This window comes from Pseudarthrobacter sp. MDT1-22 (assembly GCF_054511035.1).
In genome coordinates this window covers 169,612-219,834 of record NZ_JBTNDK010000004.1, presented here as the reverse complement: position 1 = coordinate 219,834, position 50,223 = coordinate 169,612, and the positions used below count along the sequence as shown (strand labels likewise).

Genomic DNA, 50,223 nt, shown 5'->3' with positions numbered 1-50,223 from the left:
CACACACAAGGTCAATGAACTCGGTGCGGGTACTCAGAGGAAATGACCTGACCATTAAACGCTCCATCAATCAGAGCGTTGCAACGACCATATGACTCTGCCCCTGATTTGGCGTCATCAGCTGCCAGTTCGCGTTTCAGCAGGTAACCCAGCCTGTGGATAACGCAAACCGCAGGCCGGAATCGGTCCACAATGGAGCATGACCCGGACGCCCATGCCTCCTCAGCTCCCGCACGGATCATTTCTTGTTGCCGATGTAGAGGTCCTGGGCCTCACTCGGAGACAGCTGGGGCCGCCTTGACCCCAGTTGCGTCCTGACGCACTCCACCAGCGCGCGAATTTGCGGAGTATGCCTCCCGGCTTGGCTGGAGCAGGACTGGAGGATCCACATAGCCCGTCCTGCAGACGGCTGCAAGCCGCGCCGCAGGAACGTTGTGGGTCACCAGTTGTCGTTCAAACCCGGCGAGGTCATATCGTTCGACGGCGTTCGGCTCACGTCACCGGCTCGTACCTGGCCACCATGCTGGACCTCAACGATCTTGTCGCGGCCGGTGACTCCATTGTCGTCAGCCATGGAGATGACTTCCCGATGCCACGGAAGCCGCTGGCAACTGTTGCCGACCTGAGGCACATTGTGGGTCAGTATCCGGGAATGCGCGGGGTGAAAACGGCGAGGTTAGCCTTGGATCTGATCAGGGTGGGGGCGGACTCGGCACCCGAAAGCTTGATGCGGCTGGCACTGGTACAGGCCGGACTTCCCGAACCGACATTGAATGCTGTGCTCCGCAACGGGCTGGGTCACCCTGTGGTCTGGCCGGATGCTGCCTACCCGGAGTATCGGATCGCACTGCAATATGACGGCGCCCACCACCGTGATCCTGACCAGTACCGCCGCGATATCAAGCGGCAGGGCCTGACTGAAGATGGGCTGGCGAGAAATCCGTGTCCAGAAGAGTGATCTGGAAGGGGATCGGCCCTTCGTCGTCAAAAAAGTGCGGGCGGTCCTGAGCGGTTCGTCGGCCCGCACCGGGTGGGAACGAACTGGCAGTTGATGACCCCAAACAGCGGATTTGAGTGTATTAGCTGCCAGTTCGCGCGGGGGTGAGGGGCTTAAGTGTCCGTTCGCGCCGGGCGCGCGGAGGGGGAGCGGAGGGCGCGAAGCTTGTCGCGCAGCTTGCGGGCCAGCTGGTACGCGTTGTACCGGAGCTTTTGAACGGGGAGGTCCCAGGTGCCCGGGTACTCCACCTCGCGGCCGCCGAAGGACTTCTTGAACGCGGTGAAACCTGCCCACTTGTGGTCGGGTTGGTCCGCGGGCGCGACACCCCACAGGTCCACGTGTTTCAGGCCGCGGTCTTTGGCGTCCGCCATCAGGGTCACCAGGAGCGGGATGCCCGCGCTGAGCTTGCGGTGCGTATCATCTAGGGCTGCGTGGGCATAAGTCCGGGTGTCCGCGGAATCGTAGGCCAAGGCCGCTGCGATGGGACCGCCGTGCAGTTCGGCGATGAACAGCGTCGCAGCGCCTGCCGGCATGAGGGAGGCCGCCACCTGCGTCAGGTACGCGTCGCTCTGCGGCTTGAACCCGTTCCGCCGAGATGTCATGTGCAGGAAGTTCAGCAGGATCCTGATGTCGTCCGGGTCCTGCGACGCCCGGAACGTGACGCCCTTCTTGTGGATATTCCGGTAGAGGTTCCGGTTCACGGGCTTCATCGCGGCGAGGACATCCTTGAAGTCACCTTCGAGGTCCACGATCCAGCTGAGTTCAGGCTGCTGGTTCACGGGTGCCGGCTGCAAGCCGCGCAGGCTGAGCTCCGCGGCGGCCGGCATCTCAAGCCCGGCGGACACCGGCTCAATCCGGACAAACACAGCGCCGCACGATCTGGCCGTTCCCACCAGGGCGGCCAGGGCGGCGTCGAACGCCTCCGCGGAGGATGCCACCGGCCCATAGGGGGCGTAGAGGACCTTTCCGGCCGGGTTTTTCTCCTCGACGGCCAGGAAGCTCCAGCCCGGGCCGGACTGCTGATGGACTGTGCGGCCAAGCGACGACTGGACATCCGCCCAGGCAGGCGTCTGCAGGAAGAATTCCACGGCTCAGGCCTTCAGGGATGTGGTCACGGCGAAGGCAACGGCAGGGGACTCGGCACCGGCCACCGGGTGGACATTGACCGGTGCTTCCGCGGCGGGAAGGAAAGCGCTCCCCCCGTGGGCCAGCTGCAGGTCGCCCTTGGGCGAATCGAGATACACCGATCCGGCAACGACAATAACGACGACGGCACCCGCCTGGGCCAGCGGCACCGGCTCCGCGCCGGGTGCCAGTTCGATCCGCTGAAGCTGGAACTCCCGGAAGGGCGGCTGGTAGAGCTCCTGGCCAAGGCCGGACACTTCCGGCGTGAGCATGGGGACTGCCACCGGCTGGAATTCGATGGTCCGCAGCAGCTCGGGCACATCGATGTATTTCGGCGTCAGCCCGCCGCGGAGCACGTTGTCCGAGGACGCCATGACTTCAACACCCAACCCATGCAGGTAGGCATGCACGTTGCCCGCGGGGAGGTAGACGGCCTCGCCGGGGGCCAGCGAAATCCTGTTCAGCAGCAGCGAAATCAGCACACCGGGATCACCCGGATACTTCTCGTTGAGGCTGATGACCGTGGACAGTTCTGCCTGGTACGGTGCCAGCGGAGCGCCGGAGATCAGGGCGGCCGCCACCATCGCTGTCGTGTGGGAGACGTCTTCGCCGCCCTTGATCAGCCGCTCGAAGGCAGTCCTGAGGCCGGCACCCTCGTCCGGGTTGTCCAGGACCTCGAGCAGCTCCACCAGCAGGGGCGGGATCCCGGTTTCCACCAGGTCGAAGCAGGCGGCAAGGTGGAGCAGAATCTTCCGGGTTGCTGCCGGAGAACGGAACCCGCACAGCGCTTCGAACGGTGTCAGCGCGAAGATCATTTCGGGCTTGTGGTTGTCATCGCGGTAGTTGCGGTGCGTGGCATCGGGCGCAATGCCTTCAGCATTTTCCCGGGCGAATCCGGCTTTGGCCTGGTCGATGCTGGGATGGACCTGGAGGGACAACGGCAGCGCGGCAGCAAGGATCTTGGTCAGGAACGGGAGCCGCGGGCCAAACTCGGCCACAGATTCGCTGCCCAGGAAATGGTTCGGATCTTCGGCGATCAAGGCGTCCAGCGGTGCCACGGAGCCGTCCACCCGGCGGGCCATTGAAGGGGCGCCGGGGTGGGCGCCGATCCAGAGTTCGGCTTCGGGACGACCGGACTCGGGGCGTCCCAGCAGCCCGGCGATAGCGGTTGTGGATCCCCAGGCGTAGTCGCGGAGGACGTTTTCAATTTCGTACACAGCCGGTATCCATTCTTGGTCTTCAGGTCTACGTAGTCTTGCAGTCACGTGCTGCGGCCGGGTTTTCCAGGCGACGGCCCAGCGGGCCTAGAGCGGCGCGCATTGGCCGTTGGTGGCCACGAGTTCACGCAGCGCCTGTTCGTTGCCTTCGCGTTTGAGCTGGTTCAGCATCGCCTCGGTGATCGGCTCGCCGTCGGGCGTTGTGGTCACCGGCGTGAAGTCCGACGACGGCGGGGCAGTCTGCGCGCGGACTCCCCCGGCTGCCAGGAACGCAGCCGTGGGCAGTTGCGAGGACGCCTGCAGCCGTCCGCCGGCCGCGGCGGGCTGCAAGATGCCGTCGACCGGCGTGGCAGCCTGGGGCTGCCCCGACGCGGAGGCCAGGAGCTGGTCCACCTTCTCGTGGATGATGTCAAAGTCGGGCACGGTGGAGAAGGATGCGTCAAAATCAGGTGGCCCGATGGTCAGCCGTTTGACTTCCTGGCCTTTGGCCTTCATGGCGAGATCCACGAAACTGCCCAGCTGGGAGGAGGAGATGTTGGAATCCACCACTTTGGTGCCTGCGCTGGCGATGTCCTCGAATTTGGACACCAGCGTGGCCGGATCCAGCTGTTTGAGCATGGCCTGTTGGACACACTGCTGACGCTGGATCCGGGCGTAGTCGTCGACGAATTCGCGCGAGCGTCCGTACCAAAGTGCGCGGTCGCCATCGAGTGTTTGTTCACCGGCGGGAATCCAGCCCAAGGGCATGCCATGAGTGCGGGTAACCTCGTCGAAGTAGCCGCTCATCGGAACCCAGCCGCCGGCCTTGATTCGGATCCCGCCCATGGCGTCAATCAGCTTGGCGAAGCCCTCCATGTCAACCAGGACGTAGGCCTGGACCGTGATTCCGAGGGTTCCCGATACCGCCTCAAGGGTGGCCTGCGCACCGGGGTCCGCTACACCCGGATACAGGTCCGCGTGCTCGTTGGTCACTTCGGTGTTGATGGCGTTGATGAGGCACGCGTCGCCGCAGTCGTAGCCGTCCGGGTAGATCTCCCGCATGGGCGAGCCTTCGCTGAACTGGGCGTTCTGTAGGTTGCGTGGCACGGAGATGATGGCTGTCTGGCCGGTCTTTGCGTCCACGCTGAGTACGGACAGGCTGTCCGGGCGCCTGCCTGTACGGTCGTCGCCGGCGTCACCGCCCATCATCAGGAAGTTGTAGCGGCCGTCGACGGGATCGATCTCTGGTCCCCCCGCGAAGATGCTGCCGATGGCGTTGCGGCTCACGTTCAGCAGGTACGCGGCATACCCAAGGGTGCCGCTGCTCAGGACCAGGGCCAGGACCAGGGCAATGCCGACGGCGGGACGCGCCGCCGGTGCCAGCAGCACGGGGCGGATCAGCCGGAGGGTGTTGATGAACAGGAACGCCCATCCGAGCGCCAGGGCCACCAGGACGAGGATGATCACCAGCGAGGCAAACTGATTGGTGAGGATATTGATCAGGAGCGACCGGTTCACGGCCAGCAGCAGCAGGGTGACCGCCAGCAAAGCCCAGGCGGTCAGGGTGACGCGCAGGGCAATACGGCCGAGCTTGCGGTCGCCGGCCACAATCTGGGCGCTGCCGGGCACCAGAAGGGTCATCAGGACCAGGGCAAAGCCCCGTTTGGTCCGGACGGGGGCTGAGGCGCTGGTCGGATACCGGACGGGATCAGTCATGACCTTGCCGGTTGCTGGCTGCTGCGGTTCGCTTCTGGACATGTCCGGTTCCTTAACGGCTGCCCCGGAGAACACCATTGCCGTCGGCGAAGACTTCGCTGACTTTCTGCCTGAGGTTGGCTCCCTTGCGGGTGGCGACGTCGTTGAGTTCCTGGGCGAAGTCCAGGAGGTCGGCACGGAGCGTGGCTGCCAGTTCGTCCGTGCCCGACGCGAGGATCCGGACTGCTAGCAGGCCTGCGTTCCGGGCACCGGCAATGGACACGGTGGCTACGGGAACGCCGGCAGGCATTTGCACGATGGAGAGGAGGGAATCCATGCCGTCCAGGGTCTTAAGCGGGACCGGGACGCCAATAACGGGCAAGGGAGTCACACTTGCCAGCATGCCGGGAAGGTGGGCAGCTCCGCCGGCGCCCGCGATGATGACGCGCAGCCCGCGTTCGTGGGCGGTCTGGCCGTACCGGATCATTTCGGTGGGCATCCGGTGTGCGGAGACCACATCGGCTTCAAAGGGGATGCCGAACTCAGCCAATGCATCCGCGGCGGCCTCCATGACCGGCCAATCCGAGTCTGAGCCCATGACCAGCCCAACGATGGGACGGGGGACGGTGCCGGTGGTGGTTTCGGTGGTCATGCGTTCTCCTCGGAAATCCGTGCTGATTCTTCGGTGGGAACCCGGCCGTCGCGGATGATGGCCGCCACCCGGGTTGCGCGTTGCCGGACCGAGTCCACATCATCCGTGGAGGTCCCTACGAGGTTGACATGGCCAATCTTGCGTCCCGGACGCACTGATTTTCCGTAGCAGTGGACCTTGGCGGCCGGCTCGCTGGCGAGGGCGGCCGGGTAGGCGGAAAACAGATCCTGGTTGTCGCCGCCCAGGAAGTTTTTCATGACCACTACCGGGCCCAGGATGTCGGTGGCACCCAGCGGCAGGTCCAGGACCGCCCGCAGGTGCTGCTCAAACTGGCTGGTAACCGAACCGTCCTGGGTCCAGTGCCCGGTGTTGTGGGGGCGCATCGCGAGTTCGTTGATCAGGAAGCCGACGCCGGAGCCCGGTGTTTCAAAGAGTTCCGCCGCCATGACTCCGGTGACGCCCAGTTCCGTGGCGACGCGCAGTGCCGCGTCTTCCGCAGCCGCGGCGACCTCGAGGGGGATGTCCAGGGCAGGGGCGATGACTTCGTCGCAGACGCCGTCCACCTGGATAGTGTGCACCACCGGCCAGGCTCTCGCTTCGCCGCCCGGGGTCCGCGCCACCAGCGCGGACAGTTCGCGGCTGAACTCAACTTTGGCTTCGGCGAGGAGCGGGCTCATGGCCTCGAACCACGGAGCAGCCTCTTCGGCGGCCTCGGCGGAGTCGATGATCCGCACGCCCTTTCCGTCGTAGCCGCCGCGGGGCATCTTGAGGACAACCGGCCAACCCGTTTCTTCGCCGAAGTCCACGAGCGCGGCGACGTCAGCGACAGCAGCCCAGATGGGGTTTGGGAGCCCAAGGCTGTCGATGGCAGCCCTCATCACCAGTTTGTCCTGGGCATTAAGCAGGGCGTCCGGACCGGGCTGGACATTCACGCCGGCGGCCAAAAGCGCGCGGAGGTGGTCCGTGGGGACGTGTTCGTGGTCGAACGTCATGACATCCAGGCCGGCCGCGAAGTCGAGGAGAGTCTGGAGGTCCTTGTAGTCACCCACCGGTGAAGTGGACACAGCAGACACGGCTGAAACGTCCTCAGCCTCAGCCAGGACACGGAGTTCAAAGCCAAGGGCGGTAGCGGCCGGAGCCATCATGCGCGCGAGTTGGCCGCCGCCAACTACGCCGATTACTGGAAAAGTCACATAAGCCAGCCTACAGAAAAGCTCACCGGATCCGGGCTTTGGGACGTCGAAGGGCCCGCTTTTCGGGTATTTCCGCGATCACCCTTCACTCCGCGTGGGGCGGGTTCACCGATTTCGGGTCTAAAATAGACCTCTGGCCGTGTGGCCCAATGAACTGACGGCCATGGAGGGTCATGTTTAGCGCACTTGCAGATCGTATCCGGGGGCTCGCCTCGCTATTTTGGCGTGAAGTGGCCAAGTTCGGAGCCGTGGGCGGTGTGGCCTTCGTCATTGACTCGGCCATCTTCATCTGGCTGTTCACCGGACCGATGCACGGCAGCGAGGTCTGGGCCAAAGCGATGGCAACCATCGTGGCAAGCATCTTCTCGTGGGTTGCCAACCGTTACTGGACGTTCAGACACCGCAAGCAGGCCAATGTGGCCCGTGAGGCCGCGCTGTTCGCCGTCATGAACCTGGTGGGACTGCTGATCGCCTCAGGCTGTGTCTGGTTCGCGAAATACATCCTGGACCTGAACGACAAGCCCTCGCTATTTATTGCCGGCAGCGTCGTGGGCCTGGTCCTGGGCACCATCTTCCGCTTCTTCGCTTACCGGTTCTGGGTCTTCAACGAAGAACTGGATCAGGAGCCGGAGTTCTCCCACGACCACGAGCTCATCGAACGGCACCATCGTGAGAAGGCAGCTGCCGCTGCTGCCGTCGCCCAGCACGGGGAGCAGCCGGAGGCAGACTCACCGGAAAGCCGCCGGCAGCGGCCCTAACCCGGCCGTGCCGGGAAAGCTACTTGCCGTGGATGCGTTCTGCGGCCAGCAGCTTGTCCGTCAGCTCCACATCGGCGTGAGCCAGCACCACTGAACCACCGTTATGCCACGCGCCAAGTGAGTTCGCCAGCGCCGGCTCCAGCCCTTCAGAGGCCGGGACCAGAAGCCTGACGCCTTCCTCATGCGGCGCCGCAAAACCAGTGATCAGGCTTTCGTGGATGTGCCGCTGGCCTCCGCCAGCCCGAATGGCACAGCCGGCCGCCGAAGGGTCCGTGTGCGCCATAAAGACGTCACCATGGGAGCGCACCTCGGCGGCGTAGTCGATGACTCCGGCAGGCAGGTCACCAGGCCACCGCATCGCCAGGGCTGGCAGCGCGACGGCGATAACGGCGTCGTGCTGCCCCTCAACGGTTCCGGGCCTGTCGGTGACCAGGAGCTCCGCCTCCCCGCCGCCCAGGACTGTTTCCATGCCCAGCTGCCAGGCGGCCAGTGCCCAGATCATTGACTTCCAGTGGGCTGGCAGGTCAAGAGTCAGTCGCATGCCGGGCTCGGCGTCAAGTTCGTCCTGCAGCAGATTGCTGGTTTTTGCCACCCAGTTGTCCAGCACACGACCGGAGAGTTCCACGCGCTCGGAGTCCGGGCCGTACCAGGTCAGGCGGGGCGACGTGGCGTGGCCGGAACGCAGGGAGGTCATCAGATCTATCGCCGGGATGCTCATGGCTTTATCTTGTCACGGACCCGGTGGGGCGTCCTTGGCAGGGATGCCGCGCACCGAGTCCCTAAGGGTCCTGGTCGGGTCCGGCCGGGCTGTGATGTTACTCACAGGAGTTTGTCATCTTATTTGTCTAATTCGGGCTGCGCCTGTATTTTTTGGCAGCTATTCAGCGGAAACGGGACCTTTTGGCCGCCGATGCGGACTGCCGGGCCTCCGCGCGCCGGACCTTCGGAAAACTCCCGGGCGTGGCGTGACCGGGATTGGCCCGGAAAGTTGATTATTATCCGTCCACGGCTTGACTCCCCACTAGTTACACGCGTGTAATTAGATATCGAAAGTCACTGCATAAATACGGACACGCAACCGAGTGGCCAAGTATTCAGGCAAGGGCTGCAACATTTGGGGAGGGTCGCCGTGGGGCAAGCAGAGCGTATCCATGAAGATGCCGTCGTCGCCGGACTGGCAACGGCAAAATACCGCGCACGGGGGGTGCCGAGCGACTGGTTCGTCGATCCCGCGGATCCCGACGCCGCGGACCGTTACAATCGCAATACCAAAGACCCCCTCCAGGACCAGGCCACAGCCTTCCTGGCGGCGCACGAAGCACTCCTTGACGGCGGACACGACCAGGACGATGACGACCTGGATCCGCCCATGGAACTGCGCACCCCGGCACAGGGAACAAGTTCCCAGCCGGTGTGGATCGGACTGCCGTTCAGGCAGGACTTCGACGACGAAGGTGAACTCGGCTGGCAGACTGATGCATTGTGCGCGCAAACGGATCCGGAAGCCTTCTTCCCGGAGAAGGGCGGATCCACGCGCGACGCCAAGAAGGTCTGCGGTGCATGCAATGTGCGGTCGCAGTGCCTGGAATACGCGTTGGCAAACGACGAACGGTTTGGCATTTGGGGTGGCCTTTCCGAGCGTGAGCGCCGGCGGCTAAGGAAGCGAGCAATCTAATTCTTCAGGAAGTACATGTCACTGCCGTTGTGGTGTCCCACAACGGCAGTGCCTATCTCCCCAGAACCCTGGCTGCCCTCGCGGACCAGACCCGGCCCGCGGACTCCCTCATCGGAGTGGACACCGGATCCCGCGACGACTCCGCCGTCCTCCTGGAACGGGCCTTCGGCGCAACCAATGTGAGCACCTTTCCCCCCGGCAAGAGCGGCATGGGCGGCGCCGTGCGCGCCGGGCTCAACAAGCACACGCCCTGGGAAGGCCAGTCCCAGCGCGCCGCCACAGAGTGGGTCTGGCTGCTGCACGACGATGCGGCCCCGGCCCCGGAGGCGCTGGCCGAACTCCTCAGTGCGGTGGAGCGCGCACCATCCGTGACCGTGGCCGGCTGCAAGCAACTGGACTGGCACTCGGAACGCCGGCTGATCGACGTCGGACTCTCCACCAGCCGCTGGGCCGAGCGGCTTACCCTGATCGATGCCGACGAACTGGACCAGGGCCAGTACAACGGCCGCACCGACGCGTTTGCGGTGAACTCGGCCGGCATGCTGGTCCGCCGTGATATCTGGGAACTCCTGAAGGGCTTCGACCCCGCACTGCCGGGCACCGGCGACGACGTCGACTTCTGCTGGCGCAACCGCCTCGCCGGGCACCGCGTGGTGGTAGTTCCCACTGCACGGATGTTCCACGTGGCCCACCGGCCGCATGCCCAGGGAAACGCTTCCGCGGCGCGAAAAGCCCAGGTCCATCTGCGCCTCAAGCACGCCCCGCTGTGGAAGGTGCCTATCCATGCGGTCGGTGCGCTGCTTGGCAGCATGTTCAAACTCGTGCTCAGCATTGCGGTCAAGGATCCCGGGCACGGTTTCTCCCAGCTTGTGGCCACATTCGCTGCCCTGGCCCGGCCCGGTGCCGTGGCAAAGGCCCGCCGGACCGCGGCAAACAGCCGGCGGATCCGGCGGTCCGTCATCAAGAAGCTGCAGACGCCACGGCGTGAAGTCTGGAACCACCGCCGCTCCCTGATGGAAGCCCTGGGCGCCGACAACTCCACGGCCGATGGCCTTGTCCATGACCCCCTGGCGGACCAGCCCACGGGGGACTCATCGGATGACTTCGCTGCCCTGACCACCACCGAACGGGGATGGGTGGGGACAGGCGCCATCGCCGCCATCATCATCGCGTCCGCAGCTTCCCTCACAGCGCTCAGCGGGATGTTCCGGGCCGACGCTGTTTCCGGTGGAGGCCTCATTCCGGTGTCCTCCACCCTTGGCGAAATCTGGCACCACGCCTCCAGCTGGTGGATCAGCCTGGGGGCAGGGCTTCCGGGCAAGGGCGACCCCTTCGGCTATGTGCTGTGGATCCTTGGCCTGCTCGGCGGGGGAGACGCCAACGCGGCCATGGCCTGGCTCCTGCTGCTCGCCGCCCCGCTTTCCGGCCTGACCGCATGGTTTGCGGCCGGGGGCCTGACCATCCGGCGCCGCTTCCGCCTCGTTGCCGCACTCTTCTGGGCGGCCGCTCCTGCCTTGCAGATAGCACTGAACCAGGGCCGGGCCGGTGCCTTGGTGGCCCACATCATGATCCCGCTGCTCGTCCTGGCACTCCTGCGTGCCACCGGGTCCGCTGTGGGCCACGGACGGTTCATTGTCCCGTCCCCGGGTGACGGGCGTTTCACCGAAAAACCACCCGCACGGCCTGGGATCAACGGCATGCCGTCCTGGACTGCTGCCGCCGCCGCAGGGTTGACGCTGGGTGTTGTGACCGCGTCGGCGCCTTCACTGCTAGTCCCGGCCGTTGTGGTTATTGTGCTCTGCGGGCTGATGCTTGGCCGTCGTGGCCGCACCGTGTGGTGGGCTCTTTTGCCCAGCGCCGCGCTCTTTCTTCCCTTCGGGCTGTCCGTTATCGACCGGCCGCGGGCATTGCTGGCAGACCCCGGTGTTCCGCTGGGATTCGAGGCGGCCCCGCTGTGGCAGCAGTTCCTGGGCCAGCCGCTGCTGTTCTCCGCCGACGGTGGCCTGTCCGGCCTTCCGTTCTTCAGCGGCCAGGCGATCCCATGGGCACTCGTGCTCGCATTTCTGCTGGCCGTTCCCGTCCTGCTGCTTGCCGTTGCCGCCCTGTTCCTCCCGGGTATGCGCAGCAGGACAGCACGTGTTCTCTGGGTGGCGGCTCTGGTGATCTTCGCCGGTGGCCGGCTCGCGGGGCACGTTGCCACCGGCGCAACTGCCGACACCCTCGTGACCCCGTTCACCGGACCAGCCGTCTCCGCCGCAGGGTTCGCCCTGCTCGGAGCCGCCCTGATCGGTGCCGAGCGTTTGCTTGATGCCGCGGACCGGGCAGCCTCGCCCAGTATTCGGCGCAACGTGGCCCTTCGCTCCGCGACGGCCCTTGCCATGGTGGTGCTGCTGGCCGGTCCGCTGGCCGGCATGGCGGTGTGGTCGGCCCAGAACCTGCTACGTTCCTCAGCCGTTGCACTCCCGGCCGACGTGCCGGCAGGGCCCGCGCTGGGAACGCCACGGCTGGTGCAGCCAGGCAGCGCCCGGACGCTTCCCGCCACCGCCATAGACCGTGGCACCGGGCCGGAGCAGACACGCACGCTGCTGATCGGCACCCAGGAGAACGGCTCCTTTGACGCGGCCCTGATGCGTGGCGCCGGGACCACCCTGGACAGCTTGTCAACGATTGCCGCCGCCCGGAACATCCTGGGCGCGCCCGGCCAGGAGACGGTCAGGGAGGACGACGACGTCACGGCGTCCATCCGCAGCGTGGTGGCCACGCTGGTGGCCGGCCAAGGCGTGGACCCCCGTCCCGAGCTCGAGCGCCTTGGTGCCGGATTCGTGGTGCTGCGCTCGGCAGATACCGCCGCCCAGCTCACGGCCAGCAGGATGGACGCAGTTCCGGGGCTCGTTGCCGTCGGCCAGACGGATGTCGGCTGGCTCTGGCGGATTACGCCGCTGAACCAGCCGGTACTGCAGCCCGCCGACGTTGCCCATCGCGTCAGGATCGTGGACGGCACCGGCGCCACTGTGGCACTGGTGCCCTCCAAATACGACGACGTCGACACCCCCGTCGCCGAGGGACCGGAGGGGCGGCTGGTGGTGCTCGCCGAACGGGCTGACCCGGGCTGGAGCGCCTGGTTCGACGGGCGGAAGCTCACTGCCACAACATCCGGCTCGGCCCAGGCCTTTACCTTGCCTGCCACCGCCGGCCAGCTGACCATCCGCTACGACACCCCGTGGGCCCTCTGGTCCGGAATCGCACAGATCACGGTGATAGGACTCACTGTGATGCTCGCCATTCCCATGCCCGCGCGCCGGCCCAACACAGGGCTCTCGAGGGACGAGGGATCTTTGCGTAAGGAACATCAGAATGCATAAGGACGCAGCCCGCAGGACCCCTCGCAAGCAGATGCTGGCAGGCCTGGTCTCGGCCGTGGCGATTGTGGCCACAGCCGGCGCGGGACTCGCAGCCTCCTCGGTCGCCCCGCAGCCGGCGGGGAGCCGCAGCATCCCGGCCGTGCTGGCTGCAGTTCCCGCAGGCGCCAGCACGGGGGTATGTCCTGGCCCGGCCCGCCTGCTCGAAGGAACAGAGGCGGGCACCGACCCCCAGTTCAGCCCCGAATCCGCGACCGCCAAGAGCGCTGTCACGGGCGCCGTCCTGAGCGCCCCCGGCGGTGTCCTCCCCGGCAGCAGGCTCGCCGCCCTTGACGGGACGCCCGCCGTCGAGATCGCCAAGGACGGCAGCCAGCCCGGCCAGGGGACAGGTCCCCAGGACCTGACCGCCGGCGTCGTCGCCGGGCACAGCGTGGATGATGCCAGCTTCCTGAGCGCCGACGCCCAGGCAGGCCAGAAGCCCTCAGCCGCCGGGCTTATGAGATTCACCGCCACCGACGGTGACTTGCAGGGCTCGGCGGCTGCCAATTGCCAGCCGCCCGCCAACGACCTCTGGCTGTCCGGTGCCAGCACCACCGTGGGCCGCACCTCCCTTCTTGTCCTCAGCAACGCCTCAAGCACACCTGCCACCGTCAGCCTGGAGCTCTTCGGCAGCAAGGGTCAGATCCGGGCCCCGGGCAGCAGGGGGCTGCTGGTCGCGCCGGGAGGTACCCGCTCAATCGTGCTGGCTGGCCTGGCCCCTGGTGAAGCCCAGCTCACCGTCCATGTCCGGAGCGCGGGCGGTCCGGTGGCCGCGTCTATCCAGCAGAGTGTCCTGAGGGGACTGACGCCCGGCGGCGTCGACTTCATTGCTCCGGGCGCCGCACCTGCCGCACGGCAGGTCATGACCGGAGTGGACATCCAAGACGCCGGCGCGATCTCCGCATTGACGGGAAACAGCGGCTTCAACGACGCCGGCCCCGCGCTGGCCATCACGGTTCCGGGACCGTCGGACGCGGTAGTGGAGGTCAAGCTCTTCGGCCGGGACGGCCAGAAAGCCCTCCCCGGCGGCGGCGTTGTCACGGCAAAAGCCGGGTCCGTCACCGAGATTTCCCTGGCTGGCGTCCCCGCCGGCCACTACACGGTGTCCACCAGTTCGGACGTGTCATTTGTGGCCGCAACCCGCGTCACCCGGGGCGTCACGAACGAGAAGGCCTCGGACGTCGCCTGGGCTGCCTCCGGTGTCCGGCTGGGAAGCCAGCATGTGGTGCCCGTGCCCCATGGCGGTGACCGAACCCTCGTGTTCGGCGTCCTCGAGAACCGGGCCACGGTCTCCTACGCTGCCATCACCGCGGACGGCAAGATCCGCGCGGCCGCCACTGCCGACGTCGCCGGCGGCACCACAACGTCCATCAAGGTCCCCGAGAAGGTGGACGAGTCGGTAGTGGTGGCGTACGTTGTCTCCGCGTCAGGTGACGCTGCCTACGGCGCGCTGCTCCTGCAGCAGGACGGCCGGGACGACATCTCCACGGTCGCCTTCACGCCGGCGGCTTCAGGGCAGGAAAAGGTGCCGGTCTCCCTGGGGTACTGACAGGACAGTACCGGCGGCGTCAGTACCGGCGGCGGTAGACCGGATCCAGGGTTTCCGGCGCTACGCCGAGCATTTCGGCGGTGTGTTCCACGACGACGTCGTGCACCAGGTCCTGGAGTTCCTCCCGGCTGGCGCAACCCTGCTCAACTACCCGGCGGTACAGGGTGATCACCGGGCCTTCCTCTGCCGTGGCGGGAGTGTAGGCGCCCATGGGAGGCGGTGCGGCGTCGGCCACCAGTTGCTCCAGCTGCGGGGGTATTTCGTCGACGGCGAACCGGACGCCGTCGAGCGTTTTGCCCCAGATGTCGTGGAGCCGCTGCGCGGAATCCAGCACCATGTCGTCAAAGCGGTCCGACCGTGTCCTGTAACCGGGGTGCGTTGGCAACACCAGCTCCCCGCGCAGGCCGCGACCGTGGCGGTTCCGGCGGCGCATCGCAAAGCTTCGGCCGGGCGAACCCGAACCCGTTTCTGCGGCGCGGTCATCCGGGTCAGCCAAACGGACCGTAAAAGCTGAATCATGGTTCGATGACTGCATACCTTGACTGTAAACCCGGGCGCAGAATTACGCGACATAACCCCGGTTTTCGCGCCAAGGCGCGGCGCCGATTCGGCAAATACTCCGAACAAGTTGGGATACGGAGTAGTCTGTGATGTCGTGGGAGCTATCCGTCAATGTTCAAGGTCAGCCTGCCGTCAGTCGGCGGTGGCAACTTTGACGTACGTCTATGCCGACTCCACCGCCGTCCTGGGTCCGCTTGCCACCTACGCCGAGCCGCATTGTTACGATTTGTGCGAGCAGCACGCCGGGTCGCTGACGGTGCCCCGCGGGTGGGAGGTGCTTCGCTTGGCGATGCCCACAAGCCCGCAGCAGCCCGGACCGGACGACCTCCTGGCCCTCGCCAACGCGGTCCGCGAAGCAGCGGCCCAGCCGCCCAAGTCGCAGACCACGCCGGGTCAGCGTGGCTCGCATTCAGCGCTGGAGGCCCCGGCCGGCACCGAAGGTGTCCGCCGGGGGCATCTGCGCGTCCTGCGCGAACCTTCCTGAGGCGGATCTGGCGGTAGGCTGGAACCTGCTAATCAGTCAGCCAACGGCGCGAACGCGCCCCTGTCGGGAGCACCAATCATGCCAAAGATCAGTCCTGAACTGTTGTCCGTCCTCCGCTGTCCCGTGACCGGATCGCCCCTTGTCCAGGAAGGCGAAGAGCTTGTGTCGACGGCGGCGGGAGATTCGGGCGTGAAGCTGCGCTACCCGATCGAGGACGGTATCCCGCTGCTGCTGCCGCCGGAACTTCTCCAGGCCGCCACGGCTGCCGGCTCGGACCAGCACGATCACGCCGTCCGGCCGGCCACGGACCCAAGCCCCGCCACGGACAAAACCGCAGCTACTGCCTAGGCAACGCCTGGACAACACGTACCACCACCAGCGGTCGACTTTCGCGCAGAGGCTTCAACGCCGTCGCCGCCGTCGGACAAAAGCAAAGGAACCCCATGACATTTGACTACAAGGTAGCCGACATCTCGCTGGCCGAAGCCGGCCGCCACCAGATCCGCCTGGCCGAGCACGAGATGCCAGGCCTGATGTCACTCCGCAAGGAGTTCGGACCCACCCAGCCGCTGAAGGGCGCCCGGATCGCCGGATCCCTTCACATGACGGTCCAGACTGCCGTCCTGATCGAAACCCTCACGGCCCTCGGTGCCGAGGTCCGCTGGGCCTCCTGCAACATCTTTTCCACCCAGGACGATGCCGCTGCAGCCGTCGTGGTGGGCACGGGAACGGTCGAGGACCCGCAGGGTGTCCCGGTGTTCGCCTGGAAGGGCGAGACGCTGGAGGAATACTGGTGGACTGCACAGCAGATCCTGGCCTGGCCCGGCGCGGACACCGATCCGGAGCTCGGCCCGAACATGATCCTGGACGACGGCGGCGACGCCACCATGCTGGTCCACAAGGGCGTTGAGTGCGAAGCTGCCGGCGCTGTACCGGCGGCAGGCGAAGACGAGTCCGAGGAAGGCAGGATCTTCCTGGACGTGCTGCGCGCCTCGCTGCAGGAAGACCCGCAGCGGTGGACCCGGATCGGGGCCAGCCTGCGCGGCGTCACCGAGGAAACCACCACCGGCGTGCACCGCCTCTACCAGCTGGCTGAACAGGGCAAGCTGCTGTTCCCGGCCATCAACGTCAACGACTCGGTCACCAAGAGCAAGTTCGACAACAAGTACGGCATCCGCCATTCGCTGCCTGACGGCATCAACCGCGCCACCGACGTGCTGATGGGCGGCAAGGTGGCCGTCGTCTGCGGTTATGGCGACGTCGGCAAGGGAGCCGCAGAGGCATTCCGCGGCCAGGGTTCCCGCGTCATCGTCACAGAGATCGACCCCATCTGTGCCCTCCAGGCAGCCATGGACGGCTACCAGGTGGCCAAGCTGGAGTCGGTGCTGAGCCAAGGCCACATCTTCATCACCACCACAGGGAACAAGGACGTCATCCTGGCCGAACACATGGCCGGCATGCGTGACAAAGCCATCGTGGGCAACATCGGCCACTTCGATAACGAGATCGACATGGCCGGTCTGGCGCGGATCCCCGGCATTAAGAAGGTGGAGATCAAGCCGCAGGTGCATGAGTGGGTGCTCGACGCCGGGACCGCCGAAGAGCGCTCCATCATCGTCCTGTCCGAGGGACGCCTGTTGAATCTGGGCAACGCCACCGGCCACCCGTCCTTTGTGATGAGCAACTCATTCGCCAACCAGACCATCGCCCAGATCGAGCTGTGGACCAAGCGGGACCAGCCCGAAGGCGAACGCGAATACAGCAACCAGGTCTATGTCCTGCCTAAGATCCTGGACGAAAAGGTTGCCCGCCTGCACCTCGACGCCCTCGACGTGGAGCTTACGGAACTCTCCAAGGAACAGGCCGACTACCTGGACCTGGACATCGCCGGACCGTACAAGCCCGAGCACTATCGTTACTGACGTGTGATGCCCCGGGTGCAGACCACGCCCGGGGCTGTTATGTCCAAGCATTAAGATCGGACTATGGAACCTGTTGTTAAGCCACGCCGGCGGGGGACCGCCAAGAAAATTCTCTTGGTGGCAGCCGTGTGTGTCCTTGCCGCAACGGGCGGCGTCTTCGCCGCCGTCGCGCCGGGTTTTGCGCGCGGTGGCCTGGAGTCCGAAGCCAGCTCGGCAGTCCGGTCCGTGCCGGGCGTCGCATCGCCCGTGGTGGCCCCGGTCAAGGTGGACGTCACGCCAGCCAACGCCGCAAACCAGGTGAACCCGGCAATGCCGGTGTCGCTTAAGGTGGGCAACGGCAGGATCGAGAGCGTCACGCTGACCAGCACCGCCGGCGAAGTAGTCCACGGCACCTTTGCAGGGGACGGCAGCACCTGGACAGCGACAGACCCGCTGAAATTCAACACCGAGTACAGCTACTCGTATGTGGTCACTGACGGGGCGGGACGGGATACCAACACAACAAACTCGTTCAGTACGGTTTCGAGCACGCACGAGGCGGATGCTGCCATCTACCCGCTGGACGGGATGAAGGTTGGCGTGGGCCAGCCGCTGCAGGTCATCTTCAGCGAACCGGTGGTCAACCGGGATGCCGTGGAAATGGCCATCAAAATCACCTCCAGCGCAGGGCAGGCCGGGGCCTTCCACTGGTTCAGCGACACCATGGTCCGGTACCGCCCGGAAGCCTTCTGGGCGGCGAACTCCACCGTCACCATGGACATGCAGCTTTTCGGCGTGGACCTCGGCAACGGCCAGATTGCCAACTTCAACAAAAAGGTCACCGTGAATTTCGGTGACAAGCGGGTGGCTATCGCCGATGCCGCCGCACACACTTTCACGCTCAGCGTTAATGACCAGGTAGTGAAAACCCTCCCGGTCAGCATGGGCGATCAGCGCTTCCCGTCAGCGCGCGGCTACGCGGTTCTGATGGAAAAGAACCGCTATGACCGCTTCCGGGCGGCCAGCATCGGACTCAAGCCCGGCGATCCGGCCTACTACGGCGAAGTGGACGTGGAGTATGCCATCCGCCTCACCCTGAGCGGCGCCTACATCCACCAGGCGCTGGAGTCCGCCTACCCCTTCATCGGCAACACGAACGTATCGCACGGCTGCATCGGATTCGCTCCCGACGGCGCCGCCTGGGTATTTGAGAACATGACCACCGGCGATGTGGTTCAGATCATCAACACCGAAGGCGACTACGCCGCCGTCGACGACGGCTATGGCGACTGGAACATCCCCTGGGCGGAGTACAACAACTAAGCACCGTTTGGCCCAGGACCAGGACGAGGTTCAGGCCTATGGCCCGAACGGCAGGCGGTCCAACCGCTCCGCCGTGGCCGCGTTCCGGCGCCGGGCCTGCTGCAGCCGCGCGAGTTCACGGTGACGGCGTTCGGCGGTGACGGCCGCCAGGTACTGGTCCGGGCTGGTTCCCGGGGGCGGCGGAGGGGCCACATGCCCGGCCAGTTCCGTGGCGATCGACGCTGCCATTCCGGCGGCGGACAGCGGTGACATGCGTCCGGCCTGCCGGATGAATTGGGCGGCCTGCCGTGCGGTCGCATCCGGGATCCGGCCGATGTCCGCAGCTGTGGCCCAGCCCTGAAGCTGTGGGGGAACAAAGACGCGGACCGGTACCTCTGCCGGCACGCGGCGGCGCAGCGCATACGTGCCGGCAAGGATGTCACCCAGCCGCTTGGAGCGGCTGTTGAAGAGGGCGACGCCGATGGCGAGGCCACCCAGGGTGAGGTAGATTTCCAGGAATCCAGTCAGCCCCCGGATCACGGCGTGGCGGAACCGGATGGCGCCGCCGTCGTCCCTGACCACACGCAGGCCGGTCGCCAGTTTTCCGAGCGAGAGCCCCCGGGTGAGGGTCTCCACGGCTACCGGGACAATCACGAAGCAGAAGACCACGCTCACCAGCGTCAGCGCCCGCATTGCTGCCTCGTCAAGGTCCTGGCCGGCGGCTGCGACGCCCAGCAGGATCAGGACCAGCAGGATGATGTTGAACAGGACATCCAGCAGCAGGCCAAGGGCACGGGCGGCGAAGGATGCGGGGCGCAGTTCCAGGACAACGGCCTCGCCGGTGATTATCGAACTCAAGCGGATACCCCAATCCCTGGTCAGCCATCCTGCGGACCTTCACAGTCTATGGCGGCTAGGCTGTTGCCGTGGATATGGATGCCTTCTCCGCCGCCAACGGGGACAAGTGGTCAAGGCTGCACCAGCTCGCCCATAAGCGGCGCCTCAGCGGCGAAGAGGCCGATGAACTGCTGCGCCTTTACCAGTCGACGTCGGCCCACCTTTCCTTCATCCGGTCGATTGCCCCGGAGAGCGGCCTGTCGGCTTCCTTGTCCGCCACCCTGGCCCAGGCCCGGACCCGTTTCACAGGCGCACGGTCCAACGTGATGGCGGACCTGGCCCGGTTCTTCGTGGCTGCCCTGCCGGCGGCTTTGTACCGCCTGCGGTGGCTGACGGTGGCCTGCGGCGCCGCATTTATCCTGGTTGCCGGCGCCTACGCGCTCTGGATCGGGACGTCCCCCGAGGCCCTGCGGTCCGTTGCCTCCGAGGCTGCGGTCCGGCAGTACGTCGAGAAAGACTTCATTGGCTACTATTCGGAAAATCCTGCGGCCTCGTTTGCGGGGGCCGTCTGGACCAACAATGCCTGGATCAGCGCGCAGGCGGTGGCCCTGGGCATCACCGGCTTCTGGGTACCCATGATCCTGTTCACGAACGCCCAGGGCGTCGGGATCGCCGCCGGAGTTTTCGCCGCCGTGGGCCGGCAGGATGTCTTTTACAGCTACATCCTGCCGCATGGCCTGATGGAACTGACGGCTGTTTTTATTGCCTGCGCGGCGGGCTTGAGGATCTTCTGGGCCATGGTGTCCCCGGGACCACGGACGCGGGGACGTGCCGTGGCGGACGAAGGCAGGTCGCTGATCACCGTGGCCCTGGGGTTGGTGCTGGTGCTGTTCGTTTCCGGATTAGTGGAAGGTTTTGTCACGCCCAGCCCGCTTCCGGTGTGGGCCAAGATCGGCATCGGCCTGGCGGTGCTGGCTGCCTACTGGGGCTACGTCCTGATATGGGGACGGCGGGCCTATGACGCCGGTGAACGCGGCGACTTGGTGGCTGGCGACGCTGGATACAGTGAAATCGCCGCATGAATCCGGGAGCGACGGGGTGGCTCCTCGCCCTTGTGGAGGAGCGGGCGGTAGGCTCGATATCAGATACACGGCGCTGCCCGGATCAGAGCCGGCGGCGTGGAACCCAACGGAAGTGACGCTGCTGTGAACGACAATTCGCCGACCCCTGCCAAACGCACGGAGCCGCAGCCGGATCCGGACCTGGATACTTCGTCGGACTCGGAAGAGCCGGCTTTTGCCTGGCTGAAAGACTCCGACTCCAGCACTCCCGACGTGTCCCCAGCACGTAGCGCCGGTGCCGGGCAGGGCGGTGTCACCCAGCCCGAAAGCCGCGCCGGCCGCAAAGCCGCGGAGGCCGCCGTCGAACCTCCCGCCGCGGTACCTTCCGTAGAAGAGTCGCTCCGCAAAGAACCGTCCGCCCAGGGCGCCACCCGAAACGGTGCCCACTTCAGCGAGCCGCTGCCCACGTCAGCGCTGCAGGTCCGTCCGCCGCAGGAGGAAGTGGAGCGCCGCAACGCGGAGCGCGAAAGCGCAGCCAACGCCAAGCCCGTGGCCCCGCGCATCTGGCAAGTCCTGCTGGCCCTTTTCTACCCGGTGATCCTGCTCGTGCTGGCCGTCCGTGCGGTCACCAGCCCGCTGTTCCTGTGGGCCGAGTACAACAGGCCCGGGTTCCCGGGCGACGGGTACGGGTTCAGCACCGACGACCGGATGACGTACGGTTCCTACGCGGTTGACTACCTCAGCAACTGGGCGGGGCCGCGGTATCTGGGTGATCTGGTCAATCGCAGTGGCGGGGACCTTTTCAAGGACGGCGAAGTCGGCCACATGGCGGACGTAAAAGTTGTCATCCTTTCCGCGTTTGGCGGGGGAGCACTCCTGATCGTCCTCAGCCTCGTGGCCATCGCCTACCTGCGCCGCCGCAGCACCGGCGGTGTGCGCCGCGGACTCTTCTCGGGATCCATTGTTGCGCTGGCGATCATTCTGGGCCTCGGCGCATTGGCCGTGCTCGGCTGGCAGCAGTTCTTCACCGAATTCCACCGGATCTTCTTCGCCAGCGGTTCCTGGACGTTTGCCCTTGAAGACACGCTGATCAGGCTGTTCCCGGGCCAGTTCTGGATCGATGCCGGTATTGTCATCGCCGCGCTGGTCCTCCTGGTGTCCCTGGTAACGCTCATCCTCACTTGGCCCACCCGCCGTCGTCGCGGCCTGGCCAAGGATGAGCCGATAGCCGCTGAGGCGTAGCCCCAAGCAACTGCACGTGCTCAGCCGTTTATTTTGGCGGGCAGGTTCTTGCGGCCGGTGATGGTCAGGAAGCCCTCCCGGTCCAGCTCGCCGAGGTCCCCGGTACGGAAGAACCCGTCCACAAAGGCCTCTGCGGTGGCCGCTTCGTTGGCGTGGTAACCCTTGAACACGCCGATCCCCTTGACCAGCACTTCGCCGTCCTCGGCCACCCGGATGGTGGTGCCCGGCAGGGGGACGCCCACGCTGCCCACCCTGGTCCGGGCGGGCGTGTTGGCCGTACAGGGGGCGGTTGTCTCGCTCAGCCCGTAGCCCTCAAGGACCGGGATCCCGGCGCCCCGGAAGAAGTGCGCGTCCTCAGGTGCCAGGGGGCCGGCCGCCGATACCGCGTAACGGACCCGGCCACCAAGGAGCTGGCGGAGCTTCGGGTACACCAGGCGGTCAAAGACGGCGTGCCGCGCCCGCAACGCCAGCCCTGGTCCGCTGCCCCCGCCGCGGGCGACGGTGTCCTGTGCCGTGGAGAAACGGACGGCGGCGGCTGACGCTGCCCTGAAGATCCCCGCGTTCCCGGACCCGGCAGCCTGGTGCGCGGCGTCCGCCCGGACCTTCTCGAAGATCCGGGGCACCGCCAGGAGGAACGTGGGTTTGAACGTGCCCAGATTCGCCCGCAGATCAGCAGGACGGCTGACGTGTCCCAGGGTGGCGCCCGCATGGAGGCACGCCACCTGGGCGGCGCGGGCGAGCACATTGGCCAGCGGCAGGAACATCAGGGTGCGCGCATTCTGCCCCTTGAGGATCTCCGGGAGAAAGGCGACGACGTTGACGGCCACGAGTGCAAAGTTGCCGTGGGTGATCACGCAGCCTTGGGCCGTCCGGTGGTGCCGGACGTGTAGGCCAGGGACGCGACGTCGTCCAGGCCCGCGGCGGAGCGGTGGCGTTCCAGCTCGGCGTCCGTGACGCCCATTCCGGCAGCCGAGAGGCTGGCGAGGTTCGGGGCGTCGTCGTCGTCATCCATCCTCACCACGGGGACCAGCCGGTCCTTGAGCAGGATGGAAGACTCCATGATGCCTGTAATAAGCGACACCTTGCCGCGGTCCTGCGCGAACACGCGGCGCGCGCCGGCGTCGTGCAGGATCCACTCCACCTGGCCGGGGGTTGAGGTCTCGTCGATGGGGACGCTCACGCCGCCGGCAAACCAGATGGCGAAGTCCACCAAGGCCCACTCGTAGCGGGTGGCGGACATGACGGCCACGGTGTCGCCGGGCTCCAGGCCGCCGGCGATCAGTCCTTTGGCGAGGGCACAGACATCGTGCAGGAATTTTTGCGCCGGAACGTCGGTCCAGCCGTTGGGGCCTTTGCGCGCGTAGAGGGCGTGGGCCGGGTTGGCGGCTTCCCGCTGGCGCAGGAGATCGGTGACATTGCTGCCGGGCTCCAGCTCCACCAGGAGGTTTGTGCTCGCTTCTCGCACGGGGGCGTCTCCGTTCCGCTGCCTCAACGCAGTTCGCGGCTGGTCAGGGTTTCATGCAATCCTGCCTTAGATCCAGGACGGCATCCACATCCGGTAGCGCCATTCCTGATAGGGGATGGTCTCCGCGGTCCACACCGGGTAGAAAAATGCGGACAACAGGACTGCCCCGGCGACGAAGAGTGCCACCAGGTAAACACCGGCCCGCCGGCGCCAGAGCGGGTCGGTGTCCCGGCCCAGGACGAGGCCCAGGCAATACACCAGTGCGAGCACCAGGAAGGGCTCAAAGGAGACGGCGTAAAAGAAAAACATGGTCCGCTCCGGGTACAGGAACCACGGCAGGTAGCCGGCGCCCACGCCCGCAAGGATCGCCCCTGCGCGCCAGTCCCGGCGCCCGGCCCACCAGAACAGCAGGACCACCAGCGAGATGGCCGCTCCCCACCAGATCATCGGGTTCCCCACCGAGAGAATGGCGGAGGCGCAGTTGGGCACGTCGCATCCCGGGGCGCCCTGCTCCGGCTTCTGGTAGAAGAACGACGTCGGCCGGCCCATCACCAGCCAACTCCAGGCGCTTGCCTCGTACGGGTGTTCGGAGCCCAGTCCCTGGTGGAACTTGTACGCCTCCAGATGGTAGTGCGCCAGCGAACGCAGGGAGTCCGGCAGCCAGCCCCACTCCGCTGAGGGGTTGCTCTGGGCCCACCTCCGGAAGTAGGCGCCCTCGGAACGGAACCAGCCCGTCCAGGTGGCGGTGTAGACCACCGCCGCAACCGGAACCATGCTGGCAAAGGCAGGCAGTCCATCCTTGATGATTCCGCCGCTGACCCAGCCGCGGATTCCCGCGACGCGCCGTGCGTTGAGGTCCCACAGGACCGTCAGCACGCCGAAGCCGGCGAGGAAAAACAGGCCCGACCATTTGGTGCCTATGGCGAGTCCCATGCACACGCCCGCGGCGAGACGCCACCAGCGGATCCCCAGCCACGGTCCCGCCAGCAGTTGGCTGGCTGCGGGCCGAGCGTTCCGGGACGCGGCCGCGAGCCGTCCGAGCCGTGCGGCCAGCCGCCGTCGTCCGTCATCGCGGTCCAGCAGCAAAGCCCCGAAGGCCGCCAGGAGCCAGAACATCAGGAAGATATCCAGGAGGGATGTCCGCGACATCACCAGGTGGTGGCCGTCGACGGCGAGCAGCAGGCCCGCGGCGGCAGCCAGCGGCACTGAGCGGAACAGTTTCAGTGCAATCAGCGTGAGCAGCAGGATGGACAGGGTTCCGGTCAGTGCGGCCGCGAACCGCCAGCCGAACGGATTATCGGCTCCGAAGAGCCACATGCCGCCGGCGATCATCCACTTGCCCACGGGCGGATGGACCACGTACTCGGGAGTGTCCAGGAGGATGGCCGGGTTGCCTGCGTTGAAGGAGTCGTTGGCCTTGTCCGGCCAGCCCCGTTCGTAGCCGCTGACCACGTAGGAGTAGGCGTCCTTGACGTAGTACGTTTCATCGAAGACCAGGCTGTGCGGCGTGTCCAGCCGGACAAAGCGGAGGACGCCGCCGATCACGGATGTCAGGGCGGGCACCAGCCAGAACCAGAGACGCAGCGACGGCGGGTAATCCCGCCAGCTGCGCGTGCTGCCGTTCAGGCGCTCGCGGAGGGCTGTGGCAGAGAAGGCCTCCGCCGGACGGGCGATCCACGGGCCTCGTGCCGGCGCGATGGTCTGGACGGCCTCGGCAGGCCGCATGGAGGTCTGCGTCACGAGCCCCATGCTACCTTTTGCAGCTTGGGCCGCCGGCCAGCAGTACGCTGGGGGAGTGGACCCTAACCCCAGCACCTTCGCCGATTCCCGCCCCGCAGAACCTTCCCTTGCCGCCGGGGAGGAGCCAGAGACAGAGGTTCACGTGGCAGCGGACCCGGCTGCAGCGGCACCCGTCGCCACGGGGCCGGGCCGGATTGTACTGGCGGCAACGCCCATCGGGAATACGGGAGACGCGTCGGCCCGCCTGATCGAGCTCCTGGGGACGGCGGACATCGTGGCCGCCGAAGACACCAGGCGCCTGCACCGCCTTGTCCAGAGCCTCGGAGTCACCGTCGCCGGGCGGGTCATCAGCTACCACGAGCACAACGAGGCCACCAAGACCGCGGAACTGCTGGAGCACGTCCGGTCCGGCAAAACCCTGGTCATGGTCACAGACGCCGGCATGCCTTCGGTCTCGGACCCAGGGTTCAGGCTGGTGGAAGGCGCTGTGGCAGCCGGACTCACCGTGACCGCCGTCCCTGGCCCGTCCGCGGTACTGACCGCCCTGGCACTGTCCGGTCTGCCCACCGACCGCTTCTGTTTTGAGGGATTCCTGCCCCGGAAAGCCGGCGAACGGGCCTCGCGGTTGGCGGACCTTTCGGCCGAACGCCGGACCATGGTGTTTTTTGAGGCCCCGCACCGGCTGGAATCGATGCTGCGGGCCCTGCGCGAGCGTTTCGGTGCCGAGCGGCGGATCGCCGTCTGCCGGGAACTGACCAAGACCTACGAGGAAGTCATCCGCGGGACGGTCGGGGAACTGTTGCTGTGGGCCGAAGGCAACGAGGTGCGCGGCGAGATTGCCGTGGTGCTGGGCGGCGCCCCTGAGCAGGCGCCGGGCACCCCCGAGGACTACGTGGCGGCCGTCAACGAGCTGGTGGCCCAGGGAATCCGGCTCAAGGAAGCCGTGGCCGCCGTAGCCGAGGACGTCCGCGTCAGCAAGCGGGAGCTGTACTCGGCGGTCCTCGCGGCACGCTGAGCGTACTAAAGGCCAGCTGTGCAGCTGCACAACGAAATCTCGCTTCAGCAGTGCGTCCAGGCGTAGACCCTCTGTCGGCCGCGGCAGTAGTGTGACAGTAAATCAGCCAACACGGCAGGCCGCCCAGGCCCGCGCCAAGGCTGGACCAAACCTTACTGACGAGGGAGTCACCGTGACTGTCACCGCACAGCCAGCTGTTACCGCGGAGCGCGAAATCGCACTGCTGGCCTCTGTTCCCACCGGATTGCTGATCAACGGCGAATGGCGCCCGTCGGCGTCAGGCAAGACATTCGACGTCGAGGACCCCGCCACGGGCAAGGTGCTGCTCAGCATCGCTGATGCCGGCGCCGAAGACGGCAAAGCTGCTTTGGACGCGGCCGCCGCGGCGCAGGAATCGTGGGCGAAGGCCCCGGCCCGTGAACGCGGCGAAATCCTGCGCCGTGCCTTTGAGATGGTTACGGCGCGTGCCGAGGACTTCGCGCTGCTGATGACCATGGAAATGGGCAAACCGCTGGCCGAGGCCCGCGGCGAGGTCACCTATGGCGCCGAGTTCCTGCGCTGGTTCTCCGAGGAAGCCGTCCGCGCGTTTGGCCGCTACTCGGTCTCCCCGGACGGCAAGTCCCGCCTGCTGGTGACCAAGAAGCCGGTGGGCCCGTGCCTGCTGATCACGCCGTGGAACTTCCCGCTGGCCATGGCCACGCGCAAGATCGCCCCTGCCGTCGCGGCCGGCTGCACCATGGTGCTGAAGTCCGCCAACCTCACGCCGCTGACCTCGCAGCTGTTCGCCGCCGTCATGCAGGAGGCGGGACTGCCCGCCGGAGTCCTGAACGTCATTCCCACGTCCACGGCAGGCGCCACCACCGGTCCGCTGATCAAGGACCAGCGCCTGCGCAAACTCTCGTTCACGGGCTCCACCGAGGTGGGCCGGCGCCTGCTCGCCGACGCGTCCGAGACCGTCCTGCGGACCTCCATGGAACTCGGTGGCAACGCCCCGTTTGTGGTGTTCGAGGACGCGGACCTGGACGCCGCCGTCGCCGGTGCCATGCTGGCGAAGCTGCGGAACATGGGCGAAGCCTGCACGGCCGCGAACCGGTTCATCGTGCACGAGTCCGTCGCCGATGAGTTCGCGGAGAAGTTCGCCGCGAAAATGGGTGAGATGACCACCGCCCGGGGCACCGAGGCGGAGTCCAAAGTGGGTCCGCTGATCGATGCCAAGAGCCGGGATAAGGTTCATGAGCTGGTGTCCGATGCCGTGGCCTCCGGCGCCAAGGCCGTCCTGGGCGGCGCCCCGGCCGAGGGCCCGGGCTACTTCTACCCGCCCACCATCCTCACCGGCGTCACCGAAGGCACGCGGATCCTGTCCGAGGAAATCTTCGGACCCGTCGCGCCGATCATCACCTTCGGCACGGAGGACGAAGCCATCCGCCTGGCCAACAACACCGAATACGGTCTGGTGGCGTATGTCTTCACCCGCGACCTGAACCGGGGCATCCGGATGGGCGAACGGCTCGAGACCGGCATGCTCGGCCTGAACGCCGGCGTTATCTCCAATGCCGCCGCACCGTTCGGCGGCGTCAAGCAGTCCGGGCTGGGACGTGAAGGCGGCCTCGAAGGCATCGAGGAATACCTCTACACCCAGTACATCGGCATCGCGGACCCCTACGCCGGCTGAACGGATCGTCCTCCGGCTGACAGGATTATCCTCCGGCTGACAGGATTATCCTCCGGTCAGCCGCTTCCTCCACCGCCAGTAGGGAGCCGCTGCGGTGAGCCGCTATTGGCTACCACGCGGCCGGAACAAGCCGCCGCGCGCCCTCGACCAGGAGCGTGCGGCGGCTTTTGCCGTCCGGCGCGCCAGCCTGTTGAGCCCTCTGAACGGGGCAGCCAGGAGCCAAGCCCATCGGCCCAGAACCGACGGCGGGAGCCAGTCGGCACGGAGGCGTCGAGGGAGCGAGGCGTTGGCACGCAGGGAATGCTGCACCGCCGCGATGCGTGGGGCAATGGCCCCTGTCCTGCCGCGGCCGGCTGTGTCCTGGACAGGCGGGCCGTAGTGCCGGCGTTCGAAGTCGGAGGTGAGGCTGCCTATGGCTTGGTGCGCGGCGTCGTCCATGCCGCCATGTTCGCCGAGCAGCGATGAATGGCGGAGCCGTGCGGAATACGTCCGGGCTGTTTCGCTGGCGTCCGGTGGCAGTCCGTAGTCGGTTCCGAGATCACGGATTTCGGCCCACGCCAGCGGAATCACGTCCTCCCGCGCCCGTCCCTCGGTGCGGAGCCACCGGGCACGCCGCCCCATCCTCACCAGCCGCGGCGAGGCCGCCAGCAGGACGAGGCCCAGCGCGGCCGCCGTCCCCAGCAGCCATGGCAGGAGCAGCTGCCCGAGGTCCCCTGCGCCGCCACCTGCACCGGGGAGGGGCACGGCCGTGGCGCTTAGTGTGGGGGTCGGGGCGGTTGCGCCGGGAAGGAGGTCCTCGTTATTACCCAGCGAACCGGGGATGCCGGGTGTGCTGGTTTCCGTGGCGTACGCGGGTATGACACCACGCGACGGCGTGGGTTCGAAGGGCACCCACCCCAATCCCTGGAAGTAGAGCTCGGGCCAGGCGTGGGCGTCCCGGGCGTCCACCTCATACTCCGGCAGCGCCCCTTGCCCGGCCACTGAAACCGTGGAACCAGTGCTTCGGCCCGGCGCGTAGCCAACCGCGATGCGGCTGGGGATACCTTCCAGCCGGGCCATCACGGCCATCGCGGACGAGTAATGGATGCAGTATCCGCTCTTCTGGGTCAGGAAATCGGCCAGCACCGAGAGCCCGTTACCGTCGTAGCCGCCCTGGACAGGTGACTGGAGCGAGTAGGTGAACTCCCCTGAGCGAAGGTATTTCTGGATAACCATGGCCTTGGCGAAGGGTGTGTCACTCGAAGCTGTCACCGTGTCAGCCGTGCTGCGGACGATGTCCGGGACGTTGCCGGGAACCCTGGTGAAGTCGGCCGGGATTCCCTGCACGGCCTGCGACGACTGTTGAAGGAGGGTGGCCGTGAGCTTCGGCGCCGTGGACACCACAAGGTATTGCTGTGACCGCGTGTTGGTGTTGGAACCCTTGACGGCCAAGGTGGCCGGGTCCCATGTCCAGGCGCCATTGAGCCCGCGGATTGTTTCCGGCGCGTACGGCAACGGCAGGTACGGGCTGGTGAACGTGCCCGTATCCACGGCAGTCACCTGGCGGAGCTGCTCCTCGGCGACGATCTCGTGGCCCGTCTCAAACTGTCCGGCCACGGGGCGGCGCTCTGCGTCGCGGTCATCAGGTCCCCAGGATTCGCCGTCGAAATTGTCAACTGTGACGGACCGCAGATACAGCGGCCCGGCCGCGTTGGTGGCATAGGTGATCCGCCCGCTGCCGGCCGGTGCCCGCAGGCTGTTTCCCAAGGTAATTATGGGGTTCAAGCCGGTCCCGGCGCCCCACGGGTTCAGCCGGGAGCCCTGCGGAAACGTGCCGTGGTCGAACCCGGGGATGGCCGCCGGCACTGCCAGTGTCGCCACCAGTGCCACGGTTCCGGTCAGCATGGCCCGCCGGAACTGGCCGGGATTCCGGCCGCTGTCGGCCGCAGTGCGGGAATCCGGTGCAAACCACTGGCTGAACGCGAGGATCAGGAGGTACCCGGCCACCGTGGCAGTGAAGCCCCAAACCCCCACGCTCTGGGGCTTCACGGTGGCGGGGACTACCAGGATGGCCAGCAGGCCCAGTCCGGTTGTTGCCGGCATGCCAAGCGGTACGGCCAGCGCATCGATGAGGATGGCTGTCAGGCCCAGGGCTGCGCAGCTGACCATAACGATTCCGGCGTTCGGGGCCACCGGGGCACTTTCCGCAAGTACCGTCTCGCTCGCCCGGCGGACGAACCTGTCCACTTCAGCCAGGGTTGCCCCGGACGGGATGAAACCGGCAATGCCCGTGCTCCGGAAGAACGTCAGGGTGAGAATCGCGATCAGGGAGGCAAAGCCGCCGGCAGCCACCACGAGAGGATGGGCCCGCAGCGCGCGGAGCGTGGCGATGGTCAGGCAGACCACCACCACCGTGGTCAAGAGGGGCAAGTACCAGGCCCAACCCCGCAGGACACCGTTGAGGGAAATCGCGGCGCCGGCCACGGACAGGGCGACGGCGCCGGCCATGGCCCAGTGGTACGCCCCGACCCGCGTCCGTGCCGGAACCTGGCCCGGGGCACCTGTGGCTGCCTGCCCGCGGGACGCGTTGCGTTCCGGTGCCAGTGTCACCGTCCCACCGCCGCTCCGCGGCGTACGTCTGCCGCTGCCGTGGCCGGCGCAGCACCACCCTGGTCGAAGTGCGCCCAGGCGTCCGGGACCGGAACCGAGGTTGGCACCGCCACTGCCCGCCAGCCGCCCCGGCGGAGGGCCTCCAAAGAGTCCTCGGAATCCGCGGGCCTCTCGGAAACGATGATGGCGAAGGCATTCGCGCCATAACCCGCCGCCGGAGCGAGGGCTCTGGCCTCGCTCGGAGAGATCCTGCCGAGCACGGCAATAAGGGGCCCCCGCATCCGGTGGGCGGAGAGTTTGTCCATCAGGTGATCGTCGAAAACGGCCGGTCCGGCATCCTGGCCACCGTGGTCCCGGGCAGCGTGGTGCGGACCGGACAGCTGGATGGCGGCGAGGCTTTCGGCGATCGACTGGAGCCCGGACACTCCGCTGAACTCTTCCGCTTCCGGTTCCGGTGCGGACGGGGAGCGGAGGAACGCGGGTTCGCCGCGGGGGCCCAGGAGGCGGAGGGCGTAGTTCCGCTCCGACAGGTGCCTGCAGATGGAGATCGCGGCCACCACGGCCCACTCGAACGTGCCGCTGGTGATCATCTCGTGGCCGTCCACGGCCGCATTGCCCCCGAAACCGGATCCGTGCCCGCCGGAAAATGCCGCGAACCGTTGGTCAAGGATGATGGTGGCCTCCGGCGTCGTGACGGACTCCTCCTGGCGCACCATCAGGGCGCCGTGGTGCGCGGTGGCCGCCCAGTGCACCCGGCGCATGGGATCGCCCGGGCGGTATTCGCGGGTCATGACGTCATCGTCGCTGGGGTTGGCGCGGGTACGGGTTGCTGTGATGCCGTCGTTGCCGCGGGCTCCCGCGAGGCCCGTCACGGGAAGCTCGACGGCGGCGGGCGTCACGGTGAGTGTGTCGCCGTCGTCAATTGACCGCCTGTGCAGGGACAGCCCGAACGGATCCGTGAACTCTGCGGTTACCGGGCCGATCAGGTACTGTCCGCGTTTGGTGGAGCGCAAGTGGTATTCGTACCTGCTGGTCCCGCCCTTGGCCGAGCGGGCGGGGAAATGGAAGGCCGGGGACTCGCCGAACCGTGGCGGCAGCCGTTCCTCCATGATCGCCCGGCCGCCCCCGTAACCGGTCCGCGCCACGGCGAGCCGCACTGTGGTGGCGGCGGAGGTCTCCACCGGGGACGGGTTGAACTCGCGGTAAACCTGGAACCGGGGCTTGAGGAGCCTGATCCCGGCCAGCGAAACCAGGGGAAGGACGATGAGCAGGACACTCAGGCTCAGCAGGTCCCGCCGCCCCATGATCTGCGCAGACAACAGGCAGACGGCGCCGGCGGCCAGGAGCCCCCAGCCACGCTGGCTGAACAGGTGCCGGGGCAGTCGGTCACGCAGCGCCATATGACGGCCCTGCCTAGTGGTTCCGCCGCAGTCCGGCCGGCGGGGCCGGGTTGTTCACCGGGTCCTGGTTCACCGGGAGCCGGGAGAGGATGCCCCGGATGACGCTGTGCGGGGTCTCGCCGGCGCCGGCCGCCTTCCGGTCCAGGATGATCCGGTGGGCCAGCACGGATTCCGCCACGCTGACGACGTCGTCTGGCAGCACAAAATCACGGCCGTCCAGCGCCGCCGTGGCCTTCGCGGCCCGGAGCAGCTGGAGCATGGAGCGAGGGCTGGCGCCCAGCCGGAGCAGGGGGCTTTCGCGCGTTGCGCGGCCTACTGAGACGGTGTATTCCTTGATGGCCTGGGAGACGTAAACCTGTTGGACCGTGGCGATCATCGCTGCGACGTCCGCCGAGGTGACCACAGCGGAGACCTTGGTCAACGGGGAGGTTGCCTGATGGGTCTCCAGCATTTCGATTTCGGAGTCCTTGTCCGGATAGCCCATGGAAATCCGCGCCATAAAGCGATCGCGCTGGGCCTCGGGGAGTGGATAGGTGCCTTCCATCTCGATCGGGTTCTGGGTGGCCACCACCATGAACGGTTCGTCGAGTTTGTACGAGTCCCCGTCCACGGTCACCTGGTGTTCCTCCATACACTCCAGGAGGGCGGATTGGGTCTTGGCGGACGCGCGGTTGATTTCATCGCCAATAACAATGTTGGCGAAGACGGCACCCGGGCGGAACTCGAACAGCCGCGACGCCTGGTTATAGATGGACACGCCCGTCACGTCCGAAGGCAGCAGATCAGGAGTGAACTGAATGCGGCTGACCGTGCAGTCAATGCTCCGGGCGAGGGTTTTGGCCAGGAGGGTCTTGCCCACACCTGGCACGTCCTCCAGGAGCAGATGGCCCTGGGCCAGCAACACCGTCAGGGCAAGCCTGGCCGCATCCGACTTTCCGTCAATGACGGTGTTGATCGAGGCCAGGATCCGCTGGCTGGCCGCGTGGAATGAGTCCGCGTCCATGGCTGCTGCCTTGTAACCGTTGAGATGGCCCACCTGCTCCGTCACGGGGGTAAAGTTCCGGCTGGCAGGGGTTACCTCGTTGACGGCGATGCGGCGGTGGGAGTCCATCTGCAACCTTTCAGTCCGGGGATCACCCGGAACGGGACAGCAGGCCTGCCTTCGCCCGGCGGTGGGCGTTCGCATCTGTTCGTACCAGCCTACTAACACAACTGCCCTTGCTGACAGAGAGTTCCGGGAATTCTGCCGCGATCCGCCGCCGCTAGGCTTGAGGGATGTGCAATTCGCTGATTCCCGCCGCTTACCGTGCCGCCGGGGCGGACCCTGCAGACGCCGGCCGGCAGGCGCGGCAGGACTATCCGCCGGCGCCGGAGCCGCTGCCGGTCCCCGTGATGGACAACCATACGCACCTGGATTTCCCCGATGGCGAGAGCCCGGTGGGCATCGCCGCGGCGTTGGATGCGGCCCAGGCGGTCGGAGTGCAGGGGGCCGTCCAGGTGGGCTGCGACCTGGAGTCCTCCCGGTTCACGGTCCGCGCCGTTGACCTGGACAGCCGGTTGCTTGGGGCAGTGGCATTGCACCCCAACGACGCCCCGGACTATGCCAGGCGCGGCGAGCTGGAAGATGCGCTGGCGGAGATTGAGCAACTGGCCGCCCACCCCCGGATCCGGGCTATCGGCGAGACCGGCCTTGATTTCTTCCGCACCGAAGGGGAGGGCCTGGCCCACCAGCGCTATTCGTTCCGACGGCATATCGATATTGCCAAGCGCCTGGACCTGACGCTGCAGATCCATGACCGCGATGCGCACGACGACGTCGTGCAGGTCCTGCGCGAGGAGGGGGCTCCGGAGCGGGTTGTGTTTCATTGCTTCTCGGGTGATGAGGCGCTCGCCAGGATCTGCAATGCCGCAGGCTGGAACATGTCCTTTGCCGGCACGCTGACCTTTAAGAATGCGGCTAACCTCCGCGCCGCGCTGGGAGTGGCGGACCCGGACCTGGTGCTGGTGGAAACGGATGCCCCGTTCCTGACTCCGCATCCGCACCGCGGCCGTCCCAACGCCAGTTATGTGGTGCCGTACACCGTCCGCGCCATGGCCGAATTGACAGGAACTGACCTCGCGGAGCTCTGCACCCGGATTAGCGAAAATACCGTGCGGGCGTACGGATCGTGGGACTGACCTGGGCCTCGTCACATTGCTTGGTTCACATACCTCGTATGTAAATTTCTTGGCCGCTTTATAACGCTACGGTTACAGTGGAGAACTATTAGCCGGGGTCGGGGAAGGCCTTCGGATAATTTCACTTCATGCGCAGCAGGACCAGACAGGGCTTTGATGCCCTCTGCCTGCCGCGCGGAGTGTGGCGGCGCAACGGTGCCCGGAGCTTGTCCCCAGGGTCATGCGCCGGCTATTTCACTGCGTTTTTCCCCGTGCCCGGATGGATCTAAAGTTACGGGCAATCGTGGTCAAGCTCTTCACAACGGACGGTAAGTTCAGTTTTATCAAGGTGGGCACCCAACTGGTGGTGCTGTGTGCACTGGTGTTGGGGCTCGTGGCCTTCGTCGGAAATAACAAAACCGTTACCCTCAACGTCGACGGAAAAGTGACTTCGGTCCAGTCCTTCGGCGGCACCGTGGGCCAGGTCGTAAAAAGCGCCAACGTAGAACTGAAGCCGGCTGACCGCGTCTCGCCCTCGGCGGACGCCAAAGTGGAGAACGGCACCGTGATCAACGTCAACATGGCCAAGGCCGTGAAGGTCAGCCTGGACGGTTCCGAAAAGACCATCAACACCACGGCGCCGGATGTTGCGGGCCTCGTCACCGAACTGGGAGTGGCCAGCTCCTCCTCCGTTTCCGTCCCGAAGGACGCCCAGCTCGCCGTGGCCGGATCGTTTGTCTCCATCTCCACGCCCAAGACAGTCAGTATCGTTGCCGACGGCAAGGCCTCCACGGCCACCACCACCGCGGGGACCGTCGCCCAGGTGCTGGAGGACGCCGGCATCACCCTCGGCGTCGACGACCGTACTTCCCAGCCGGGCAACGCGCACGTGGTCAACAACATGGTGGTTAAGGTCTCCCGGGTGGATACCAGCCAGACCGCGGCCACTACTGAAGATGTTGCTTTCGACAGCATGACCACTGAGAGCGCTGAGCTTCTCAAGGGCGAGAAAGAGGTCACCCAGGCCGGCGTGGCCGGCAAGGTGGATAAGAGCTTCAAGCTGGTGATGGTTGACGGCCGTGAAGCCTCGCGGACGCTGGTCTCCGAAACTGTTTCCGTCCAGCCCGTGACGGAAAAGGTCACGGTAGGCACCAAGGCAAAGCCCGCAGCCGCCGCCGGAATGAACACCGGCGCCTCGGCCCCGGCCATGATGAACGAGGCCATGTGGGACAAGATCGCCCAGTGTGAGTCCACCGGAAACTGGTCCATCAACTCGGGCAACGGCTACTACGGCGGCCTCCAGTTCGACATCCGGACCTGGATCGGCTCCGGCGGCGGCGCCTACGCCCCTAACGCCAGCCTCGCCACCAAGGCACAGCAGATCGACATCGCCAACCGCGTGTACGCACAGCGTGGCCTGCAGCCGTGGGGCTGTGGCTGGGCCGCTACGAGCTAGGCACCAATGAGCACCTGCGCTGGCGGCAGCTGACCACAGCCGCCAGGCAAGCAGATGACAGCGGCCGGCCCCGGATTGTCCCGGGGCCGGCCGCTGCCGTTAAGCGGAAACATACACCGCGAAACACGCATGATCCGCGCGGAAAGCGGATGGCCCGTCACCGCGGCCGGGATAGGATGCCTAGGTGACTGAACCGACTGCCGCCGCGCCCGCACCCCTCTTCGGTGCTTCCGACATACGCCGGCTGGCGGAAGAAATCGGTATCCGGCCCACCAAGACACTGGGACAGAACTTCGTCATTGATGGCAACACCATCCGCCGGATCGTCTCCGTTGCCAACATCGGGCCAACCGAGACGGTGCTGGAAGTCGGGCCGGGCCTTGGTTCCCTCACGCTGGGCCTGCTGGATGCCGCGCAGACGGTGGTCGCCGTCGAAATTGATCCGGTCCTGGCGGCAAAGCTGCCGGAAACCGTGAAAGCATGGCGGCCGGACGCGGCGGGCGCTTTCCACCTGATCCAGGCGGACGCCATGAAGGTCACATCGCTTCCCGTTGAGCCCACCGCCATTGTGGCGAACCTGCCCTACAACGTGGCGGTGCCGGTGGTCCTGCACCTGCTCCAGCATTTCCCCAGCCTGCAGCACGGTCTGGTGATGGTCCAGGACGAGGTGGCTGACCGGCTGGCCGCGGGGCCAGGATCAAAAACCTACGGGGTGCCCTCGGTCAAGGCGGCCTGGTACAGCAGCATGCGCAAGGCCGGGGTGATCGGCATGAACGTCTTCTGGCCTGCGCCGAAGATCCAATCCGGGCTCGTGGCCTTCACCCGGCGGGAACCGCCTGAAACAACCGCCACCCGTGAGCAGGTGTTCGCCGTGATCGACGCCGCCTTCGCCCAGCGCCGGAAGACGCTGAGGGCCGCCCTGGCCGGCTGGGCGGGCGGCGCAGCCGAGGCCGAGCGCTGCCTCATCGCCGCAGGAGTGGCTCCATCGGCCCGGGGCGAAGTCATCGACATCCATGCCTTCGCCCGGATTGCCGAAGCCCGCGAGGCCGGGTCGTGAAGGCAGCCGCCGGGAAGTTTCCCGCACGGACGGTCCGTGTGAAGGCGCCCGGCAAGGTCAATGTTTCCCTGGACGTGGGGCCCTTGCGCGCTGACGGCTACCACTCAGTTGCCAGCGTGTACCTGGCCGTTTCCCTCTATGAGGAAGTGGCTGCCACCAGCACGGAGATGCCGGGGATCACCGTCAGCATCAGTCCTGACAGCACCCTGGACCTGGACGGCGTGGATATTCCGCTGGACGAGAAGAACCTGGCCTACAAGGCCGCAGCCATCATGGCCGATGTCTCCGAGCATTCGACCGGCGTGCACCTTGAAATCACCAAGCGGGTCCCCGTGGCCGGGGGCATGGGCGGCGGCTCGGCCGATGCCGCAGCCACCCTGCTGGCCTGTGACGCGCTCTGGAACAGCGGGCTGTCGCGGGATGAGTTGGCCCATCTGGCCGCCGAATTGGGTGCCGACGTTCCTTTCTCCCTCCTCGGCGGAACCGCCGTCGGGCTTGGCGTTGGCGACGACCTTTCGCCGGCACTGGCCAAGGCCCAAACGGACTGGGTCCTCGTGGCGGCGGACTATGGGCTGCCCACCCCCGAGGTCTTCCGCGCCCTGGACCGGCTCCGGGAGGCAGAAGGACTGGACGTTGCCGAGCCCACGGCCGTGGATCCCAAGATCCTGCAGGCGCTGCGGAGCGGGGACGCCGATGCCCTGAGCCGGGTCCTGGTGAACGATCTGCAGCGGGCTTCCATTGAACTTTCCCCCGCGCTCCGCGATACGCTGGGACGAGGTGAAGCGCTCGGCGCCCTGGCCGGAATCGTATCCGGTTCCGGACCCACCGTGGCGCTGTTGACCCACAATCCCGCCGCAGCCGAAAACCTGGCGGAGGACCTGCGGCACTATGGGCTGACGGCATTCCCTGTCCACGGGCCCGTGCATGGGGCGCGCATCATCTCCGATACTCTCCTTTAAGAGTCCCCTTCCTTACTGAGCAGCAGAAAGCAGTCCCTCTTGGCACACCTTCTTGGCGGCGAAAACCTTACGGTTTCGTACGCAACGCGCACCGTCCTGGACGGCATCACCCTCGGACTCGAGGAAGGTGACAGGATCGGCATGGTGGGCCGGAACGGCGACGGCAAGTCCACGCTGATGCGCCTGCTGGCCATGCGCTCCACCCCGGACTCGGGCCGGGTGACCAAGCGCAGCGAAGTCAACATCGGCTACCTGGACCAGAGCGACGTGCTCGACGGCGACCTCACAGTCGGCGCTGCGATCGTCGGCGACCAGGCCGACTATGAATGGGCCCGCAACCCCCAGATCCGCGAAGTCATGGGCGGCCTGGTGTCCGACGTCGACTGGCATGCGAACGTCCACGCCCTCTCCGGCGGCCAGAAGCGGCGGGTGGCGCTGGCCAAGCTGCTGATCGAGGACCATGACGTCATCATGCTCGACGAACCGACCAACCACCTCGATGTCGAAGGAGTCGCCTGGCTGTCCCGGCACCTGAAGACCCGGTGGCGGGCCAACCAGGGCGCCTTCCTGGTGGTCACCCACGACCGCTGGTTCCTGGACGAAGTCTGCACCAAGACCTGGGAAATCCACGACGGCATCATGGACCCGTTCGACGGCGGCTACGCGGCCTACGTGCTGGCCCGTGCCGAGCGTGACCGCGCGGCGAATGTTATGGAAGGCAAGCGTCAGATGCTCGTGAAAAAGGAGCTCGCCTGGCTGCGCCGCGGCGCTCCGGCCCGCACGGCCAAGCCGAAATTCCGCATCGAGGCCGCCAACGCCCTCATTGCCGACGTCCCCGAGCCGCGTGACTCCACAGCCCTGAGCAAGATGGCCACCGCCCGGCTCGGCAAGGACGTCCTGGACCTTGAGAACGTCTCACTGGACTTCCTCGGCGGCGACCCCGGACAGAAACTCTTCGACAACATCACGCTGCGGCTTGCCCCCGGTGAGCGGCTTGGCCTCGTGGGCGTCAACGGCGCCGGCAAGACCACCCTGCTGAAACTCCTCAACGGCGAGATTGAGCCGTCATCCGGCAAGGTCAAGCGCGGCAAGACGGTGGTCACCGCCGTGCTGACCCAGGAGGTCAAAGAGCTCGACGACGTCTCGGACCTGCGCGTGATCGAAGTCATCGAGCGCGAAAAGCGGTCCTTTAACGTGGGCGGCAAGGAATTCACGGCGGGCCAGCTCGTGGAGCAGCTCGGCTTCACCAACGAAAAGCAGTGGACCCCGGTCAGGGATCTGTCCGGTGGTGAGCGCCGGCGCCTCCAGCTCCTGCGCCTGCTGGTGGGGGAGCCGAACGTGCTGATGCTCGATGAGCCCACCAACGACCTCGACACCGACACCCTCGCCGCCGTCGAAGACGTCCTTGACGGCTGGCCTGGCACGCTCGTTGTGGTCAGCCACGACCGTTACCTGCTGGAACGCGTGACGGACCACCAGATGGCGCTGCTTGGTGACGGCAAGATCCGCGCCCTGCCGCGCGGCGTGGACCAGTATCTGGAACTCCGCGAATCCGCCCTGGCCGGCTCCACGATCACCGGCGGCGGCAACCCCGTCACCGGTCCGAGCGGCAGCTCCGCACCCGCTGCCTCCGGTTCCTCCGAAGCCGAAAAGCGCGACGCCCGGAAGGCCAAAAACCGGATCGAGCGCCAGCTGGGCAAACTGGAGCAGCAGGAAAAGAAGATTCACGACCAAATGGTCAAGAGCACCGCAACATCCGACTTCGACGCCCTCGCCGACCAGAACAAAAAACTCAAGGACCTCGCCACCGACCGCGAAGCCCTGGAACTCGAATGGATGGAAGCCCTGGAAGTCCTCGGCGAGTAGCCCGGCGCTACTTGGGTTGGGTTGGGTGCCGGAGCCGGCCCTTCCGCGTCGCTTAGACACAGGGCAAAGGGGACGCTCCGGTCGCTGGGCGACCTCCGCGTCCCGATGCCCTGCGATGCGCTCCTTGCGGAAGGACCGCCTCCGGCGAACGTGAGCCCGGCTTCCAGCGCGAGGGGACACTTAAGCCCCTCCGCCTTGGCGCGAGGGGACACTTAAGCCCCTCCGCCTTGGCGCGAGGGGACACTTAAGCCCCTCCGCGTTGGTGACGGTCGCTCACGAGGGGAGTCACCACTATGCCGTGGAACAGCGGGCAACCCGTCGGCAACTGCGGTCGGCGGAGATCGCCGAACGGAACTTTCGGCAATAGCGGGGCGGGGGACCTTCGCGTAGTCGCGCATCGCGGGCCATCGGGCACACAAGGTCGCTCAGCGACCGTTGGGCCCCTATGGCTCGAAGCGTCGTCCCGAGGGCCCCGACGCGAGCTTGCGAGTGTTGGGAAGGGACCAACGCGCTAAGCGACGGCGAAGGGCTCCTGCGCCGCGTAGGTGACCACGAGCGCACGCAACCCCGGGACACTTCGCTCGCGCAGGGGCTTAAGTGTCCGTTCGCGCTGAATCTTCGGTGCGGAGCTCGGGGTCTTTTTGGAGGCCGGTGAGGCCGTTCCAGGCGAGGTTGACCAGGTGGGCGGCGACGGTTTGTTTGTCGGGCTGGCGGCTGTCCTGCCACCATTGGCCGGTCATGGCCACCATGCCTACGAGCATCTGGGCGTACATCGCGCCGTCCTGGGCGCTGAAGCCGCGGCGGTGGAATTCGTCGGACAGGATGTGTTCCACGCGGGCGGTGACCTGGGACAGCAGGGTGGAGAAAGCGCCTTCGGGCTGCGATGGCGGTGCGTCGCGCATGAGGATCCGGAAGCCCTCCGCCCGGTCCTCGATGTAGGTGAGGAGGGCCAGGGCGGCGCGTTCCACCAGGACACGCGGTTTGCCCTCTTCGGTCAGGGCAGCGGTGATCGAGTCCAGCAGGATGTGGAACTCGAAGTCCACCACCTGCGTGTACAAGCCCTCCTTGGAGCCGAAATGTTCGTAGATCACGGGCTTGGAAACGCCGGCGCAGGCCGCGATTTCCTCAATGGTGGTCCCGTCGAGCCCGCGAGCGGCAAAAAGGCCACGGCCGACGTCGACCAGCTGGCCGCGCCGCTGTACGCCTGTCATCCGTGTCCGGGGTGGGTTGTTGCTCACATTTCCATCATGCCCTAGCGCTGCTGAAACAGTTGGAACCGGTGGCGGTGCACTGGCCTGGCTGCCGTGATTCCTGCCAATGTCGCGGGCTGCCCTGAAGCCATGGCAAAATAAATACTTGTGCCTTGGCCTTTGCGCCTGTGGCATGGTCCGCCCTGGTGTAATGGCAGCACCCCGGCCTTTGGAGCCGTGGAGTATAGGTTCGAATCCTATGGGCGGAACTGCTGTGCGAAGACCGTCCAGTAGGATGAACTCGGTGCCCCGCCGTGAATTTTGGCCGGACAGGCACCGCGCCCAGCGCAACGCGCAACCAAGCAAGGAGAACCCGTACGTGATCCCCGAGAATACCGGCCCAGCCGCCGTCATTGTTCTGGCAGCAGGCGCCGGTACCCGGATGAAATCCCGTACCCCGAAGATCCTGCACGAAATCGGCGGCCGGTCTATGGTGGGCCACGCCCTGCTGGCAGCCCGCAGCATTAACCCCGGACGTCTGGCCCTCGTGGTCCGCCACGAGCGGGATCTGGTTGCCCGCCACCTGAACCAGCTGGACCCCGAAGCCCTGATCGTGGACCAGGACGACGTCCCCGGCACCGGCCGCGCCGTTGAGGTGGCCGTGCAGGCACTGGACGCCCAGGAAAAACTTGCAGGCACCGTCGTGGTCACTTACGGCGATGTTCCGCTCCTGACCGGCAGCCTGTTGGCGGACCTGGTGGCCACACATGAGCGCGAAGCCAATGCCGTTACCGTGCTCACCGCGCTGCTGGACGACGCCACGGGCTACGGACGCATTCTCCGCGGCGATGACAGCTCCGTGACCGGCATCCGCGAGCACAAGGACGCAACGGAAATCGAACGACTGATCCGCGAGGTCAATTCCGGGATCTACGCCTTCGACGCCGACGTCCTCCGTGACGCGCTGGTCCACATCACCACTGATAACTCGCAGGGCGAAAAGTACCTCACCGACGTGCTGGGCCTCGCGCGGCAGTCGGGCGGTCGGGTGGCCGCCGTCGTCACCGAGGACCGCTGGCAGGTGGAGGGCGCCAACGACCGCGTGCAGCTCTCCGCCCTCGGCGCGGAACTGAACCGCCGCACCGTTGAAGCCTGGATGCGCGCCGGGGTCACAGTAGTTGACCCCGCCACCACCTGGATCGATTCCACTGTCACCCTGGACGAGGACGTCCGCATCCTGCCCAACACGCAGCTGCACGGTGCCACCACCGTGGCGAGGGACGCCGTCGTCGGCCCCGACTCCACCCTGACCGATGTCCGCATCGGCGAGGGCGCCAAGGTGACCCGCACGCACGGTTCCGGCGCCGTGATCGGTGCGGACGCCGCCGTCGGCCCTTTCACCTACCTGCGTCCCGGCACAGTGCTCGGCGACACCGGCAAGATCGGTGCGTTCTACGAAACCAAGAACGTCACGATTGGCCGCGGCTCCAAACTTTCCCACCTCGGCTACGCAGGCGACGCCGAAATCGGCGAGGACACCAACATTGGCTGCGGCAACATCACGGCCAATTACGACGGCGAGAAGAAGCACCGCACGGTGATCGGCTCGGGCGTCCGCACAGGTTCCAACACAGTCTTTGTTGCACCGGTCACCGTGGGGGACGGTGCCTACAGCGGCGCCGGCGCGGTGATCCGCAAGGACGTCCCGGCAGGGGCGCTCGTCGTGTCCGTTGCAGCGCAGCGCAACGACGAGGGCTGGGTTGTGGCCAACCGCCCCGGCTCACGCTCGGCGGAACTGGCTCAGGCCGCCGCCTCAGATTCCTCACATACCCCAGCATCGACAGAAGAGGACCAGCGATAATGAGCGAAATTACGGCACGCGGCGAGAAGAAGCTGGTACTTGCCGCTGGGCGGGCGCACCCCGAGCTGGCGCGGGAAATCGCCAAGGAGCTGGGTACCGAGCTGCTGCCCGTGGATGCCTACGACTTCGCCAACGGGGAGATTTACGTCCGCGCGGGCGAAAGCGTCCGGGGAACCGACGCGTTCGTCATCCAGGCCCACCCGGCTCCGCTGAACAACCACCTCATGGAACAGCTGATCATGATCGATTCGCTGAAGCGGGCCTCCGCCAAGCGCATCACCGTGGTGTCCCCGTTCTACCCGTATGCGCGGCAGGACAAGAAGGGTCGTGGACGCGAGCCTATTTCCGCCCGCCTGGTGGCGGACCTGTACAAGACCGCCGGCGCTGACCGCATCATGAGCGTTGACCTGCACACCTCGCAGATCCAGGGTTTCTTCGACGGGCCTGTGGACCACCTCATGGCCATCCCGCTCCTGGCCGATTACATCCGTACCCGCGTCGCCGCCGACAACGTCACCGTGGTGTCGCCGGACACGGGCCGCGTGCGCGTCGCGGAGCAGTGGGCCGAACGCCTGGGCGGAGCGCCGCTGGCGTTTGTGCACAAGAGCCGTGACCTTACCGTTCCCAACCAGGCCGTCTCCAAGACTGTCGTGGGCCAGATCGAGGGCCGGACCTGCGTCCTGATCGATGACATGATCGACACCGGCGGCACCATTTCCGGAGCGGTCCAGGTCCTGAAGAACGCCGGGGCGAAGGACGTCATCATCGCCGCGACGCACGCTGTGTTCTCCGAGCCCGCGGCCCAGCGGCTGTCCGAATCCGGCGCCCGCGAAGTGGTGGTCACCAACACGTTGCCCCTCACCGCGAATCAGCAGTTCCCGCAGCTGACGGTGCTATCCATCGCACCGCTGATCGCCCGCGCCATCCGCGAAGTGTTCGACGACGGTTCGGTCACCAGCCTGTTCGACGGCAACGCCTGATTCCAGCAGGGGGCTGGTGGAGACCGCCGTTTTCAGTAATTTGGCCCGGCGCTGGTAAGCTTTTTCACGATACCTTGGCGAGGGAGAGCATCCGGGAAACCGGACTGCAGGTCTCCGTTATCGACTGGGTCTGAATCTCCCTTCTGGAAGGGCGGCCTCACGGCCGCCCGGCGTTGAAGGTCGTAACAGACCTCCGCCCTTGCTGAACACCTTTTAGTCTTCCGAGGAGATACACATGTCTGAGCAGAAGCTCGCAGCAGAAGTACGCACCGAATTCGGCAAGGGCTTCGCCCGCCGCGCGCGCATGGCCGACCTGATCCCCGCCGTCATCTACGGCCACGGCGCCGAGCCGATCCACATCACGCTTCCGGCCAAGGCCACCACGCTTGCAGTCCGCAAAGCCAACGCCCTGCTGTCCCTGGACGTCAACGGCGAAGAGCACCTGGCCCTGGTCAAGGACGTCCAGCGCGACCCGATCAAGCAGATCATCGAGCACATCGACCTGCTGACCGTCATCAAGGGCGAAAAAGTCACCGTGGACATCCCGGTTCACATCGTTGGCGAACTGGCTCCGGGCAGCGTCTTCAACCAGGAACTCACCGTCATCTCCCTTGAGGCTGAGGCAACCCACCTGCCCACCGCCATCGAGGTCGACATCGAAGGCCGCTCCGCCGGACAGCACATCCACGCTTCCGACCTGGTCCTGCCGAAGGGTTCGGTCCTGCTGGCCGACGCCGACGCCCTGGTTGTCCACATCTCCGAGGCCACTGAGGTCTCTGAGGAAGAGGCACAGGCTGACTCCGCAGCCGCAGTCGCCGGCGAGTAATAACGGCACAGTTTGATATGTGGCCGGGCCCTGTCGGGGGTCCGGCCACTGCCATGTCCGGACCACCTTAGGATTGAATAATGACTGACACCTGGCTGATCGTTGGCCTCGGAAACCCCGGGGCCGAATACAAGGGCAACCGGCACAATGTCGGCCAGATGGTCCTGGACGAACTCGCGGGCCGGATGGGTGGCAAGTTCAAAACCCACAAGGCACGCGCCCAGGTGCTCGAAGGACGGCTGGGGATCGGCGGCCCCCGGGTGGTGCTGTCCAAGCCGATGAGCTACATGAATGTTTCCGGCGGCCCGGTGTCCGGCCTGGCAAATTTTTACGGCATTGACCCTGACCATGTTGTCGCGGTGCACGATGAGATTGATATTCCGTTTAACACCATAAAGCTGAAATGCGGCGGCGGTGAGGGCGGCCACAACGGCCTCAGGGACATGTCCAAGGCGCTGGCCACCAAGGATTACCTCCGGGTACGGGTAGGCGTGGGGCGCCCTCCAGGGCGGATGGACACTGCAGACTATGTCCTGCGCGATTTTGGCACTGCAGAGCGCAAGGACCTTCCGTTCCTGCTCGATGAGGCGGCTGATGCCGTGGAGATGCTGGTCAGGGAAGGGCTGACTGCGGCCCAGCAGAAGTTCCATCCGGTCAGGTCAGACGTTCAGGAATAAAACTTAAAACCGCCTGTCCCTGTTTACCTGCGTGTGCCAAGGGGTAGTCTTCTTCCTAAGCGGGGGAGCGATGGGGCTTATCCCGCTTTAGTGGGATGTAGGGGACAAGTTCATGTCAATCGAGCCACTCAGCTGGGGACGTGGGTCACCGCTCAACGACCTTGAGCTGCGCACCGACACTGCAGGCGTGTCAGAGCCGCAGCGATGGTCCGTGCCCGCACGGAGTGCCAACCTCGAAGCGGTCCGCGCCGCCCTGACCAGCCTCGACTCCCTGGGAGTCGTCATCACCGGCGGACGCGGTGTAGGTAAGTCATCCTTGGCCAGGACAGCCGTCGCCGAGCTTGGCCCGGATATCTGGACGTTGCAGCTGCGCAGCGGACCGTCGTCCGGCACAACACCCTACGGCTGCCTGGCTTTCCTGCTGGCGCGTCTTCCCCAGGCGTACATGGGGTCGCCCACAGCCATCCTCCGTGGCATTACGTCCCTCATCAAAAGCGATGCCGCGGGGCGCCAGTGTGTCATCACCCTGGACACCGCCGGCAGCATTGATGATATGAGCGCCGGCGTCCTGCTCAACATCCTCCTGACCGGGACCGCCCGCATGGTGGCCGTGGCGCCCATGGTCAGTGATCTACCCGCCGACTTCCACTGGCTCCTCAACGACCGCCGGCTCACCGAGGTCAGGCTGGACAACCTCAATGAGCTGCAGACCCGCCAGGTGCTGCTTTCCCTGCTGGGCCACCGCGTTTCGGCCTCCCTGGTCAGCACTTTCCACACCATGGTTGGCGGCAACCCCCTGCTCCTGAAAGCGCTTGTAACCGAGCAGCAGCATTCGGGGAACCTGGTTCTGTCGGACTCCGTCTGGACTCTTCGGGACAAGGTGGTGCTCGACGGCGCGGCCAGCCTCGACGACATCGTCCGGTCCCAGTGGACCCGGAAGTCTCCGGAGGAACGGGACGTCATCGAGATGCTCTCGTGCGCCCGCAGCGTGGAACTGTCCAGGCTGACCAAAGTGTACGGTGCCGGCGTGGTGGCGGACATGGAAGATTCGGGCCTGCTGGAGATCGATTCCTCGGACAACCGATGGGTTTCACTGCGTGAAAAGTACCTCGGCGACGTTGTCCGCTCCTGGCTCAGCATCACTCGGCGAAGGGAACTGCGGAGCCTGCTCCTGGGCGGCAAGGAACCTGACCCTGCCACGATGACGATGGAAGAACTGATGGCGTTCGGCGCCTGGACCCAGGAATGCGAGGCCGAGCTGAGTCCGGCCATGGCGCTTGCCGCCGCCGAAGCCGCAGTGCAGCTCTTTGACCCCCATTTTGCCCTCAAGTATGCCGACACGCTGAAGCGGAATGACCCTCAATGGGTGCCTGCCCAGCGGCAGAAAGCCGCAGCGTACCTGCTCATGGACCTCCCGGTGCAGGCCATGGCAGCACTGGACGATATTTCCCAGCCGCAGCTGGACAACCTGGACGTTGAGGAGTTCGCCCGGGTGGTCGAGGCCAAATCTCGGGTCATGGTCTGGCTCCCCGAACACACCGCCCGGGTGCCGGCGCTGCTGCAGACGGCACGGGAGCGGCTGGGCGTGGAGCCAGGAATTGCGAAGGGCTGGCCGGAGCCGCTGGCTGCTGCGGCCAACCGGATCAGCCTCAGCGAATTCGAGTACCAGGCTTTTGTGGGGGACTACGCCTCCGCCTTGCCGGCACTGGAAGCCGCTGCCGACCCCGGGCAGAATCCGGACACCTGGTTCAGGATGAACTCAGCGGTGATCCTCATGAGCGCCCTGTCCATGGCCGGGCGGGAAATGGACGCCCTGAGCCTGATGAGGCAGCTGGGCGGGCAGATCTCGGACGCCGCCGAGATCGTGGGGCTGCGCGAGAGGTTCGCCGGCCGGGCGTACAACGTGCTCCTGATGGCAGGGCAATGGCGCCGGTGCATCGACCTCCTGGATCCGCCTTCCGCGCGCGAGTTCCACCGGCTCCCTTACCGGAGCGCCGCCGCGGAGCTAGCGGCCGGCATCGCCTATGTGTACTCGGGCCGCGGCGCCGTTGCCCTTGATTCGCTGCTCTCGGCCGCTGCACAGCTGGAACTGCGGCCCGTCCAGAGCCTGCTCCGCGCCGCCTACGCCGCCATCGCCTTCGCGTATGCGCAGATCGGCAATGCCGGGCAGTCCCGGCAGTATCTTGACCGGCTGCAGCGGACGGCAGGTGCCGCTGACCATGCCACCCGGAGCCGCATTGAATTCTGCGCTGATATGGCCGCCCGATGGCTGGGGGACAATGACGCAGCCACCCGCCTCAAGCAGTCAGCCCGCCGTGACATCGCGGCAGGCAGGTTCACCCTGGCCGGGATCAGCCTGCTCGGAGCCACGGTCAACGGCACGGAAGCGGACTTCCGGCTGATGGAACAAGTGGCCGGGCAACGCCAGGGCCCCTTGGCGGAAATTTCGCGTCTTGTCGCCGTGGGCAGCCGCACCCACGACGCCAAAACGTTGCTTGCCGGCGGGGAACTGGCGGCCACCCTGGAACTGGATGCCGTTGAGGCCCGGTGCATGGCGCTGGCCGTTGACTACGCCCGGCAGGCCGGTGACTCGGTTTCCGCCAGGAATGCACAGGCCCGACTGGACATCCTCGCAGCCACCGTGGCAAGCCTGCCGATCGTGCCGAGCAGCGGCAGCCCTCTACTGACTGCCAGGGAGAGGCAGATCGCGCGGCTGGCCGGCCGGGGCGCGTCCAACCGCGATATCGCCGTGGAGATGGGCGTGTCCGTGCGCACTGTGGAAGGCCACCTTTACCAGGTCTTTACCAAGCTCGGAGTTACATCCAGGGGTGATCTGACTGGACTCGTCTAACGGCCACGCTGCCAAACAGGGAACGCAATATCGACTGCTCACGGGCCGGCGTGAGCCGCTGGACCGGATCTGCAACATCATTCGCAGCCGCACGAGCCAGGCCGTGTTCCTCATGGCGGGCCCGGGCATCGGGAAGTCAACGCTGACCGAGGCCATCACCGAGCGGCTTTCCCAGGAGATGATCATTGTTCAGATCCATGGAAGTTCGTCGCTGTCCGGCGTTCCCTTTGGAGTTTTGGCGCCCTACACGGCGGAGCTGACGGCCGAAGACTCCGTGTCTTCGGTGGCTGTGCTGCGGTCCGTGTGGAGGTACTTTGAGAAGCTGAAAGCCGGCAAGGATACCCCGTTGCTTCTGATGATGGATGACGCCCATCACCTGGACGAGGCAACGGCCAGCATCGTGGCCGACATGATCTCCGCTGGCTGGGCCACAGTGCTTGCTGCCGGCAGGCCGCGGCCCGGGCTGCCCCAGCCGCTCGCTCAGCTCTGGTATGACGGCCTGGCTGACCGTGTGGATCTCCGACCCATGAACCGGGAGCAGGTCGAGGAAGTCCTCTCCCACGCACTTGATGGAACAATCCCCTCCGGAACCATTGACACAATCTGGAGCGCGTCTGGCGGAAATCCGCGGATTCTTGATGCCTTGCTGCATGATGCCGCAGAGCGGGGCGAACTCGCAAAGCGTAACGGGATCTGGATGCTGCTGGGCCCGTTGCCTGCCGACGGACCCAGGCTCGCCGAGGTGGTGGTGAAGGACATGCTCCGCCGCAGCCCGGAAGAGCAGGAAGTCCTGAAACTTGTCGCCCTCGCAGGACCCGTGAGCCGGAAGGTGATCGAGGATATTTTTGGCGCTGAAGTAGTGCGCACGCTGCTGGACCAGCAGATGATGGTGGAAAGTTCCGGCATTCCAGCCGATCTCCGGATCTGGAACTCCGTGTTCGGCGAGGCGCTCCGCACAGGTATCTCGGTGTCCCGGAGCCTGCAGCTGCTTGAAAAGATCCGGGATCAGCTGGGAACCGCTCCCGAAGGGTCTGAAGGCAGGATGAGGGCCGTGGAATGGGCCCTTGAATGTGGATTGAAAATATCCGATCCCGAGCTGCTTGAGGCGGCCGGCACTGCCTTGGTCCACTCCCGGAACCGGAGCAGCCGGATGATGGCGGCGAAGGTCGTGGACCCGGACCTCGTGCCGCAGGCACAGGCCGTCCAGGGACGCGCCTTATTCAATGAAGGCGACTTTGCGGGTGCGGCCAAGCTCCTGGACGGATGCTGGCTGCAGCTGGGGAACGGTGCCTGGGCTGTTCCGGTCCTGATGCTCAGGGCCATGGCACACCAGGCTCTGGGAACGCCGCTGTCAGTATTCGCGGCCGATTCCCGTGATGCGCTTCAGGGCGCAGGCGTCATGACGGCTGGCCCGGATGCTGTGCCGCCGGATTCCCAAGAGACCGCCGGCGCGCCGGCCGGGCCCTGGCAGGAGCGCTTGCTTCGCCTGCTGGAACTTTGCGAAGCAGGCAACCACCAGGCCTTGGAGGCCGAGGTCCAGGACCTTCGGAGCAGCCGCGCCGGCGATGCCACGGACGACGCCCTGCGTGCGGTGGGCCTGGCGCTGCTGGCCCATTCGCTCGCCCCGGCCGGACGGGCCGTCCAGGGGCTGGATGCCGCATTGCGGGCAGTCTCGGAACTTCCCTCACTGCAGGGTGGCGTGTTCTTCTTCAACGAATTTGTCCTTGGCCGCCTGGTGGCAGATTACCTGGCCATGGGGGAGTGGGACTCGGCGGAACGGGAGTCGGCGAACTATGCTGCCGGGCAGCCGCGGGGTGTCGCCTATTTCGGCGGCAGCCTCGAGGTGCTCCGTGGCTACTCGCTCCTGCGGCAGGGGCGGATGGAACGCGCCTATCAAACGCTGTTGCCGGCGGTGGAGACCCTGAGGCTCAACGATCCGCTGCAGATGTTCCGGTTTGGTTCCGGGCTGGCGTTTTATGTAGCGGCGAGGCTCGGCGACGCCGCCCAGGCCGGCCGGCTTGAGCTGGATTACAAGGATTCACCGCAGGGTTCCCCCGGCTACGGACTCCTTGCGAGGGCGTACGCGGCAGCGGCATCGGAGTATGTGGCGCATGACGGAAAAGGCCTGGCGCGCCTCCACACACTGGCCACCACACCCGAGGTGACCACACGGGCCGGGACACTCCTGGAACTCTTGGCTCTCTGCTGGGACCTGGGCGACCATTCCGTGATCCCGTTGGTCCACTCACTGGCGGGGAGCGTGGAAGGCCGCTGGGCTGCGGCAATGCTCACTCTGGCGGGGCATTGGGAGTCCGAGGACGCCGATTCCATCATGGAAACGGCAGCCATGCTTGAAGGCGCGGGATTCGTTAACCTTGCGCGGGAAGCCTACGCGCGGTCGAGCACCGTCCTTGAGAGCTCCGGTGAGCGCCGGCGGGCCCGTCAGGCGGTGGCCCTGCGGGAGAAGTGCGACCACGAACTGGGCGAGCGGTTCCGGGAAGGCCACTTCATCGCCGCAGCACCCAGCGTGCACCTCACCCGCCGGGAACAGGACATCGTAGAGCTCGCCGTGAAAGGTCTCACCGACCGGGAGATCGCACAAAGACTCATGGTGTCCGTGCGTACTGTGGAGGGCCACCTCTACCGCACGTACGTCAAACTCGGCGTGCGGAGCCGCGACGAACTGGCTTCGGCCCTTCCGAACTAGGCCTGCGTACGGACGCCATGCGTCCGGGACCCTGTGTAAGGACGTCCGGAAACGCGTAGCCCCGGCCCCAAAAAGTAGAGTACTGCCTACTCGTGTGCTGAGCTTCAGCATGCGATTGACTTAGTGCGG

At 66.2% G+C, this 50,223-nt stretch carries 37 protein-coding genes, 1 tRNA gene and 1 pseudogene; 25 read left to right on the top strand and 14 right to left on the bottom strand.

Going from position 1 to position 50,223, the window contains the following annotated elements; translation table 11 throughout:
• The first annotated feature begins 520 nt into the window (after positions 1-520).
• Positions 521-958 carry a hypothetical protein gene (locus ACX80M_RS05620; RefSeq protein ID WP_252607813.1) on the top strand — a complete coding sequence of 146 codons (438 nt, stop codon included), beginning with the start codon at positions 521-523 and terminating at the stop codon, positions 956-958.
• Between the two features lie 152 nt (positions 959-1,110).
• Here ACX80M_RS05620 and ACX80M_RS05615 read toward each other — a convergent pair whose 3' ends face one another.
• The 5 genes from ACX80M_RS05615 to ACX80M_RS05595 form a co-directional block, all read right to left on the bottom strand.
• On the bottom strand, positions 1,111-2,085 hold the full coding sequence (locus ACX80M_RS05615) for a lipid II:glycine glycyltransferase FemX (RefSeq protein ID WP_252601005.1): 975 nt from the start codon (positions 2,083-2,085) through the stop codon (positions 1,111-1,113).
• 3 nt (positions 2,086-2,088) lie between these two features.
• Positions 2,089-3,339 carry a mannose-6-phosphate isomerase, class I gene (gene manA, locus ACX80M_RS05610; protein ID WP_252601008.1) on the bottom strand — a complete coding sequence of 417 codons (1,251 nt, stop codon included), beginning with the start codon at positions 3,337-3,339 and terminating at the stop codon, positions 2,089-2,091.
• Between the two features lie 87 nt (positions 3,340-3,426).
• Positions 3,427-5,076 (bottom strand): LCP family protein, encoded by a 1,650-nt coding sequence (locus ACX80M_RS05605; protein WP_252601011.1) that lies wholly within the window; start codon positions 5,074-5,076, stop codon positions 3,427-3,429.
• 10 nt (positions 5,077-5,086) lie between these two features.
• Positions 5,087-5,665: a 5-(carboxyamino)imidazole ribonucleotide mutase gene (gene purE / locus ACX80M_RS05600; RefSeq protein ID WP_058929643.1), complete on the bottom strand. Its 579-nt coding sequence runs from the start codon at positions 5,663-5,665 to the stop codon at positions 5,087-5,089.
• Positions 5,662-6,810, bottom strand: coding sequence for a 5-(carboxyamino)imidazole ribonucleotide synthase (locus tag ACX80M_RS05595; RefSeq protein ID WP_252601146.1), 1,149 nt, complete (start codon positions 6,808-6,810; stop codon positions 5,662-5,664). The genes purE and ACX80M_RS05595 overlap by 4 nt, the downstream gene beginning before the upstream one ends.
• A gap of 221 nt (positions 6,811-7,031) precedes the next feature.
• On the opposite strand from ACX80M_RS05595, the gene ACX80M_RS05590 reads away from it, so the two are divergent.
• A complete protein-coding gene (locus ACX80M_RS05590) occupies positions 7,032-7,616 on the top strand; it encodes a GtrA family protein (RefSeq protein WP_252601014.1) in 585 nt (194 codons plus the stop codon).
• A gap of 19 nt (positions 7,617-7,635) precedes the next feature.
• Here the strand turns inward: ACX80M_RS05590 and ACX80M_RS05585 are convergent, their stop codons facing one another.
• Positions 7,636-8,334 (bottom strand): TIGR03089 family protein, encoded by a 699-nt coding sequence (locus ACX80M_RS05585; protein WP_252601016.1) that lies wholly within the window; start codon positions 8,332-8,334, stop codon positions 7,636-7,638.
• A 411-nt stretch (positions 8,335-8,745) separates the two neighbouring features.
• On the opposite strand from ACX80M_RS05585, the gene ACX80M_RS05580 reads away from it, so the two are divergent.
• The 3 genes from ACX80M_RS05580 to ACX80M_RS05570 are packed head-to-tail and all read left to right on the top strand — an operon-like array spanning position 8,746 to position 14,238.
• Positions 8,746-9,291 carry a WhiB family transcriptional regulator gene (locus ACX80M_RS05580; RefSeq protein ID WP_252607817.1) on the top strand — a complete coding sequence of 182 codons (546 nt, stop codon included), beginning with the start codon at positions 8,746-8,748 and terminating at the stop codon, positions 9,289-9,291.
• 29 nt (positions 9,292-9,320) lie between these two features.
• Positions 9,321-12,653 carry a glycosyltransferase family 2 protein gene (locus tag ACX80M_RS05575; protein ID WP_252601020.1) on the top strand — a complete coding sequence of 1,111 codons (3,333 nt, stop codon included), beginning with the start codon at positions 9,321-9,323 and terminating at the stop codon, positions 12,651-12,653.
• Positions 12,646-14,238 (top strand): DUF5719 family protein, encoded by a 1,593-nt coding sequence (locus ACX80M_RS05570; protein WP_252601021.1) that lies wholly within the window; start codon positions 12,646-12,648, stop codon positions 14,236-14,238. The genes ACX80M_RS05575 and ACX80M_RS05570 overlap by 8 nt, the downstream gene beginning before the upstream one ends.
• Before the next feature lie 19 nt (positions 14,239-14,257).
• Here ACX80M_RS05570 and ACX80M_RS05565 read toward each other — a convergent pair whose 3' ends face one another.
• Positions 14,258-14,773, bottom strand: coding sequence for a metallopeptidase family protein (locus tag ACX80M_RS05565; RefSeq protein WP_058929637.1), 516 nt, complete (start codon positions 14,771-14,773; stop codon positions 14,258-14,260).
• Between the two features lie 120 nt (positions 14,774-14,893).
• Here ACX80M_RS05565 and ACX80M_RS05560 point away from each other — a divergent pair, with 120 nt between their 5' ends.
• The 4 genes from ACX80M_RS05560 (at position 14,894) to ACX80M_RS05545 (ending at position 18,507) form a co-directional block, all read left to right on the top strand.
• Entirely contained in the window at positions 14,894-15,283 is a 390-nt protein-coding gene (locus ACX80M_RS05560) for a DUF3499 domain-containing protein (protein ID WP_058929636.1), read from the top strand.
• Positions 15,284-15,361: 78 nt separating this feature from the next.
• Entirely contained in the window at positions 15,362-15,631 is a 270-nt protein-coding gene (locus ACX80M_RS05555; RefSeq protein WP_104061004.1) for a Trm112 family protein, read from the top strand.
• Positions 15,632-15,726: 95 nt separating this feature from the next.
• Complete coding sequence (gene ahcY / locus ACX80M_RS05550; RefSeq protein WP_252601023.1) at positions 15,727-17,205, top strand: adenosylhomocysteinase; 1,479 nt, start codon at positions 15,727-15,729, stop codon at positions 17,203-17,205.
• Between the two features lie 63 nt (positions 17,206-17,268).
• Positions 17,269-18,507, top strand: coding sequence for a L,D-transpeptidase (locus ACX80M_RS05545; RefSeq protein WP_252601025.1), 1,239 nt, complete (start codon positions 17,269-17,271; stop codon positions 18,505-18,507).
• A 36-nt stretch (positions 18,508-18,543) separates the two neighbouring features.
• On the opposite strand, the gene ACX80M_RS05540 is transcribed toward ACX80M_RS05545, so the two are convergent.
• Positions 18,544-19,344 carry an RDD family protein gene (locus ACX80M_RS05540; protein ID WP_252601027.1) on the bottom strand — a complete coding sequence of 267 codons (801 nt, stop codon included), beginning with the start codon at positions 19,342-19,344 and terminating at the stop codon, positions 18,544-18,546.
• 68 nt (positions 19,345-19,412) lie between these two features.
• On the opposite strand from ACX80M_RS05540, the gene ACX80M_RS05535 reads away from it, so the two are divergent.
• Together ACX80M_RS05535 and ACX80M_RS05530 are read left to right on the top strand one after the other, a co-directional pair.
• Positions 19,413-20,405, top strand: coding sequence for a stage II sporulation protein M (locus ACX80M_RS05535; protein ID WP_252601030.1), 993 nt, complete (start codon positions 19,413-19,415; stop codon positions 20,403-20,405).
• Between the two features lie 123 nt (positions 20,406-20,528).
• Positions 20,529-21,626 carry a TIGR01906 family membrane protein gene (locus ACX80M_RS05530; protein ID WP_459309217.1) on the top strand — a complete coding sequence of 366 codons (1,098 nt, stop codon included), beginning with the start codon at positions 20,529-20,531 and terminating at the stop codon, positions 21,624-21,626.
• A gap of 47 nt (positions 21,627-21,673) precedes the next feature.
• Here the strand turns inward: ACX80M_RS05530 and ACX80M_RS05525 are convergent.
• Positions 21,674-23,091, bottom strand: a pseudogene (locus ACX80M_RS05525) (AMP-dependent synthetase/ligase); the annotation flags it as partial.
• 66 nt (positions 23,092-23,157) lie between these two features.
• Positions 23,158-24,840: a dolichyl-phosphate-mannose--protein mannosyltransferase gene (locus ACX80M_RS05520; RefSeq protein WP_374209889.1), complete on the bottom strand. Its 1,683-nt coding sequence runs from the start codon at positions 24,838-24,840 to the stop codon at positions 23,158-23,160.
• Between the two features lie 46 nt (positions 24,841-24,886).
• Between ACX80M_RS05520 and rsmI the strand changes: the two genes are divergently transcribed.
• Complete coding sequence (gene rsmI, locus ACX80M_RS05515; protein ID WP_459309215.1) at positions 24,887-25,846, top strand: 16S rRNA (cytidine(1402)-2'-O)-methyltransferase; 960 nt, start codon at positions 24,887-24,889, stop codon at positions 25,844-25,846.
• A gap of 172 nt (positions 25,847-26,018) precedes the next feature.
• Entirely contained in the window at positions 26,019-27,518 is a 1,500-nt protein-coding gene (locus ACX80M_RS05510; RefSeq protein ID WP_459309213.1) for an NAD-dependent succinate-semialdehyde dehydrogenase, read from the top strand.
• 102 nt (positions 27,519-27,620) lie between these two features.
• Here the strand turns inward: ACX80M_RS05510 and ACX80M_RS05505 are convergent, their stop codons facing one another.
• The 3 genes from ACX80M_RS05505 to ACX80M_RS05495 are packed head-to-tail and all read right to left on the bottom strand — an operon-like array spanning position 27,621 to position 32,618.
• Positions 27,621-30,107, bottom strand: a complete 2,487-nt coding sequence (locus ACX80M_RS05505) for a transglutaminase family protein (protein WP_459309211.1) — start codon at positions 30,105-30,107, stop codon at positions 27,621-27,623.
• Positions 30,104-31,507, bottom strand: coding sequence for a DUF58 domain-containing protein (locus ACX80M_RS05500; RefSeq protein ID WP_252601039.1), 1,404 nt, complete (start codon positions 31,505-31,507; stop codon positions 30,104-30,106). The genes ACX80M_RS05505 and ACX80M_RS05500 overlap by 4 nt, the downstream gene beginning before the upstream one ends.
• A 13-nt stretch (positions 31,508-31,520) precedes the next feature.
• Complete coding sequence (locus ACX80M_RS05495) at positions 31,521-32,618, bottom strand: AAA family ATPase (RefSeq protein ID WP_459309209.1); 1,098 nt, start codon at positions 32,616-32,618, stop codon at positions 31,521-31,523.
• 164 nt (positions 32,619-32,782) lie between these two features.
• On the opposite strand from ACX80M_RS05495, the gene ACX80M_RS05490 reads away from it, so the two are divergent.
• From ACX80M_RS05490 to ACX80M_RS05470, 5 genes are all read left to right on the top strand, one after another.
• Positions 32,783-33,685 carry a TatD family hydrolase gene (locus ACX80M_RS05490; RefSeq protein ID WP_252601043.1) on the top strand — a complete coding sequence of 301 codons (903 nt, stop codon included), beginning with the start codon at positions 32,783-32,785 and terminating at the stop codon, positions 33,683-33,685.
• Between the two features lie 283 nt (positions 33,686-33,968).
• A complete protein-coding gene (locus ACX80M_RS05485; protein ID WP_252607824.1) occupies positions 33,969-35,120 on the top strand; it encodes a ubiquitin-like domain-containing protein in 1,152 nt (383 codons plus the stop codon).
• Between the two features lie 184 nt (positions 35,121-35,304).
• Positions 35,305-36,177: a 16S rRNA (adenine(1518)-N(6)/adenine(1519)-N(6))-dimethyltransferase RsmA gene (gene rsmA / locus ACX80M_RS05480; protein ID WP_459309206.1), complete on the top strand. Its 873-nt coding sequence runs from the start codon at positions 35,305-35,307 to the stop codon at positions 36,175-36,177.
• Positions 36,174-37,136, top strand: coding sequence for a 4-(cytidine 5'-diphospho)-2-C-methyl-D-erythritol kinase (locus ACX80M_RS05475; RefSeq protein WP_252601045.1), 963 nt, complete (start codon positions 36,174-36,176; stop codon positions 37,134-37,136). The genes rsmA and ACX80M_RS05475 overlap by 4 nt, the downstream gene beginning before the upstream one ends.
• A 39-nt stretch (positions 37,137-37,175) precedes the next feature.
• On the top strand, positions 37,176-39,002 hold the full coding sequence (locus tag ACX80M_RS05470; protein ID WP_459309204.1) for an ABC-F family ATP-binding cassette domain-containing protein: 1,827 nt from the start codon (positions 37,176-37,178) through the stop codon (positions 39,000-39,002).
• 593 nt (positions 39,003-39,595) lie between these two features.
• Here the strand turns inward: ACX80M_RS05470 and ACX80M_RS05465 are convergent.
• The gene (locus ACX80M_RS05465; protein ID WP_252601047.1) at positions 39,596-40,240 is read right to left on the bottom strand and encodes a TetR/AcrR family transcriptional regulator; all 645 of its coding nucleotides are present in this window, start codon (positions 40,238-40,240) and stop codon (positions 39,596-39,598) included.
• A 149-nt stretch (positions 40,241-40,389) separates the two neighbouring features.
• On the opposite strand from ACX80M_RS05465, the gene ACX80M_RS05460 reads away from it, so the two are divergent.
• The 7 genes from ACX80M_RS05460 (at position 40,390) to ACX80M_RS05430 (ending at position 50,094) form a co-directional block, all read left to right on the top strand.
• A tRNA-Gln gene (locus ACX80M_RS05460) sits at positions 40,390-40,461 on the top strand.
• A gap of 110 nt (positions 40,462-40,571) precedes the next feature.
• On the top strand, positions 40,572-42,053 hold the full coding sequence (gene glmU / locus ACX80M_RS05455) for a bifunctional UDP-N-acetylglucosamine diphosphorylase/glucosamine-1-phosphate N-acetyltransferase GlmU (protein WP_459309201.1): 1,482 nt from the start codon (positions 40,572-40,574) through the stop codon (positions 42,051-42,053).
• Entirely contained in the window at positions 42,053-43,033 is a 981-nt protein-coding gene (locus tag ACX80M_RS05450; protein ID WP_056348072.1) for a ribose-phosphate diphosphokinase, read from the top strand. Before glmU ends, ACX80M_RS05450 begins: the two co-directional genes overlap by 1 nt.
• Before the next feature lie 235 nt (positions 43,034-43,268).
• Positions 43,269-43,859: a 50S ribosomal protein L25/general stress protein Ctc gene (locus ACX80M_RS05445; protein ID WP_252607827.1), complete on the top strand. Its 591-nt coding sequence runs from the start codon at positions 43,269-43,271 to the stop codon at positions 43,857-43,859.
• An 80-nt stretch (positions 43,860-43,939) separates the two neighbouring features.
• On the top strand, positions 43,940-44,536 hold the full coding sequence (gene pth / locus ACX80M_RS05440; RefSeq protein ID WP_252607828.1) for an aminoacyl-tRNA hydrolase: 597 nt from the start codon (positions 43,940-43,942) through the stop codon (positions 44,534-44,536).
• A 112-nt stretch (positions 44,537-44,648) separates the two neighbouring features.
• Positions 44,649-47,387: a LuxR C-terminal-related transcriptional regulator gene (locus ACX80M_RS05435; protein WP_459309198.1), complete on the top strand. Its 2,739-nt coding sequence runs from the start codon at positions 44,649-44,651 to the stop codon at positions 47,385-47,387.
• Positions 47,374-50,094: a LuxR C-terminal-related transcriptional regulator gene (locus ACX80M_RS05430; protein WP_459309225.1), complete on the top strand. Its 2,721-nt coding sequence runs from the start codon at positions 47,374-47,376 to the stop codon at positions 50,092-50,094. Before ACX80M_RS05435 ends, ACX80M_RS05430 begins: the two co-directional genes overlap by 14 nt.
• Positions 50,095-50,223 lie beyond the last annotated feature (129 nt).

Bases quoted from the DNA above. Each gene is read 5' to 3' on its own strand.
- ACX80M_RS05620 (WP_252607813.1), top strand. From the start codon at position 521: ATGCTGGACCTCAACGATCTTGTCGCGGCCGGTGACTCCATTGTCGTC.
- ACX80M_RS05605 (WP_252601011.1), bottom strand. From the start codon at position 5,076: ATGTCCAGAAGCGAACCGCAGCAGCCAGCAACCGGCAAGGTCATGACT.
- purE (WP_058929643.1), bottom strand. From the start codon at position 5,665: ATGACCACCGAAACCACCACCGGCACCGTCCCCCGTCCCATCGTTGGG.
- ACX80M_RS05595 (WP_252601146.1), bottom strand. From the start codon at position 6,810: ATGATGGCTCCGGCCGCTACCGCCCTTGGCTTTGAACTCCGTGTCCTG.
- ACX80M_RS05590 (WP_252601014.1), top strand. From the start codon at position 7,032: ATGTTTAGCGCACTTGCAGATCGTATCCGGGGGCTCGCCTCGCTATTT.
- ACX80M_RS05585 (WP_252601016.1), bottom strand. From the start codon at position 8,334: ATGAGCATCCCGGCGATAGATCTGATGACCTCCCTGCGTTCCGGCCAC.
- ACX80M_RS05570 (WP_252601021.1), top strand. From the start codon at position 12,646: ATGCATAAGGACGCAGCCCGCAGGACCCCTCGCAAGCAGATGCTGGCA.
- ACX80M_RS05565 (WP_058929637.1), bottom strand. From the start codon at position 14,773: ATGCAGTCATCGAACCATGATTCAGCTTTTACGGTCCGTTTGGCTGAC.
- ACX80M_RS05555 (WP_104061004.1), top strand. From the start codon at position 15,362: ATGCCAAAGATCAGTCCTGAACTGTTGTCCGTCCTCCGCTGTCCCGTG.
- ahcY (WP_252601023.1), top strand. From the start codon at position 15,727: ATGACATTTGACTACAAGGTAGCCGACATCTCGCTGGCCGAAGCCGGC.
- ACX80M_RS05545 (WP_252601025.1), top strand. From the start codon at position 17,269: ATGGAACCTGTTGTTAAGCCACGCCGGCGGGGGACCGCCAAGAAAATT.
- ACX80M_RS05520 (WP_374209889.1), bottom strand. From the start codon at position 24,840: ATGGGGCTCGTGACGCAGACCTCCATGCGGCCTGCCGAGGCCGTCCAG.
- ACX80M_RS05500 (WP_252601039.1), bottom strand. From the start codon at position 31,507: ATGGCGCTGCGTGACCGACTGCCCCGGCACCTGTTCAGCCAGCGTGGC.
- ACX80M_RS05495 (WP_459309209.1), bottom strand. From the start codon at position 32,618: ATGGACTCCCACCGCCGCATCGCCGTCAACGAGGTAACCCCTGCCAGC.
- ACX80M_RS05490 (WP_252601043.1), top strand. From the start codon at position 32,783: ATGTGCAATTCGCTGATTCCCGCCGCTTACCGTGCCGCCGGGGCGGAC.
- ACX80M_RS05450 (WP_056348072.1), top strand. From the start codon at position 42,053: ATGAGCGAAATTACGGCACGCGGCGAGAAGAAGCTGGTACTTGCCGCT.
- ACX80M_RS05445 (WP_252607827.1), top strand. From the start codon at position 43,269: ATGTCTGAGCAGAAGCTCGCAGCAGAAGTACGCACCGAATTCGGCAAG.
- pth (WP_252607828.1), top strand. From the start codon at position 43,940: ATGACTGACACCTGGCTGATCGTTGGCCTCGGAAACCCCGGGGCCGAA.
- ACX80M_RS05435 (WP_459309198.1), top strand. From the start codon at position 44,649: ATGTCAATCGAGCCACTCAGCTGGGGACGTGGGTCACCGCTCAACGAC.